Raw genomic sequence first — 56250 nt, 5'->3', positions numbered from 1 at the left:
TAAAACCGTTGACCACGCGGATGAAGCTGCCAGCACCAGAGAAGTGATTCGGCGGCGCTACAGCCGGGTGCTCAAAGAACATACTGAATTACCTGATCTGATCTTGATGGATGGCGGTGACATTCAGTTAGACGCAGCCCGGGACGTTTTGGAAAATGAACTGGGGTTGAGTGTGCCGGTTGCTGCCATGGTCAAAAACGATAAACATAAGACGGCCGACTTACTGTCAGAGGTCAACGACACGCCGATGCACCTTGATCCAAAATCGCAGGGCTTTTATTTGCTGCAACGGATTCAAGACGAAGTTCACCGGTTTGCAATCACCTTCCACAGACAGGTGCATACGAAGCATTCCTTAAGCTCGCGGCTGGACGACATTCCAGGTGTTGGGCCAAAGACGCGGACAAAGCTGTTACGAAAATTTGGGTCGCTGCCTAAGATTGCTGAAGCTGACCCGGAAGAGTTGCTGAAACTCGGTATTTCACACACGGTGGTTGATACGATCAAACTAACCTTGGCAAAAGATGCCACTGAAAAGGCTGAAAATTAGTTTTTTCCCATTTTCAGGAAAAATATGCCAATTTATATGGTAATTTTGTTGGATTCATTAGATAATGGCACAGGCAAGGTAACTGAGTATAGAAGAGTTATGGAGAAAAATATATGTTTGTAGATCAAGTAACGATTAATTTAAAAGCAGGAAACGGCGGCAACGGCATGGTTGCGTTCCGGCGTGAAAAGTATGAGCCAAACGGCGGACCTGCCGGTGGCGATGGTGGCCGAGGCGGCAGTGTGATCTTTCGGGTCAACACCGGCTTGCGGACGCTGATGGATTTTCGGTATAACCAAAAATTCAAAGCCGATAGCGGTCAGAATGGCGGCATTAAAGGTATGACCGGCCGTGGTGCTGAGGACAAGATCGTCATCGTGCCGCAGGGTACCACGATCATTGATGATGAGACCAACACGGTAATTGCCGATCTGGTTGAACCAAATGATGAGATTGTTGCCGTTCAAGGTGGTCGCGGAGGCCGTGGAAATGTGCATTTCGCTACGCCGAAGAACCCGGCACCGGAATTAGCTGAAAATGGTGAACCTGGTCAGGAACGTCGCGTCCGGTTGGAACTGAAACTATTGGCGGATGTCGGCTTAATCGGGTTCCCATCAGCTGGGAAATCAACGCTGCTGTCGGTCATTACGGATGCCAAACCTAAAATCGGCGATTACCACTTTACAACGCTATCGCCTAATCTTGGGATGGTGCGTATCGATGTCGACCACGATTTCGCGGTAGCGGATCTGCCAGGGTTGATCGAAGGCGCGGCGGACGGCGTTGGTTTGGGAACAGAATTTCTGCGCCATATCGAACGGACGCGGGTCCTTCTGCACGTCATTGATGTGGGCGGTTATGAACAACGCGACCCATACGAAGATTTTTTGAAGATCAATGAAGAATTAAAGAAGTATGATCCGGCATTACTGGATCGGCCGCAAATCGTAGTTGCTACTAAGATGGACTTGCCGGACGCCAAGGAAAACCTTGCCGACCTTAAAGCCAAATTAGCAGATGACCACACGTTGCCAAACACGCCAATTATTATGGCCATCTCAAGTGTGACGCACGATGGTTTGAAACCATTGATCGCAAAAACAGCTGAAATTCTTGATCACACACCAGCCTTCCCAGTGAAGGGCCTGGATGATCTTGATGAAGCCCTTGATCTGCCAACGACACCAGACAGTGACTTTACCATCGAACAAGATGAAGATGGGACTTGGGTTCTGAGTGGTGAAAAATTGGAACGGCTCTTTAAGATGACCAACATGGATCACGAAGAAAGCACGTTGCGGTTCGCCCGTCAATTGCGCGGTATGGGTGTTGATGATGCCTTGCGCGAAAAGGGTGCTAAGAATGGGGATCTCGTTCAAATTGACGACTTTACCTTTGAATTCGTTGAATAGACAGTACTTTCAATGAATATTGATTAGGTTGTGGTTAAAGGAGAACGGGGGAGAATCATGCAACAACAAAGTGGGAGCAAGCGGTTGAAACACAGCCGCTACATCTCAGGGTTTGATGGTATTAGAACAATTGCCGTGATCGGCGTGATCGTTTATCACTTACTGCCTTACAGCCTAACGGGCGGTTATCTGGGTGTGCCGATCTTTTTCGTTGTTTCAGGATATTTAATTACGGACTTGCTATTACAGGAGTACGAGCAAAATGGGCGAATCGATATCTGGGCCTTTTATGGGCGCCGGATGAAACGGTTATACCCAGCATTAGTTACAATGGTTTTGACCACGGCGGCGTATATTACGCTGTTTCAGCGGTCATTATTCGTTAGTTTAAAATCAATTATTTGGACGAACCTGCTTTACGTCTATAACTGGTGGGAAATTGGTCACGGGCAATCATACTTTGACCGATTTAACGGTGAATCGCCGTTTACCCACCTTTGGTCGCTATCGATCGAAGGTCAATTTTATCTGTTTTGGCCACTGATCTTGGTCGTCCTGCTGTACGTCTTTCATCAACGAAAAACGATTTTCTATCTGGTGATGGGCTTGGCGGTCATTTCTGCCTTTGCGATGGCGGTCTTATACGATCCTGCAAACACCAATCGAGTGTATTATGGGACCGATACGCGGATGTTTGCAATTCTGCTCGGAGTTGGGTTGGCTTTTATGTGGCCCGCTACCAAGCTGAAGACGGATCTGCCGGATAAGGCGCGTCACGCACTAAATGCGGCGGGTATTGCGAGTCTGTTGCTGATTATTTTGCTATTCTTTAAACTATCAGGTGAGAGCGGTTTTACTTACCGCGGCGGGATGTTTTTATTCACCCTCCTATCGACAGTTCTGGTTGCAACAGTGGCGCACCCAGCAGGGGTAATGAATCAAGTACTGACGAACCGGCTGTTTGACTGGGTCGGTAAACGCAGTTACGGCATTTACCTCTATCAATTTCCAATCATGATCTTTTATGAGGCCAAGGTCACAAACATTGCGGCACATCCGCTGATGAACGCCTTGATCGAAACGGTATTGATCCTGGTTGTCAGCGATTTGTCCTACCGGTACTTGGAATCACCGACAAGGCACTACCATTACCGTCAGCTGCCGCAGTTGATCAAGGCTTGTGCCCAGCGTAATTCTCGGTACGGGTGGCGGCGTTGGCTGGCAGTACCGGCGGGCTTGATCACAGTGATTGCCCTCTATGGTGCAGCCTCTTCGCCAACGCATTTAGCCGCCAGCCAAACGACGCTGCAAGACCATATTCAACGCAACCAAAAAACGGCGACGAAGGATAATCAGACCGTGCTGTCCAAGCAGAAAAAGGCTCAAAAAAAGGTGGCAGCAAGCAAGTATCAAAACGTTAAGCTGACGAACAAACAGCAAACCGTTGCGAAGACCTATGATCTGACGAAGCAGCAGTTGCTGACCGCTAAGGACATGCCGGTGACGGCGATTGGCGACTCAGTAATGGTCGATGTGTCGACCGACCTGCGACAAGTCTTTCCAAACACGTACGTGATGGCTAAAGTCGGGCGTCAAGTCTGGCAGGCGCCCTCTGAGATCCATGGGTTGGAAGCTAAGGGCGCGTTATCACATAACGTGCTGATCAACTTGGGGACAAACGGTCCGATGACAACGCAGCAAATTAACAATGTCATTCAGGCCATTGGTCCGAAACGGCATATATACTGGGTCACAACACACGTGCCGACCCGTAACTGGGAGACTCAGACAAACACAACGATCAATCAAGCCAGCAAGCGGTTCTCAAACGTGACCGTTATCGATTGGCACGGGCTAAGTGCCGACCACAAGTCGTGGTTCTATAACGACAACGTTCACCCGAACCCGACTGGGAACAAGTATTTTACGGCGCTAGTTGCGAAGCATTTAACGCAGGAAAGTTCTTAGGTGAGTATAGGTCATCAACAGGGTGCTTACGCATTCTGTCATAAAAAGGTTCAGCTTACCATCCGAATAAGACGGTAAGCTGAACCTTTTTGGTTGTGATCGAAATATTTGATCGCTATCTTAACGTGACGGTGAGCGTTTTTGGTGCTGAAGCCCGTTTTGCACCAGATGCTGAAAAACTGCCGGAGAAGTGAATGGCCAGTTTTGAAACGGTTGTATCAGCTGTTCCAGTTAAAATCATGGCGTGGAAGGTTCTGGTCTGGTGGGCTTGGATGGTTTGCCCGGCGCTGCTGTCACTGAGGCCACTGGCGCCTGATGCCGTATTTGTGCCGTTAAAGACTACCTTATTGATGCCATCTGTCCGAACAGCCTGATCCAACTGATTGCTGATCTTAAAATTCAGTTGAATGGTCTGGTACGGATTTGGAATCGTGGCAATGTTAAATGCCTGTTCCGCCATTTGTTTGGCTTGCTTGGTTTTCGCGTTGTTTGTAATCACCTTGGTGCTGACCATTTGGTAGGTTAAGCCAGTACTGGTCGTTTTTCGATTGGTAGCCTGTTTTTTCTTTAAAGTTAGTTTAGTGCCTGCTTTGTCGTAAGAAAACTCACCCGGAATCGTTAGCAGTCCAGATTTCACGTAGGTGCTCTTTTGTTTTTCGCTAGCCGGGACCTGATAGTTTTTCATCGTAGCGGCGGTCGTGTTAGACGAAGAAGACGCACTTGCTGCTGACTCAGCTTTTTTAACTGACGATTGACTTGATTCAGTTGTCTGTGAGCTTGACGATGTTGCGTGAGACTTTGTGCTGGTTTGTTGACACCCCACCAGGACTAAGGCTAAGACCGCTAGTCCGGCGACCCAAAATTGATTGCGATGTTTCATTGCCCAATTCCCCCTTATTTAAATAACAGCCACTGCTGACTATGACGGAACCCATACAGTCGCTGCCCCTCATAAAACAGGGTCGGCTGTCCCTTGAGTTCCCGTGTTTGACGGTTCAGTCCGTGAATGTTCAACACTGGCTGGTCAGGCTCTGCCCGGAGATGCAGACCTAAATGATCCAGTTTGATGCCCGTTATCGGAATGAGCGGATCCTGGTCGATTGCAATGCGCAATGTCGGGTCAAAATGGCCAGTCAGGATCTTTAATTCAATTAAGTTCATGCCAGTCTCCTCAGTTGTGCAGTAAGTGGTGTATCATCTAAGTCCATTATACCGTACTTTGACCGAACCACCAGACCGTGCACTCTTCGAACCTTGGTAAAGATTGCTGAGTTTATCGACGTTATTTCACAAAAAACGGGTCCGCATATGCTACAATTGTAAGGTTGAGGTGAACGATGAGACTTGACCGTAGCAAGCCCATTGCGTAACTGATCACCTTTTAGCTGCGGACTTATCTTTAGAAGAGGACGACTTAAATGCAAATAGAATTTTTAGGAACGGGTGCTGGCTCCCCGGGAAAATTTAGAAACGTTAGCAGCCTGGCACTCCGTCTGCTTGAAGAACGGAATTCAATCTGGTTATTTGACGCAGGTGAAGGGACACAACATCAAATTTTGCGAACCACGATTCGCCCGCGAAAAATTGATAAAATATTTATTACCCACTTGCACGGCGACCATATTTTCGGGCTGCCGGGCCTGTTAAGCAGCCGTTCGTTTCAAGGTGGCAATGAAAAACTGACCATCTATGGACCAAAGGGAATTCGCAACTTTGTGCTGACGAGCTTAAAGGTCTCCGAAACTAAATTGTCCTACTATATCGAATTCGTTGAGATTGAAGAAGAGGGCGAAATCTATCGCGATGACAAGTTCACCGTTTATGCGCGTAAACTTGACCATAAAATTGAGTGTTTCGGCTATCGTGTTGAAGAACATGACCATCAAGGTGAATTGATGGTCGATAAGCTGCGTGAAGACCAGATTCCATCAGGTCCCGTTTATGGCCAGTTAAAGGCGGGCAAGACAGTCACGCTGCCGGATGGACGCGTCATTAACGGTCAGGATTACATTGGCCACGCGCAAAAGGGCCGGATCATCACGATTCTGGGAGATACGCGGCGAACCCCTAACAGCAGCGTCTTGGCTGAAAATGCCGATGTGCTGGTTCACGAAAGCACATTTGCGAAGGATGAAGCGAATCTTGCTCATAATTACTACCATTCAACAAATATGCAGGCGGCCAAAATCGCCCGCGACAGCCACGTTGGCCGTTTGTTGTTGAATCATATTTCGGCCCGGTACACCGGTAAGATGGCGCTTGAGCTTGAAAAACAAGCGAAGTCGATTTTTCCACGGACAAAAGTGGTCAAGGATTTTGATTTAATTGATATTCCGTTTGATAAGGACCGACAAACAGACTAGGGGGATGATGCGGTTGAAACGTCAAGGACAGCTTATTTTGGGCATTATCTTGATTATTATCATTGCAGTATTTTCCATTTTGAACGTGACACCGGTACCAATCAATTTTGGGGTTGTGACCGTTCGCTGGCCACTGGTGATTGTCTTGCTGGGCGCGGTATTTATTGGTGCGTTACTGATGTTTCTATTAACGACTGTGAATCACTTTCAAAAGCGCCGACAAGATAAACAACAGGGGGAAGCGCCGGCTTCAAAATTGGAACCGGAAACCGTTAAACAACATAACCGCCGGATTACCGGAGCGGTGGCTGAACAAACAAAAACGACTCAACCTACGCATGAACAAAAGGAAAAGGATGACGACCAGTGATCGATTCGCACTATGATTGGCAGGTTAAACACGTTGACCAGCCGGCAGCAGCTGCGCAGGAAGCAGCTGAACAATTGAAGATTGACCCGATGATCGCGCAAATTTTGATCAACCGGGGGTACGACACGACCGAAAAGATGCAGACGTTTTTAACGCCCGATTTGAGTCAGTTGCATGACCCGCTCACTATGCATGACATGCAGAAGGGTGTTGAACGGATTCAAGCCGCCATTATGAACGCTGAAAAGGTGACCATCTACGGTGATTACGATGCGGACGGCGTGACCAGCACGGCCATTATGTACGAGACGCTCGACCAGTTAGGGGCCAACGTGGACTACTTTATTCCGAATCGGTTTGTCGACGGTTATGGGCCAAATACGGTCGCTTTTGAACGCTTGATTGAGGGCGGGACAAAACTCATTGTGACGGTCGATAACGGGGTCTCTGGTCATGATGCCATTGCTCGAGCAAACGAACTCGGCTGTGATGTGGTGGTCACGGATCATCATGAACTGCCTGAAGAATTGCCAGATGCCGCGGCCGTTATCCACCCGCGTCACCCGGACGGCAACTATCCGTTTGGCGGCTTATCCGGTGCTGGGGTTGCTTTTAAAGTCGCCACAGTCTTGCTAGAAGAGGTTCCTCAGGAGTTATTGGATCTGGCAGCCATCGGGACAGTAGCCGATTTGGTACCGCTGGTTGATGAAAACCGAGTTCTTGTTTCACTTGGGTTGCAAATCTTGGCGCAAACGGATCGACTAGGTCTTGTGAACCTGATGCAGGGTGTGGGAATCGATCCCAGCCGGTTGACGGAACAATCCATTGGGTTTGGAATCGCCCCTAGGTTGAACGCCCTGGGACGGTTAGATGACGCGGCACCAGCAGTGGAATTATTGACTACTTTGGACGATCAGCGTGCCAGTGAACTTGCACAGTTGACCGAAAAACAAAATAAATATCGTCAACAACTCGTTGCTGACATTAGTGAGACGGCCTTAACTCAGGCACAAGATGCTGCGCACAGCGCCCATCCGGCACTCGTCATCACTGGTGAACACTGGCACGAAGGGGTGCTTGGTATTGTTGCTAGCAAGGTTGTTGAAGCCACAGGCAAACCGACCGTTGTTCTGAACGTAAATGCGGAGAATAATACTGCAAAGGGCTCCGGTAGAAGCGTTGCCGGTTTTAATTTGTTCGAGGCTTTTGATGGCCACCGTGATTTGATGGTTGCCTTTGGCGGGCATGCAGGAGCTGTCGGGATGACCGCTAAAGCGGACCATTTGTCTGACCTGCAGGCTGCTTTCGATGACGGTGCAGTTACCCAGCATCTCACGGATCAGCCAAAGATTCAGCTGAACGTTGCCGCAAATTTGACTGCAGATAAGGTTACATTACCGCTGTACGAACAGTTGCAGCGGTTAGCACCGTTTGGGACGGATAATCCAGTGCCTTTGTTTGCGTTTGATCCCGATGAATTGCAGAATGTGAAAGCAATCGGAGCGGATGGCAAGCACCTGAAATTTCGAGTGGCGGACAATGGTCAAAGCGTTGATGCGATTGATTTTGGCCAGGGCGCACTGGCACCGGTTCTGGCAAGTGCACCGGATCAGGTCAAACTCCTGGCACAAATCGATATTAATGTTTGGCAGGGCCGGACGAACATGCAGCTGATGGTTAAAGATATTGCTGTGAGCGGTATGGTTGTTGAGGATAAGCGGACGCAGCAGCTCCACAAAACAATGTTCAGCGAGGCCGGGACTTACGTCTTTTTCAATCAGCGCTTGTACGCGCAACTCCGAACGCAATTACCGCCAACAGCTGTAAGTATCGTAGTTACAGCTGGCCAAGAAATTTCTGATCAAAAAATCGACACGCTTTTTCTGGTGGACTGTCCGGCCTCAATCGCTGATTTACAGCGGGTTTTAAGCCATTTGACGGCTGACAGAATCGTCGCATACTTTTATTTGAAGCAAAGTCATTACCTTTTAGGGATGCCAGAACGCGCACAATATGCTAAACTATTTAGGTTCGTTCAAACGCATCAAAACGTGGATGTTGGCCACCGGCTAGCTGAATTAGCCGCCTATCTCAAAATCGACGCCAGCCAACTCGTTTTGATGCTCAAGATTTTTACTGAACTGCACTTTGCAACCATCGCAAAAGGGGTCCTGAACCCAGTTGCACAGCCGACAAGTCAAAAAATCGAGACGGCACCGAGTTATCAATCCCGTCAAACACAGATTGAAACCGAAAAACAGCTACTGTACAGTGAGACAGCGGCGTTAAAACAACTGTTGTCCAGCTTTATGGCCGATTAATAAAGGAGTTTTTCAAATGGCAATTGATTTAACTGATTACATCGCAACCGTTCCCGACTATCCAGAACCCGGCGTCATGTTCCGGGATATTTCACCACTCATGGCTGACGGTGAAGCTTACCGTTACGCCACGGACCAACTGGTGGATTACGCCCGCGGCAAGAACGTTGAAATGATCGTGGGTCCAGAAGCCCGCGGATTCATTGTGGGCTGCCCAGTCGCATACGAACTTGGCGTTGGCTTTGCGCCAGCTCGTAAGGAGGGGAAACTACCCCGAGAGACGGTTAAAGCAACTTACAGTCTCGAATATGGGACAAGTGCGCTTTATCTGCACAAAGATGCAATCAAGCCGGGCCAACGGGTCTTAGTGACTGATGACCTGTTAGCAACTGGCGGCACCATCGCGGCAACCATCCAATTGGTCGAAGATTTGGGTGGAATCGTGGTCGGGACAGCCTTCATCATTGAATTAAAGGATCTCCATGGTCGCGATAAGATCAAGGGTCATGATATTTTTAGTTTGATGGAGTACTAAATATTAAAAAAGACTGATAGAAATTGGTGACTGCCAATTCTTATCAGTCCTTTTTTGTATGGTGTTGTAATTGATAAAAAGTATAATCTTAGTGCCATCGGCATATTGTGTGTGGGTAATGTTGTGACGTTAAAAACCGAAAAAAAGGTCCTGAGGTCGCCACAGGCAACTTCAGAACCTTTAATTTTGAAGGAGAGTACAGGTCTCCTAAGATACTCTAGTCATAATCCCATGATGGCGGTCTTTATAAGCATTTTTCACTACATATTATTTCTGAAAGTTTAGATAATCAGGTCGATAAGCCATTTTAGAAGTCAATTTGTTTCAAAAACTCGGCAATCTGGTTTTGCCCGTCTTCGGTTGAATGCGTGTATGTGTTCATTGTTACCTGAATATCATCGTGCCCCATGATCGTTTGCATATCCTTTAGCGTGACAGATGAGTTCTCCTCATACAACCAAGTGGAATAACTGTGTCGAAAACCATGTATCGTGATACGCGGTAGGCCAGTACCCGCGATTAATTTTTCCAGCAGATTAGTAGGGCGCGTTAGCTGCATGATTTTGGTGGGGTCGGCCGGACTGGGGAAGACAAGCTGGTCGATTTTGAAATTAGTTCCACGCCCAATCAACATTTTCTGTGTGAAGCGCCAATCCCTTAATATTTGAACTGTCTTCGGGTCAAGTGGTATCTTACGATAACCAGCGTCCGATTTTGGCGGTCCTAGTTTCAATGTCTTGTCCTCATCATCTCGGTAGGCTGAATGCTTAACTTCGATGTAGCCCTGTTTTAGGCTCACATACCGCCACGTTAAGCCGAGCAACTCACCGCGACGCATGCCCGTCATAGCTAAGGTACGAAAAATGGCGAGTATATCGATAGATTGTGTATCAATGATTTTTAAGAACTTCCTGAATTGCGCTGGTTGCCAGAAATTCTTGTCCGCGTGGCGCATAGACTGCTTGCCTTTCTTAGGGATAATGATTCTATCCACAGGGTTATCCACGCGATATCCCATGACGACAGCGTACTTCATGACCCGGCTAAAATAGTCGAGAAAGGTCTTATAACGCACGACTTGAGCCGACCATTTAATAACGGCTGTTTGGACTTGACCGGGTGTTATTTTGCTGATAAGGTAGTCGCCAAATTCAGGCAATATTCTGATTTTAAACCATGACTTCGTTTTCTGTGCGGTTGTCACGCGAACTGTCGGCTCATAAGTCTTCCACCAAATATCGTATACTTCGCGAAAGGTTGCATTACGCGGGCTTTCTTTCCTAAAAAATGTGCCGTTGGAAATTTTCAGTGATATTTCATTGTACGTGTTGTCTGCTTCCTCATAAGTCTTAAATCCCTGTCGGTGGATATTGCGCTGTCGGCCAGTCATTGGATTAATGCCGGCGTAGAGCGAAAAGCGGTAGTAGGTGGACTGCTTACCAGTTTTACGCTCGGTTTTTTTATACTTCTTGATTGCGGTATTTTTTCGCTTTGGCATTGTTTCATCTCCTTTTAGGCAACTTATTTGGTTGAAGTTTCCTTTGCTAATCGAATGTATGTTCTTTTTACGCGCTAAATAAAAGCCCAATCAGGGGCAATTAATAGATCACGGTTTTACAAGTTGAATTTTTCCGCCGAGTTCATTTATTACAGATGATGAATGGCATACCTAGCTTGGGATTTAGTAAACATATCACCCTTTTTTGATATTAGTCGGTGGTAAATTTCTTTGTTACACATGTGTTTTTTGTGGCGATAGAAGTTGGCAATCTTCAAAGCATTATGATTCCAATTGATGCCATGTATATGATTTACAGCATACATGGCAGCATGCTTAGAAAAAGCCGTTCCGTTTTTAAAATACAAATGCTTATAGATCATATGCTTTGACAAGTGATTGTGTTTCGCATAGAAATATCCGTTGGAAAGTGCAGCATCATACGACGATGAGGCTGCAAATACAGAAGTCTCATGAATAGGAAAGACAACAACATTACATAGTAAAAATCCTTCAAACACTAATAAGAATAATACAACTACATTTGAAGTTGCAGTGAAAACCATCTTATTGAATTTAAGCACTTGAAACGCCCCCCCAATAAAAATTAATTAGCGAAAACATTAGTAAAACCTGAGTTTTATCGTGTCTTTCAGATACCCCACAATTGATTATCTATCTTCATGTTTAAAAAGCTTTCAAAAGCAGACGGTTATGAGCCGTCTGCTCTAACCAACTGAGATAAAGGTCCGAAACATTTGTTCAGTTACTAATGAAAAATCCAGTTTGGTGGGATGGCCTCTGTAAAAATCAACCAGCAAATCCCACCGATTATTAAGCAGATGAAATAGAATATGGATAACGCTTTTTGGTAAAGTGCCAAACTGTGCCAACCATGAGTACGCATACGAATAATTGTTAGGCCGGTCATTGCCAATCCGAGTAGTCCCAGTATTAGTAGACCAATAAGAATAAAAACATCTGGATGATAAGGGTCATTGTCGGCTAATCCAACATTGCCATCGATGATTAAAAATATTGGAGTTATTAGTAACAATCCGTTAATACTCAGTTCTAGACACATCTTACGTTTAGATGTAAGCATAGATACATGTCTCCTTCCATATTATGGTCATCAGTATTTGGACTGTAATCCCCATGCCTGAGTCGAACAGGTACTGGTTCCGAGTGGGGAAGGTGAAATGTGTTATAATATGTATGATTTACATCAGAAGGAGGATCGCTTATGAATCAAATATCATACACTTTTCTGATTATTTTTCAAGTATCAATTATCTTAATTGATTTTTTCATAATTAAAATTTCCTTTGATTGGGGTAAAGATGAAACAGCAATTGGAAAAACATTTATTTTGTTAATTTCAAGTTCGTTGTCACTGGTTTGCATATTAACTTTTTTGGCTGTTTTACAAATGCTTTTGAATAATTCCTAACTTGACTGCCTTCTTCAAATAGGCAGTCTTTTTTAATTCTCCATTCTTGCTGCGACGCCATTGGTTGTTCTGAGTATCTGTAAAATACAATTCTGGAATTAAATGTCCATTTCCCAGTGTATGGTCATTAACAAAATCTGTTATTATCTTTCCCGGAGTCAATATTTCATAGTAAAAGCATTGGTATTGGCTAGATAGGGAATTATTCCCCTTGAATTTTAAATGATTGGGAACAAAAACAATTATCAAATTATATACAGGGAAAGGATTTTTATTAACCGTAATATTGGTACAATTTGGTGCATTATGCCATTCATCGGTGAAGGTTTCACCATCAAATCCAGGGTTGGCTTCCTTTGACAGAGATTCTTGCTTATCTTTAGCCATTGTGACATTCCAACTAGATATGTTTTTTGCCGTATCTAACTGTTTATCTATTTTTTGGCTTCTAAAGGCGTATACTGTAAAAAAAATAGAAACAATTGCTGCAAAACCCGTTATGATCTGTGCTATTTCTACAAAATCCTTCATAAAAATTCTCCCCTAAATTTCAGCTTTTAAAGTCATCAGTGTTTGGACTGGTAGCCTAACTTGCGTTCAATCTCCCTCGACGTGCTTGTCGAAGTGGTGCTAGTCCACCTTGGCGTAGTCAACGATGATATCAGATTTTAATGTTTTACCATTTAGCGTAACAGTGTCAGTTAGACCAGACCCCTTTACGGTGATTGTGTCGCCCTCATGAATAGGGTGGGTTTATTCAAACTCGATATCTACAACTGATTCTTCTAATTGGTGCAACCAACGATGACCCACTTAGTAATCATCACCAACGTTATATTTTATTTCCCCATTTTGGACTTCCAGAAGCTCCTTGCTTTTATCTGATGGGTTGGGAACGATTATATGACTGTATTTGTGATTCAATTTTGCGGACTCTGTTTTAGCATTTCTTACAAGAGAATTCCAAACAGATATTGAACCGCCATTTAGATCTTTAATAACTCTCGCATTTTTGGGAAGGTCAATTTCAATTATTTTATAATCTTTATTCCATTTCACGGTTGCATTTCCAAAATCGGTGTTATCACTAACAACGTTTTCCTTAACGCTACTTACTGCCCCCTGAGAGGTTTGTGTGTGAAACGCGAATCCGGCACCACCGATAATAATCAAGATTATAACTGCAATAATCCAAAAACCGGCTTTTTTAAACCACGGTTTGTGCTTTGTGACATCACTATTAGGCAAAATTTGCGACGGCACTTTTTCTTTAATAGCTGCACCTGAATTATCTTGTTTTGAACCACAAAATGGGCAGAACTCAGCTTCCTTAGGTATCTTTTCCCCACAATTGATGCAATATTTCAATTCTTCATTCATAATTAGTCTCCCTCCAATAATCAATTGCCTAATTTATTTCTTCTAATAATTTATTACGCCATTGTACAGGTCAAAACAAACTTAGTTGTTTAGTATGTAGGCATATGCGGATGAAATTAGCATTAATAATAAAGTATCGAGAGCAGCCAATAACAAGATAATGACCCATGGCCACCATTTTTTATACCAATTTTGTAAATAATCTTTTTTTCTAAAACGAACGCCTTGACTGTCAGATTTAAGAATAAGCATCACTAAGATAGCGATACTACCTACAAAAGGAATTAAAAGCAGCCAAAGAAATTGTCCGGAATGATTTGTATCATGAAGGCGACGAATCATACTTGTAAAACTTGCAACGGAAAAGAATGCGAAGATTACTGACAAGAAGAAAGCCAAAATAAGCATTCCTGGATGATCAATGTAAGTTTCTCCTTCAATGCTATCTACGGTTAGTAGTGGATAGTTAAAAACTATTTGAAAAGTAATAATACTAAAAACAAATTGAATAATTGCAATGGTTAAATATGACCACCAATAATCAGCACAATTCATCTGTTTTGAAATAGTAAAAGCATCTGCAAGATATAATTTAAAACTGTTGATCATTCCTGGATGATTGCTGTTATTGTCTCTATAATCTTCATCATTCACAGAATTAATAGAAGTCTCTTGTGGCTTAATTTGGGATTCTTCCGATTTTTGACTGACAGGTTCTTGACTAGCTCCGCAAAATGGGCAAAATTTAGCAGCTTTAGGAATTTTCTTTCCACACTTGATACAATATTTTGTTTTTTCGTCCATATGTAACCCCTCCAATAATTTTAATTTATCTCGTTGTATGGCGACCCATAGCTATGAACTAAGTCATAATAGCTTTCGGGTCCATATCCATTTTCCTCAACATATAATAGTCCCATCAACGCAGTTGCGAACTGATTGGCTTCGTATTCGCAGGTTCCATGGCTTAATTTCCCAGTCTGATACCCAGATATTCCTGGTTGGCAAATAATATGACCCAATTCGTGACCACAGGTAAAATTGCGTTGTACGGAATCACGAATGCTTTCATTTAACAAGATAATTGGGCATTTATCAAAATAAGCAGTTTGGCCGAGTGGGTGGGGACCAAATGCTTCCCAACAAATCTCAATATCCAATTTCTCTGTTATAAGAAAAGGATTAGCCGTTCCATTATTGAATACAACACTTTTGACCATTTCTCTGACAAAATTATTTGCGACTATCTTTTTGTTTCTGCTTGTCCCAAAAAAGTCCTTCCAAAACTCTTCTAACTTGCTTCTGTTCTTCATCGGTTAATCCCTCACCCCCATAAGTCATGCCATTGGCATTTTCCTCAAGAAATCTCTTGAGGTCTTTTTTATCATCATTGGTTGCCCAAGATGGAGTATGACCATTTCGATCAGTAGTGTTTCCTAATAAATAATCAGTAGAAACTTCAAAAATTTCTGATATTCTTTTTAATTCGTCTGTCGAGACCTTTCTTGATCCACTTTCAATCTTACTCATCGAAGACTTATCTAGGCCAAGGCGACGTGCGAGTTCAGATTGAGTAATATTTCCTTCTTCTCTTAGATTAACTATTTTATTGGCTAAAGATTTATCGGCCATGCTATCCCTCATTTCTAAATTCACAACTATATAATATCAAAGTTTCTAAAAAAGATACGAAAAGTTGAAAAAATCGCAACTAATAGGTTGACGTTTCTAAAATCTCAACGTATACTATAAATTGTAAGTTGAGATAATCGAAACGGAGGTGATTTAATGAAATATGAAATCAATCTTGACTTGATTAAGAAAAAGCGAAAATATGAAGGCTTTACAATGCAACAAATGGCTGATTTTATTGGATTGCATGACAAATCTAGCTATTATAAGCGTGAAAATGGAGATTTGAATTTTCAAGTTGGTGAGATTCCAATAATAGAAAAAGTATTAAAAATCCCTAGCAAAAAAATTTTTGTTGAATCGTTGACGAAATCTCAACATTCCGCGCAGGAACCAAGCACGTAAGGAGGTGAAGTAATGAATGAGCAACAGGCAGACGCACTAATTGATGAGTTACACGAATTAAACAAAACGCTCAAGGCTATCGCTAGTAACCAAGAGCGTCATGATATTTCAATTACGGCGAAAAAATGAACCATTTAACCTTTAGATGCGGTTCCAATCGTCATGCCAATTATTTTACTAGAATCTAACACTAAAAATGGAATAGAAGCTTCTCTTCCAGTCGAAATTGCTTGAATTGTAACATCTTTTAAATAAATCAATTCATTTTGAGAGCTTAAAGTTTCTGTTCTTAATTTATCCTCAGTGGTCTTATCAAAGTCGACCTTTTTAGATAACTCAGAAATGAGTTTGACACTCTCTTTTTCTTCCTTCAAAAAGGCTTTATAAAGTTCCTCGTAAACGGGAGAATCACCAAGCTCTGATGGATCTTCTAGTTGAATACCGCTGATTAGGTTATCCGATGTCACAAATAAAGCTTTGTTATTGTTACCAATCACCTTAGGGGTATTGGCAAGAGCTGAAAAAATTAACGATTTATAGTTCATGTTTATTTCACCACCTTTAATGGAATAACTTAATTATCCCACTAAAAGGTGACGAAGAAATTCAATTTTCAAAGTAGGCAAATGAAATCATTTTTCCACCTCGTTGTAGGGCGGAAAATCGAAGAAGTCGTGAAATGATACTCCCAAACCATTGCAAACTTTATAAACTGTATCAATTCTTGGAGCTGATCCACGATTTACGATGTTGCTTAATGTAGTTGTTGCCATTCCAGAAAGAGTAGCAACCCGATTTAATGTTATGTTTTCTTCTCTCATATAAGAATATAACCGTTCTTTAAAAAGTTCGCTGTGTTGTTTATCCATAGATATCACATCCTAACTCAATTGAGTATGAATCAAACATAACATTATTTATTTCAAGAAAGTTACTCAAAAGAGTAGACAATTAAACCAATTGAGTATATACTCTAAAGAGTAATAAAGGTGAGGTGATCAAATGACAACAGGTGAAAAGCTTATCTTGTTGAGAAGCCAAAAAGGATTTACTCAAGCTAAGCTATCTGATTTAAGTAAGGTTCCACAAACAACCATTAGTGGAATTGAAAACACTACGAAAACACCTGGTCTTATAACTGCAATTAAGCTTGCCAAGGCCTTGGGAGTTGATGCAGAGGACTTATTACCTGAAAAGGAGGTGACCAAGTAGTGGAAGCAATAAAAAACATTTAGTTTTCAAAGAACGAAAGGATGATACAAATGGAAGAACTAATTAAGACGTTCAAACGAAGTAACGGTTCCGTTGCTGTCGACGGTCGGGACTTGCATGACTTCCTCGAAGTTGAAACACCATATCGAATTTGGATTCAACGAATAATCGAATATGGATTTACTGAAGATGTTGATTTTGCAGGTTTTGAACAAAAAAGTACGAAACCTCAAGGCGGTCGCCCACAGGTAAATCATGCTTTAACTTTGGACATGGCAAAAGAGTTATCCATGATCCAACGAACTAAGAAAGGTAAGCAAGCTCGACGATATTTCATTCACATGGAAAAGCAAGCTCAACTGCCACAAAGCCCCGCTGAACGATTGCAGCTAGTTATGCAAGTTACTAACGACCAAACCCAGCGGATAGAAAAAATCGACAGTCGCGTAACTGATCTAGAAGATAACCAGTTTCTTGCTCCAGGCGAATACAACTATTTATCTAAGGCTATTAGCAAGACCATCAATAACTTCATTAATGCTCAGCAAACAGGTTTGAATATGAAACAACGTCGCGAATTGTACAAGGACATCAATGGCGGTGTTAAGAAGATTACTGGTATCCAAACACGTTCACAGCTTCGCGAGGGTGACTTCCAAAATGTTCAGGATTACGTGAGCAATTGGGTACCGTCAACTGCGACGCTGGCACTCATTAAGCAACTAGCTTAACCTGTCTCCAATATATCCAATAAAGGAGACAATATCAGTAAATTAAGTTGCTGAAAGGAGGTGAATCCATGCAGAAACGTAAGGAAGCAGTCCAACTCGACTTAGCCTTGAACGACAAGCAACACGAAATTACCGCTACTAAGCTAGCCAAATCCATTCCGGTTGTTAAATCGTCCGTCACAAGATGGAGAAACGGCAAGAACAAGATGGACTCCAGCATTATGAAGACCGTCGCTAAAGAGATTCACAGCGTCGCACTTCATTACTCACTGGCCCGAGCCGATTACAACATTCTCTCATTTAAGGAAAGCAAACGCGTTAGCAAAGATTTATTTGCTACGACAGCAGACCAAAAGAAGGAAGAGCACGATCGGCAAGAGGTTCAAGATAAGGCGTTCGAGAGTGCGGCGGTTCCCAAGGAACATCGCACGGGTAAGGACTATGAATGTATCAATAACTATGTAGAACAATTGATGGAAGAGATTGGTTCAGAAATCACTGAACTACTGACATTTTGCAAATATGTAGGACTTGACGCAAATGAGCTTATCAAGAAATTCAATGAAAAATGCGGGGGATGACCACATGGAAGAGGTTCAGGAATTACCAGATGTATCGAAGCTCCTAAGCCTAATCGCTGACCGAATGGCCGATGAATTACAGCCTCGATACTTGAAGTTACATGACGCGCCAACTTATGTGGGTGTCACAGGCGGTACGTTCGATAAATGGCGCAAGCAAGGCTTAGTTGACGTTATCAAGATTGGTGGTATTAATCGCGTAGATCGTTACGATTTAGACCGCTTGATGTTGGAGCACAAATACGGGCCACACGCTGGGAGATGAGCACATGGAAACATTAGGCTTTGGCATCATCGTTTTAATCGTAGTCGTCACTATGCTGGCCGGCGGTATCTACGTCCGGTATCAGAAAGGGGATGTGAAACGTGAATTTAAAAACTTCACCGATGATTTTTTCGGGATTGAGGGCAAATAAAAAAGCTCTGAGCGGCCACTCAGAGCAAGCTAACATCTACGCATTGGTAAACATTTTACATTTCAATTGTACACGCAATGGCGTATTACTTCAATCAACATTTCGCGGCCAGATCAAAGAAAAGAGGTTGATCTAATGATTTCAATAGCCTGGCATAAATGGGAAGACCTGGATAAGCAGGCGGTTAGAAAAGACACCGAAGGCTATGAACTAGCCGATTTTAGCTACTACTGGCAGGTAGACGATGCTACTTTTATCTTAGATGACGTGGACAATATTAATGCTTACTTGGAACCATATGGTGAGAGCGGCTATGACACTTATGCCGAATTAGTTCAAGCACTGGTGACCACCTTTCCTGAAGTAAGCTACGTCATTTACGTACAGGACAATATTTTCTGCCAGGACTGGCACGAAGAAATGAAAAAAACAGGAGGTCAACCACATGAGTGAAGGAATTTTAAACACGCCGATCATCTACAAAGCGAATGGCGAAGAGGTTAAGCTAAGCGGTCAAATGGTCAAACAATACCTAGTGAGAGGAAACGGTAACGTCACCGAACAAGAAATTGTCATGTTCATGAATCTAGCGAAATACCAGCATTTAAACCCGTTTCTTAACGAAGCATATCTAGTTAAATTTGGTAACTCGCCGGCTTCCATCATCACCAGCAAAGAAGCATTTATGAAACGGGCCAACAGCGACCCACATTACAAGGGGATCAAGGCTGGCATCATGGTCGCTCGTGGTGATGAAATCGTGCAATTAAACGGTGCTGTGAAGTTACCGAAAGACGTGTTGATTGGTGGCTGGGCGACCGTTAAACGTGATGATCGTGACGATACACACGTCGAAATCGACTTCAAGGAATTTAGTAAGTCACAGGCAACGTGGAAGTCAATGCCAAATAACATGATTCGTAAGTCAGCCATGGTTAACGCATTACGAGAAGCCTTTCCAGAAACACTAGGTGATATGTATACCGAGGATGACAAGAATCCCAATGACCACGCGAACGCGCGACAGACTTTACAAGCGACAGAATCAACGCCTAGCAACGTTAAAGATATCATTAGTAAAGCAGTCAGCGAAACGGTTAAAAAGACACAGGAAGCTAAATCAGTAGACGACAAGCCTACCGCAGAAACGCAAGCTAAGCCCGATTCAGCTAAAGAACCTGAACCCGACATCGTAAATAAAGGTGGTGATCCGCATGACGACCAGTATCTCTCCGACGAAGAACAACAAAGCATCTTCGAAGCCGTTAACGAAAAGTAATTACTATGATCGTTGGACAGACGATATCTATCTATCGCCCACCGTTTACAAACGGTACCAAGCCTGTGAGGCTGAAGCATTAGCCGAGCAAGCTGGCCAATGGGCGCAGATGGACGCCACAGCGCTCCTCGTTGGCAACTACCTCCACAGCTACTTTGAATCACCGGCAGCTCACGAAGCCTTTATCGAGGAACACAAGGATGAGATCAAGAGTTCACGTAAGCCGTACAAGCTACTGAAACCTTATCAGCAGGCCGAGATGATGATTAAAACCCTTGATGAAGACGAGACGTTCCAGCAGTTCTATCAAGGCGACAAAGAAGTGATCGTCACCGGCAAGATTGAAGGGGTACCGTGGAAAGGCAAAATCGATTGCCTGAATCTCGACAATAATTACTTCATTGATTTAAAAACGACTCGTGACCTCCATATGAAATATTGGGATACCGACGAACACAAATATGTACCGTTTGTCACCAAGTACAACTACCAGCTTCAAATGGCGGTATACAGAGAGTTGATCAAGCAGACGTTCGGCATTGAGTGCACTCCGTACATCGTGGGTGTCACGAAACAAGACCCGCCCGATAAGGCGGTGTTATCGATTCCCGATGAACAGCTTGACTGGGCTTTAGACGACGTCAAAGCAGGTCAACAGCATATTTTAGACGTTAGGCATGGCAAGGCGGAACCCACTCGCTGTGAGCAATGCGACTATTGCCGGAGCACTAAGACGCTGGGCGACATTATTTCCATTGAGGATCTGGTTGATTAGGAAGGTGGGGGAAAGATGAACGGTTACTTTTCCCACGATAGCAACGCCAGAAATTCTAACAAGCTTTTACGAGTACGAATGGAATTGGGTGCTGCTGGTTATGGAATTTATTTCATGCTTTTAGAGCGACTACGCGATGAAGACGACTACATGAGTATCAAAGATTATAACGCTATAGCCTTTGACCTTCGTGTTGATGCTTCGCAGATAAAAGCCGTTGTTGAAAATTTTGGGTTATTTGCCTTTACCGAAAACGGTAAGTACTTCTACTCCGAAGGCTTCAACAAACGAATGTCGATCAAGGATGAAAAAACCAAACGACGAGCAGCAGCCGGTAAAAAAGGCGCAAGTAAGAGATGGAACAAAGATAAAAATGGCAATGCTATAGCAAAGCCATCAACTGAAAATGGCAATGCTATAGCAAAGCCACCATCAAGTGATGGCAAGGAAAGTAAAGTAAAGGAAAGAAAAGAAAAGGGAAGTAAAAAAGAGATAACCGAAAACGACACTCTCATGGACTTCATCGATTTTTGGGATGAATACCCCAAAAAAGAGAAAAAGCAGGATGCCAGCAAAGCCTATTATGAAGCTCGCTTAGGGGGTGCAAGCGTTGATGAACTGTTACAGGGCGCTAAACGCTATGCCAAGTTTATTAAGGCTACACACACGTTCTCAGCTATGGCAAGTAACTGGCTAGACGATAGCAGATGGTCTGACGAGTACGACATGACACCGCATCAGCAAGCGAATAGTCGGGGTGGCTTTGTAGCTAGCCAGTCCAATAGCAGTTTCGATGATTCCGATATTCCGTTTTAGGAGGCTTATAAATGCCAGAAAAAACGTTAGATCTAACGGGTATCATGGCGGCGATTCCAGCATTACGAAATCGTTTCCGGAACGCCGGAGCGTGTCCCGAATGCGGGTATGACATGCTTGAAGCCTTTAATCCTGATACCCAAAAGGCTATGTGCAAACCGGCTTGTCCAAACTGCGGGTACCGTGTCAATGGCCACGTACCTAGTCAACGCGAACAGGACGCCGAATTTACCCACGAAGCGAACCGAAGCGACGCCATCATGTATCTTGCTCATACGTCGGTCTTGACTGATAAGGACGTGCTGGATAAGAACTTTGAAAACTTCCACGCCGGCACTGTTGACCAGCAGAAAGCGCTTGGCGTTGCGAAGCGCGTTGCTAAGGACATCGGTTCAGGTCAACCGGTGCACGCGGTATTTACCGGCTCCACGGGGGTTGGTAAATCGCACTTGGCAATGGGAATCCTGTACGAGGTACTCAAACAGTCCAATTACCGCAAGAAGGTGGCCTTCATCGACTTGCAGGAGCTGATAAAGCACATGAAGATAGGTTTCGGCGATGATAACGAGTTTGCTCGTTACAACCAAGGCACTATGGCTGAAATCAGCAAAGCCGATGTAGTGGTCATTGACGACCTAGGCTCCGAAGCTGGGGACGGGTCGAATAACTATTCAGCCTCACAGTTCAACTTAGACACGGTATCTGGTATTTTCCGAGCACGTGAGAATAAACCCACGATCATTACGACAAACCGCGTAGGCGTCGATTTAAAGCGTATCTACGGTGATCGTGTTGTTAGTCGAATTACAGCTCACGTCATGGGTCACACGATGGACTTTACCGGTATCAAGGATTACCGCATGAATCACTAGGAGGAATCGCAATGCTAGAAAAAAATAACTGAAACAGACCCCATAAAAATGGGTGACAGCGTTCCAGGTACAATCCAGATGGACGAGAGATACAAGGGGTGATGCATTGCAGAGATCTAGGACGACATTAGTTGAACAGGACGGCAAGCAATATCTCGTCACAGAGCTGGACGAAGCACCGAACCTTGACCATATCGAGACTGTGGCGGGTTCGACCAGCGAGTTCTACATGGATTGGGAGCTGGCTGATACCCGTAAGGTGAGACCGGCACAGAGACGCTTATTCTTCGCCCTGCTGAACGACATCATGGAATGGTCAATAACGCCAAAGGATTTTCTCAAAGAGTTGTTCTACATGCAATATTCGATATACTCGGACGGCAAGGAAATCAGTCTGGCAGACGATTCCACAAACTCGGTGAGTGATGGGAATATATTATTAGACCTCGTCATCGATTTCATGTTTACGTGGCGGGTGCCGTTCAAAAAAGGCTATGAACTATTGCCCAGAAACGAGGCATATTACATGTTTGAATGTTGTCGACACCGAGTTTGCTGTGTCTGTGGTGCTGAGCATGCGGATATCCATCATGTGGACGTGATTGGCAGTGGAGTCAACCGTAACCACGTGGACCACACAAAGCGGCATGTAATGTGTTTATGTCGAGAACACCATACTGAAATTGAAACAATCGGGCCAACAGCCTTTGCATATAAGCACCATGTAACGACAGCGGGTATCAAGCTAGACGCCGACACACTAAAAAGAATCGGCGTGCAGGGTAACTATAGCGCTAATCAAAGGGGATCATAATAATGGCAGAACACAAGTTCGCAATTTATCGAATGGAAAACGGTCACAAAATTTATGCTAATATCGGTGGTCATTCGGCGCAACCAACGTGGTTGGAATCAAGCAGAATAGTTCGAGAACGTACTCGTTTGCTAAAAGCTGGGATTCATACGCTAGTTGAACTCGATGAGCAATGGACCCAAAATCAGCAGGCTAAGCAGGTGAAGGCATGAAAGATGAAACAATGACGATCCGTGAATATAGACAGGTGAGAGGCCTAACTAGGCAGTGGCATTTGCACCCCTTTAATATTCGGCATGCACCTACCGGCGGTTATTTGTTTGAAGATAAGAAACGCCAGGTGATCAGTCAGTATTGGACTGATCCCGCAGCCGGTAAATTAGACCTTATAGCACAACAGCGGAAGGGTGATAATAATGCTTGATTACGAGGCTTTAAATAAGCTAGAAAAACAATATGGCAATATTAATTTAGTGCCAGAAGATAATCCGGTATTAAGTAAGCTTAGAAAGTCCGCGATTGGTAACGAAGACGATCCACAAGTTAGGTATCCAACAATTAGTGCCACGATTAGTCATGATGATGTGATTGAGATTCAATACTATTGGGATCATGGCGTTCACAATGCACGTAAAATTGGCCGTCTAATGGGTCATGATCACATCTGGGTAACCAGGCGGTTAGCAGTGATGGGCCTTAACACCATCAAGCATAAGCGGATTAGTAATGCGGAACAACGGCGCCACTATCGAAATGGGAGCGAAAACCATAAATGAAAACAATTAGTATTACGGATTTACGAGATAGCAACGTGTATTACCTTAGTAACTTTAGTTCAGAGTGTTTTAGCTTTAGTAAAAATGCCAATGAGGCAGCGTGCTTTGGTCAACAGGATGGCAAATTTATTGGTCACAAAGTAGCCAAAATTCTGAACGGTGTGGTCAAGGTTAAAGATATGGAGGGTGAATGATGGATAAATCGATCTTAGAAAAACGTATTCATACCAAGGCAGAAGAACGTGCAGATGGATATTTTCGTGGATTTAATAATTTTTTCCGTGAACACAGTGAATTGGTAAATGAACTTGTTTTAACAAATAGCAAGGAAAAAATATATTTCAAAACGGACTATTACGGCGGTAATGGTATGTTTGACAGCCAAGAGATCCTAAACAAATACACTAATTGGTAAGACATTCGTAATGAACTTGTCAAAAAATACGAGAAAGAGGAAACCGACAATATTTTATCAAAGCTAGATAGCATTAATTATCTATTGGAGGGCGAATGATGGATATAAAATTTAGAGCATGGGACATTAATGAGAAACGAATGCTCAAAGTATATAGACTTAGTTTTGATGGACCAATTGAGGGGACTCAAGTGCATTGTTACTTAGACGATAGAGGATCTAAGGGATCAAAGGAATATTCTTATGATGGTGATGGGTTAATTTTAGAACAGTATACCGGACTGAAAGATGCCAATGGCAAGGAAATCTACGAGGGTGACATTTTAGCCACATCGTCTGTGATATGTGGAAGTAGTGTGACTGACTATATAACCCCTGAGTGGCGAGAGGAGTATGCAGGATTTTTCTGGGGAGAAAAGCAATTTTATGCTTGTTTAGGCGAATGGGATAACGAAATTAAGTATCCACAAACATTCCCTGAAATAATCGGTAACGTACACGAGAACCCAGAATTATTGGAGGAACAGCATGAGCGATGAACTAAAAGAATTAGAACGTCGATTGATTAAAGACCAAAAGAGGGAACAAGAAAACGGTGATGATAAACTGGCAGAAGGGATAATGGTTGCACTGTTTGAAATTGAGCATCTTAGCGAGGACTATACGGGATAGGAGGCTATCGAATGACACCAATTTTGGACGCTTGTTGTGGATCAAGAATGTGCTGGTTTGATAAGGATAACCCAACTGTAACCTTTATGGACAACCGGGAAGAAACATACTCCATTGGAACCTATCTTACAAAAGATGGTGACAAGGAGAGACTTCTTACTGTCAAACCAGATGTTATTGCGGACTTTCGCAACATGCCTTTTGAGGATTCCCAGTTCTATATGGTTGTTTTCGACCCGCCACATTTAATAAGGGCAGGGAAAACAAGTTGGCTTGCCAAGAAATACGGAACACTGAATCGAGATTCTTGGCAAGATGACTTGCGCAGAGGGTTTTCTGAATGTATACGTGTTCTAAAACCGCACGGAACGCTTATATTCAAGTGGAATACCGAACAGATTCCAATGAAAAAGGTTTTGTCGTTATGTGAATGCAAGCCGTTGTTCGGAGATAAGCGAAGTAAAACACGCTGGATCGTTTTCACGAAGGATGTTGCCTAATGAAATGGGACTCGCTACTTTCGGGCGTGGGTATTGGCATGGAAATTATGTTCCTATTAATATTTATGTTCGGTGAATTTAATATTGGGCCATATGTATTGAGCAAGGGCTGGACAAAGTGGGCGGCCATTATAATTCTAGTTTATAGCATTGTTCATAACATTTTAAAATTTAAGTAGGGGTGATTAAATGCATGAAGTAATTGAAGCAGCCATATCAGTAGGACGTGCCGAGGCTAATCGAGATGTAGCCATCAAGTTTGATTCACAAAACAGCGTCCATCTGATAGAACAAGCAACTAATGACTTACGAGTGGCTAACAAGAAGTTAGTAGAAGAAATCAAAAAGTATAAAGTTGGCCAATAAAAAAAGCCACCCCAAAAGGAATGGCAATACTACACAACGATTAATATTATATTCTAAAAGCATTGACATGACAAGGGGTGGGCGGTTTGAACGACTGTTTTAAGAGCTGGGACGAATGGGCGACATTAGCAAATGTTAAACGATTATTGAGACAGTATCATACTTTCAAACTTGAATTAGCGACTATTAGGCTGAATACATCTTTATCAGGTGTCACGTACGATGGCATGCCACACAGCATTACAAACGTTAATGGGACTGAGGAAAGTTTAGTAAATGAATTGGCCAAAGAACAAAGACAGCGCGATCTGTTGACTCATCAGATTGCCATGGTTGATGGCACACTCACGACCATGCATGACATTGATGACTGGACTAGTTATCTGGCCACAGTGATTGAGTATCGTTATATTAAGCGATGGCGGGTAGTTAAATGTTGCATGAAGTTGGGGGAACAGTCTTATATAAAGGAACAGTATGATGGGACCCCATTGCCCAAAACAACGTTTAATGACCATCAAAATAGCGCGTTGTTGGCATTTGCAAGAATTTATCCAGATCGTAAGCAATTGATTGCCGAAAAAGTTCGTTCATAATCCGTTCATGATTCGTTCATGATTCGTTCATAATCCGTCGTTTACGTCTGATTTTGGGTGTAAATTAATAGTATGCCAATGTGAGTGATACGCATGAAGTAAGTCATGAAACTGCGTAGTCTTCTTAAATGTTGTTGGCCGTTGTGAAACGGTCATGATCGCGAGTTCAAGCAACGGTTGCTTAACTGCTTCATAAGCAGAATTTTGTCGGTTCAACTCCGGCACTCGCAATTGCCCGTATTCCTGGAGGTGAAGCTCCTCTCTGACGGGCAGCTAAATTTTCCCTTGCTATAAAGTCGGCCGAGCAGTGCCGGCTTTTTTATATACAAAAACACCCACCATTTCTGGCAGGTGTTGGGAAAAATTGGTTAGTATTCGTTGGAAGTAATGCACTTACTCCCGACACAATAATAGCACTTTTTAGCGCAAAAACACCCACCATTTCTGGTGGGCGGCAATGTAAACAAACCGATTTATTAATAGACAACTCAAGAGTACGCTTAAGCTGTCCAAAGTTATAATAACACGTATTATGTAAAAGAGCATAACTAGACCCACTATTTTCTAGTGGGTAACGTATGACATTTGGCACAAGATATATATTTGAGACACAAGGTCTCAGCTGAATTCTAACATACAACTATTGGAGGTGTCAGTATGAAAATAGATAAATATGATGTGCTGGCTATCGTAGCTTGTGTGCTGGCACTAATCATGGCGTGGTGGTTATCATGAAGATGATTAACTGCAAGTATGGATATGTGAGCCCGACAGAACTCAAGGTATTTAGTGAATTAGATCGTGAATTAAAGCAAAAGCAGCGTCGTGCTAAACAGCATGGCGCTTTTAATTTGCACAAAAAGGAGAAATCTTGCAATGACAAATACAGCAGGTTTTAGGCGGATGAAGGCTCGTAAGCAGAAGCTAGAAGATCATTACGACATTTCTATTGATGCATGTGGAAATGCGGTGAAGGTCAAAAAAGCAATTAAACAGGCTAAACAAAAAACGGTAGAGAGAATTGCGGAGGAGTTTTGAGCATTCAATGAGTAAGCATAATAAACATACGAAGAGTCACAAGAAGTCCAAAATTAAGGATCGCAAGCGTAAAGCTTTACAGGCACGTAAATTGAATGAGTTTAGACTAAAAGGAAAAGCCTGTATAGAGGCGAAAATAAAATGAGATACGATGAGTTAAGAGATTATTTTAAACAAAAGTCTCCAAGCAATGACATTAAGATGAAATATATTTATGCGCAGGGAAAGCTTATAAACGGGGTTGCTAAATATTATATTGATGGAATTGAATTTTTGATTATATTTAGTTCTGAGGCTCAATTTGCTAGTGGTGTTATGTATAGTTCAGAAGATGTTAATAATATTAATTCCACATTACAGACACCATTTAAAGAACGGTTAACAGACGACATGCGACATAAGCAGGAAAGGATGAGGGAACGTGCCTAAGGTAATCCTTAAATATAAAAAAATGACCCCGTCTGCCATGGCACCACATCAGGCACATCCAGATGATACCGGCTTTGATTTATATGCTGATCAAACTGTTTATTTTGCACCATTCGAAACGAAAAGAATTTCTTTGGGGATTTCAATTCAGTTAACCAAAGGATATTCAGCTGAAGTTAGACCAAGGTCAGGGATGAGTCTTAGGACACCATTAAAGTGCATTCTCGGAACGGTTGACCCTGGCTATCGTGGTGAAATCATGGCGATTTTCGTTAACTTATCTAATCGGCCTAATCAAATTAACAAATGCGATAAGGTTTGCCAGTTGGTTATTCGGCGTGATGCCTCAGTACAGTCTATTGAATGCGACAAACTAAATGACAGTGACCGTGGTAGTAACGGTTTCGGTTCAACTGGGAGGAATTAAAATGACAAAAATGTTCAATTCAGGTGATCAAAGGTTTAATAAATCGGCAATCGTTAGCATGATTCAAGACGAATTTAGTACGGAGATAAATAAGACATTGAGAGATGCCGTACTGGACACAAGTGCTGTTCAAAAGAAGCTAGATAACGGCACGATTGACAAAGGAATTCAGCAGGCTGCTGAGATTATGGCCAAGTCACTAGATACAATTAGTCAATATGACAATGTCAATGAAGATTATCGATACTTCTTCGCGCTAACAGAGACATTTGGTAGCAATATCACACCGCCATACCGTGGTGAATAATTGTGTTGACTTTTAATACATAGAATGTAGGAGGTGTGGTGATATGTAATGAATAACCAGAAACAAGCTGAGAAGGATTATCTATCAGGAATGAAGTATAAGGACATTGCTGAAAAGTACCAAGTATCGATAAACACGGTTAAATCATGGAAAAAACGATACGGTTGGCAACGCACACAAAATAAAAAGGGTGCACACAAAACGGCAAAAAGGGTGCACACAAAACCGAAAAAGGGTGCACACAAAAAAGAAGATAATTCTGATGAATTAACTCCCCAACAAGAATTGTTTGCACAATTGGTTGGCGGTCAGAGAATTCCTTTATACCGAGCATATCAAGAAGCTTATTCAGCAACTAAGCCTTCACTGGCAACAGCTATGACGAATGGGCCGAAGCTTGCCAAAAACGATAAAGTTAAACTCAGAATAACTCAGATTTCCCAAGAGATAGCTCGCAAGTATAATTGGTCAATTGACAGTGTGGTTGACTCATATACTTTCCTGCATGATGAATCTAAGGCTGACATTCTAACCAATGGTGTCAGGAAAGCAACGGCGGATGCCATGATCCAGTCCCTCGAAGATATTACTGATGTCCTTGGATTGAAAAAATCATCCAAGGTACAGGCACGTAAAACGAGTGCTGAGGCTGAAATTGCTGAAGCGAAGGCAAAAGAAATTAAAAAAGTTGAACATCATGAAGATGGGACGCTGGTAGTTGACGATTTGGGAGGTGTTAATGATGATAACGAAAACCAAGCGAGTGATTAAAATATCACAGCTTGTTAATCCGCACTTTAAGAAGTTATGGTCTACCCAACGTCCTTACATTATTGCTAAGGGCGGTCGTGGTTCGTTCAAATCATCAACCATTAGCTTAAAGCTGTTGACTATGCTCAAGAAGCAGGCCCAGTTAGGCCATAAAGCGAACGTCGTCTGCATTCGGGAAAACACGGTTAACTTGCGTGATTCTGTATATGGACAAATTTGTTGGGCAATTGACAAGCTTCATATGACAGATGAATTTAAATATTCAGTTTCACCAATGCGCATCACCCATATTTCATCGGGCAGTGCGTTCTATTTTTACGGCGGTGACAAGCCTGAGAAACTGAAATCAAACACGATCCAAAATGTTATTGCTCTGTGGTTTAATCTTTAGGCCACATTAAACTCCTTTAATTCGGTGAAACTCCAAACGTGAAAGTCGCGGACAATACCGAGCGAATGTTTATTTACCAGAAATTTTGAGAGCATTACCCCAACATTGAAGAAATACTTGCTGGTAAATAAAAAACGTGTAACGACTATCGAAAGCGTTCAAGCAGACTGAAATGTCTGCTTTTTTGTGCGATGAGTAGAGTAAGCCTTAAGTGAGGCTGAAAGAGGGAGGACTGTTTAGCAGTCAATATATAGTCTGAACTGTATGGAAACATACAGAGATCGTTCGGAAACGGGACGTTCATAACACAATGTGAAGAAGCAGCCAACTTTAAGAGTGCAGAAGTATTTGACCAGACCAATCCAACGTTTATTCGGCAAAAATCTCCCTGGGTTAATGATGTAAAGGTATTTTATAGCTATAATCCACCACGTAATCCCTATGACTGGATTAATGAATGGATTGCTATCCAGGAACAGAACCCACAATGCTATGTGGACACTTCAACGTATCTAGATGATCAGCTCGGGATCACCCAGGAACAGCAACTGGCCTTGATTGAAACGTACAAAAAGAATGACCCCGAGTATTACAAGTGGCTATATCTTGGGAAGATAATTGGCCTGGGAACCAATGTTTACAATATGAACTTGTTCCATCCCCTAACTAAATTGTTTGATGACGACCCATTGGTCAATCTTTACTTTTCAATCGATGCTGGGCACATTAATTCAGCAACTACTTGCCTGGCAATTGGCGTTACCGCCGAAGGTAAGGTTATTTTGCTGCACACGTACTATTACAGCCCTGAACATCAATCTCGTAAAAAAGCTCCTAGTGACCTGGTTCCTGAAATTAAGTCGTTCGAAGGCTCAATGCATTACCAAGTACCAATTGGCAAACGAACAATTGATTCGGCCGAAGGAGCTCTACGAAACAAATTTGTTAAAGAATATAACGAAGTTTGGCATGGGGTTGCTAAGAGTGATGAGGCAACCATGATCGATTATGTATCATCCCTGTTGGCACAAGGGCGTGTGTACTATCTTGATACACCAGAAAACCAAATATTTATCAAACAGCATGAGCAATACCAATGGGATGAGAAGACGGTTCATAGTGACAATCCTAAAGTGGTCAAGGAAAACGACCATACTGTTGATGCGTTTAAGTATTTTGCCATTGATAATGCAAAAATGTTGGGGCTAAAGGTTGCTCCACAACGTAATGCCAAAGTTAAATTGTTTAAGCGAGGTATTTAATTAATGAAAATTAGTGAAATTTTACAAAAAGAATATCCTAATATTCAAGATACGTTTATTTCCGGGCGGGATGCCTCGAACTTGGGGTGGAAGAACGACGAGACCATTAATCTGTCAGGCAGTGCTTATCTTGATGATAACGACGTCTTTCATTATTCCGCTAGTCAAAATATCAAGGACAATCCCATCGATTTGTTTAACATGATTAATCTGCATCGAACAAAGCTGATGCCAACCTACGTTATGAAGCGCCAATATTACAAAGGCCGACATATCAACATTCTTAATCGCAAACCAACGCCTCATGGAGATCCAGATAATCGGCGCATCGTGAACATGCCCAAGAAACTGGTTGATTCTTTCAACGGTTATTTTATCGGCACGCCAATTGACATTGCTTATCAGGATCCATCTGATGAAGGAACCGCGGAGAGCAACAAAGTTAATGACTTGATCACGGCAATGACTAAACATCAAGTCTTGGACGATGTGTTTACGGAAGCTTCTAAATGGTCAAGCGTGTATGGGCGCGCTTATCTGTATCTATACACTGACGAAAAGGCCTATCCCTATATCACTTTCCTGGATCCTCTCAATACGTTTATGGTTTATGACAACACAATTCGAGATAAGCCGCTATTTGGCGTGACCTATAGTTACTATCCAGACAATAAAGGCAATGAGTCTTTACATGGGCAATTAATTGAGGTCAATGATACCGTGCCGTTCAGCAATTCAGCTACCGCTAACGATTCATTAACCTTTGACGAAAAGCCTGATCCAGACACCGGAGTGGATGATCAGTTAGCACACCCATTTGATCAACTACCAATGGCAGAAATTATGGATAACGAGGAACGGATCGGCGTGTTTGATGATCTGATTAGCCTGGTCGATGATTTAGATAGCGCCATGAGTGCCAAGGCCAACGATTCGGATTCGTTTGCGGCTAGTGTTTTGAAAGTGATTAATTCTGAATTATCTGATGAACAAATTGATGATATTAAGCAATCCAGGGTACTCAACCTATTTTTGGATAAAGCATGGGCAAATTCAGATGAGTCGAGAGCTTTACCAACTCCTGATGCTGAATTTATGGAAAAACCAACTGGGGATCAATTACAAGAGAACCAGATTCAGCATGATACTGACTTTATTTATCAGGTCGCACAGATTCCGAATTTAGACAATATCGATTTCAGTACATCGGCCGCACAAGCACTTGATTTTAAAATTCACTCCATGAAAATCAAAGCGCTGAACAAAGAAATCAAGATGAAAAAAGCCCTTACGCAAATTTGGGCATGTGCATTACAAGCTCAAGGAATTGACGTTAATGATGTCGATAATTTGGAGTATACGTTTAACTTCACCATTCCGCATAATTTGTTGGCGGAGGCTCAAACAGCAAATGAGTTACAATCAACTACCTCACGTGAGACAGCCATTGCGTCACTTTCAAACGTTCCAGATGCGAAGAAAGAAATGCAGAAGATTTCGGCTGAGCAAGATGAAGAGGCTGAGCAGAACAAGAAACGAATGCCGGATCCATATAGTGATAGTAATAACAGCCAGAATGATACTTCACAGACTAAAGGTGATGATTAATGAAGCCGATTAGTGAAGCTCAAGAGAAGAAGTATATTGCTAAGTTGTTGAAGGATGATCTAAAAGTTTGTGGACAATCGCATGACTATTATCAGTTAGCATTGCAAGAGATTGAAGATCATCTTAATTTTTTTATTGCTGAATATGGGGTGGACGGATTGCTAAAATATGTTGAGCTTTTGAAGCGCGATTCCGATGCTGACAGGCGTCGTCTGCTTCATTTTAAAGCCAACGCGCGGATAACTGATGATTCACAGCCTCAAAATCGATCTAAAGAATATACCAGAAATGCCCCGATTGATCGATATCACACATTAAATTCCTTAATTGGTTTTAGCATCGCTGGAGCAACAATCGCTACAATCAAATTGCTTAATCAAACATTGAATAGTGATTTTAAGCGCGATGTTAGTCGCCAATTTAATAACAATCGGTTAGCCAGGAAAGTCGGTGCCGATACTGTCAAAAGAATGGCTATTCCTAAACGAGAGATTCTGCGTAACTCTGAGAAGATTATCAATAAGACAATTGATGGCAGTCAGTGGAGTGACAATCTTTGGCTCTACAATGATGATTTGGTTAATAATGTTCAATCGTTAGTGGCTAAATCATTGCGAACTGGATTAAAACAATCTGATGTTCGTCAACTTTTTCCGAGTATTCGCACCGCCAAACCGCATACAGTTACTGGGATGGTTGAAACTAATAATGCGTATGTTAAACGACTGATTGTTACTGAATGGGCTCGAGTGCTTGATCGTGCCACTATGACAGTGTTTCGTTCGCAGGGAATCGCGTATTTCGATTGGGTAACTCAACCAGGAGCGTGTGATAAATGCGAGGAGATCGCTGATGATGGCCCGTATGCTGTTAATGATGCAAACTCTCCAAGCATCCCTGATGACTCCCATCCTAACTGTCGTTGCACCAAAATAGCACACGTTTCGTTATGAGAATCTAATCGCAACCCCAGATGGTTTTCAAGAGAAATAAAACAAGGATGAGCAGTGAGCGAATCTCATTGCTTTTCACTTTGTCCCAAACATGCTTAAGACATTAAACTGCGCAAGGAATTAACAGCCGACAGGCTATAAACGGAGGTAACACATGGAATCAGATAAATTAAACATGAATTTGCAGTATTTTGCTGACGCCGGCCAAGAAGGTAGCCAATCCCAACCTGGTGCACAAGGTGGAGAAAGTGGCGAAGGTGGCCAGAATGCCAACAACAACACCGCAACAAATTCTGGTAATCAAAACGGCCAACCATCTCAAGACTTTATTAAGAAGCTTGTCGACACTGTCACCAATAATGCCAATCAGAATCAAAACAATCAAAATACTAATGGTAATAGTGATCAAGCAGATAATGATGACACATCGTCAAATGACAACACTGATGATAATAATGGCGATAACAGTAGCAATGACAAGACTTTTACCCAAGCGGAAGTTAACAAAATGTTGAAAGATCGTGAGTTCCGTGCTCATAAAAAAGGCATTGAAGAAGGAAAAAAGGTCGGCAAGAGTAGTGCCGAAAAGTACGCCCAAATGACTGACGATGAAAAACAGCAAGAGAAAATCAATGAAATCCTTGAAGAAAACAAGCAGCTTAAAGCTGAAAAGAATCGATCAGATATGCGCAGTGAAGTGCTTAACCAGCTTAAAGATACTGGGTATCAATTTACCAACGAGGATGTTGACACACTGGTTAGTGACGATCCTGACACAACTAAGCACAATGTTGACAACTTCAAGTCAATGCTTGATCGAGTAGTTAAGATTACCAAGAAAAACATGTTTAAAAATAATCAAATTCCAAATAGTAATACACAGCAAAATAATGCTGCTCCTAGTTTTGGCGAATTAGTTGCTAAAAAAACGCTGGGAGATCCAGATAGATTTAAAGGAAAATTCTTTGATAAATAAAAAAATAGGAGATGTAACCTATGGCTGATACACAATACTTTGCCAACTCTGATCCAAGAGTTCGGCAAGATTTAACTGTTGGCTTACCAGGAACAATTGACAGTTCAACTGTTACTGCTGGTTCCAATGGTAAGAAAGTTATTTTACAAGGTACTCCAGTTGGTGCGGCAGTTGACTGGCTAAGTGCCGATCAATCCGCAGGCGTTACCAAATTATCAGAATTTACGGGTGCGGAAGGACAAGTGTTTGCGGGCGTTGTTGCTGCAGATACAGATGTTACTGCAGGAGACGCAGACGTAACAATTTGGTTTGAAAATGTTTATTTGCGCCAGAAATTACTTGATAGCACTGTTGTAGCCGCATTACAGGCGGTCGCTGGTAAGACATCCGGCGTTAAATTAATTAATCGATAAGGAGATGTTATATCGTGGCAACTGCATTTGATTTACTAACTTCCAATTACCTGCAGGGCTATTGGAACACTAATCCGCAATACACAGCTCCCTATTTGATGGAAGCTTTATTTACCCCCACTAAACAGCAGGCCGATAATGTTAAATTAATCAACGGCCAAGATCTATATCCGGCACCACTTGATTTAACCAAAGAAGATTCAGCAGCATTGCCTGTTGAACGTGGCTCACTTCAAACTGGCACATTGCCAACTTACAAATTTAAAAACAAGTTGAACCTTAATGAGTACGATTTTAAGGATTTGAATAATGCCATTGCATCTAATGACGAAAATTTGGTTTTGACCATCACTAAGAAACTGTATGATGATCAAGCAAATTTACTTTTACGTGCTCGGTTTACTCGCGAGTATTACGCTGTCCAAGCACTTTTGAACGGCAAGCTACTTCTGGGTAATCAACTGGCAGACTTTGGCTATGAGTCATTCCAGAATATGACAGTTGCTAAAGTATGGACTGATGATTCATCTAATCCATATGATGACATCAGTAGTGTTAAGGATACTGCCTCGCAAAAAGTTGGTACGGCTTTAACTCGAGCCTTAATGAATTCAAAGACTATGTATATTTTGATGCACAATGCCGCACTAAAAAACACCATTTTTTCTGGGACGGTATCACCACAGGGAAGCATTCTTACTCAGCCTGTTGTTGAGCAATGGTTCTCAGCGTTCCTAGGATTACAGGTAGTTGTTTATGATAAAGGATGGAATAACAACGGTACATTTGAAAAGTTCATTCCAGATGGCAAGATTATTTTCTTACCAGGGACTGCCAATGATCCGGTTGGTCAAATGAATTTTGTTGAAACACCGGAAGAAAGTGTTCCAGTTTCAGGAACGACTGTATCTATTTTTGATACTGGTGTTTCTCTTTCAACTAGTGCTTCCTCAGATCCAGTGACTGTCAAGACCATTGTCGATGAAAAATTTGTGCCAACAATTACCGTTGCTAAACAAGTGTTTATTCTTGACGTTACAACGGCGGCTTAAAAGGAGGAATTTACATGTTTCCAGATCAAATTGATACATCAAAGAACTTCTCCGAAAATGGCAATGTTTATTACATTGTTCAAGAAGGAGACGAATTGTGGGCAGTTGCTACGGCTAACAGCACCTCAACACGTATGCTTGCCAACCTTAACCGGATGTATCCACAAGAAGATTTAAAGCCAGGAAAGAAACTTATTATTTCAAAAGGTGCTAAGTAGAAGGTGATCACATGGATTATCCGTTCGACCAAAATGACGTTATTGCCAGTGTCAAATCCTTATCTGACGTTGAACTAAGTGATGATATTCTTAATAGCTTACTGCCAATTGCTTATGGATTGATTAAACCATTGAATATTCCCATTAATGACAAGTTCGTTTGGAACCAAATTATGGAAATGAAGATGTTATCGCTTATCTGGATTAATTCTGACCTTGGAAAGGGAATTCTAGTGGATAACTTCAAAGATTTACACACCCAATATAACGGGAATGCAGTTAACCAATGGGAAGAATTATTAAATGATTTCCTGATCCGGTATGGATATTCAGGTTGGAGGACTAAACTTGGATGATTTATTCTCAGATGACAATCGATTCCCTGAAATCAAGGAAGAGTTTAGGAAATTGAATCATTATATGGTTGAAGTTGGTGTAATGAAGCCCGTGGGTAATAAGTCGTTAGCATTTATGCAGATGATTGCTACGGTTAACGAGTTTGGCGCTGAAATATATCCCAAGAATGGTCCATATTTAATTGTGCCAATGAGGGATGGTACATTTTACAAGCTTAAGCACGTCAAAATACCAGAACGTTCATTTTTACGTGATGGAGTTGATCTAGGGATGCACAAAATTGTTTCATGTGTCGAGGACGGATTAGCTGGCATCATGAGTGGTGATATGACAGCACGAGAACTATATGAAGCTGTAGGATTACTGATAGAGCAGCGCATTAAAGATGAAATAGTTCTTAAAACTAGTCCCCACAATGCTGCTTTAACTATTGAAAATAAGGGAAAAGACGATCCTCTAGTGGATACAGGCGCACTCCACAAGTCAATTGGTGTGAAGGTGATAGAAATATGAAATTCAGTAAAAAGAGTTTGATCAAACGTTATGGTATTCCGATTAGAATATATCAAAATACCTCATATACTGACGGTGGAGCAACATTAACGGGAGATTTCTTAAGAACTGATTTTCGTCAGCAACCATATATTGACGATAGTGAACCGATAACCCCAGTTAGTCCTAATGCCGCTACCGATGCCAACCAAATAATCCTTACTGGTGATGGTAAAAGTGTCAATTATAGTCACGAATGGTATTCAATGCATCTAAATGTTCCTTTGGGAACCGTCGTTGCCATTAAAAATGGTGATGATGATACTCAGTGGGAATATCTTCAAGTCGTTGGTCAAGACCCATATTATGGTATTTCGGATGCATGCATCTATTATCTAAGGTCGAACAGTCAGGAGGCGCAAAGCGATAATGAAGCGAACGATCAATTGGCAGGAAATACTGTCAACAATGATTCAGGAGATCCGTTCTTTAACTAACCTCGATGAAAAACACGTTGTTGAAGATTACTCCATTGGAAATAAGCCATCACTTCCCTTCATTACTGTGCATCCTCGTGGGAGTATCGTGATGCCTGTACAGCACATGTATCCCATGCATGAACCAGTAGACACTCATCTGTCTATTGTCATTCATACGGCTAATGAATCACGTGGATTAGACCTCATGGATAACCTACAAGCTAATTTGAGAGACCCAGAGGTTCACTATCAGGTGAAACAAAAGGGAATCATCATTGTTGATGTAGAAGATCCACAAGACAACAGCTTTATTGGGATTAACAATTCCATTCAGCAATATGGATTTGATTTGGTAATTAGAGTTGAACGCAACTTTGAATCAGATCAACCAACTATTGAATCGATTGATAATAACAACCAAAATATAAATAGAAATTAGGAGGAAACACAATGCCTATTACTAATGAACCGCTTGGCCCAGTGCATACAACCGTTAAGCTTGTAACACCAGTTAAGGACTTGGGCGATCAAATTCCAAAGTATTTAATTGAAGATCCAGACGCAACCGAAGCTACTCAAACTCGCTATAACAGTCTTCAAGAAGTTGGGGACGACTTTGATCCAGATAGCTTGGTATATCTCCATGCCCAAGCAGTATTCGGTGGTCCAAATCCACCGGAAGCAATTCTAGTTGTCAAGGCAGTCGCTGAAAATTCATTTGTATCACCTACAAGTATTAACGTCGATCAATCCAGTGTAACAGGAACAGTTGGTGGAACTACTAAAGTAACTACTACTGTATTACCGGCAACTGCAACGGATAAGTCAGTAAGTGCCGTATCTGGCGATACTAAGGTTGCAAGTGTATCGCCAAACGGTGATGGCTCATTTACTATTGCATTCAAGTCAGCAGGTAATTCAACTATTACTTTCCAGACTGGCGTTAATGATGAAATTACCACTACAACTCATGTTAGTGTTGCCGCAGCCGTAACTAAAGTTACTGGTGTAAAGCTTGATAAAACGACATTATCAGGAAAAGTTGGCGGAAATGATCAATTAACAGCAAATGTTCAACCTTCTGGGGCAACTAACCAGGGGGTTTTATTTAGCTCATCAGACGATACTGTAGCTGCAGTAGACAATACTGGTAAAGTAACGTATGTCAAAGCAGGGACGGCTGTTATCACCGCAACTACTGAAGATGGTGGTTTCACCGCAACTTCTAATGTAACAGTTTCTGCTTAGTCTACTAAGTAAGGGAGGAAAATATAATGGCAAACTCAGATAATTTAATTGCCGCTGTTAAAAAGTTTTATAACTCTGGTGATGAATATTTAATTCCAGTTGGAATTGATAAAAGCAAGATTCCAGCATTATCGAATTACATTGAAGCCCAGAACACCGGACTGTTGCTTGTTGATGTCGATGATATTGCTGATACCGCACCATACGCATCCAATGTTAATACAGCTGCATTTAAGGCTAATACTGATACTGATCACGCAAATGTATTATCATCCGGCACTGTAGGGGCGGTAAGTGCATTACCAGTCGGTAGTTTCGATATTGCTAACACATCAGGTCTTGATGACAGCGTGCTACCACAAGACCAATTATCATTCCAGCAAGACCAATTAGTTCCATATTCAGAAGGTAACATTAATACGTATTATTTTGCTCAAGGGATGCCAATCGTACGTGATGGTAAAACCTTAAGCGGAGACTATATTGACATGTTATTGGGACGTGATTTTATTATCAAGCATAGCAACAAGAAGCTTACTGAAATCATGGTTAAAAATCCTAAAATTTCTTATGATAACACCGGTATTAACTTGCTCAAGTCTGGAATTGAAAGCGTGTTTGATCAGCTTTACCGTAATGGTGGAATTGGTGAGAAAGATAATGGGAAGCCAGATTATACCGTGACTGCGTTGCCACGAGAAGATATGAAGGACACTGATGTCTCACAACGTATTTATCGTGGTTTATCTTGGCAGTATCATCCAGCAGATGCGATTGACGATGCGTATATCTCTGGCGAAATCGATTTATAGGAGGACGTAGAAAATGAAACTTACTCAACATACATTTGACCCTTGGGAAGTGTCAGTTCAAATTGATGGCCTCCCATTTACTGACTTTGGCACTGGCGATAAAGTCGCTGTTGCTTGGAACAACGATAACGTTACTGATTCGGTTGATAATAATGGTAATGGTAAATCAGCCATTAACCATGATCATTCTGGTACGTTTACGTTTAGTGTTGATCCTAATGCTGCCAATTATGCTCATCTCATTGACTTGGCCAACAATTTGACTGGCGTCCCTGTATCAGTAACATCAAGCTTTGCTCACTTCCATACAGATAGTGCACGAATTACCCGTCCTACTGATACAACTCTTAACGCTGAATATCCAAGCGTCAGTGTCGTATTCAAGGCGTCGGTATTACAAGTGGATCCTGTCACTACTGCATAAAGAGAGATAAATAACGAAGGAGACTTTTTAAGATGACTGAAGAAACAAAGACTAAACAAACTGTAAAAAAAGAGGTTGAAGAACCTATTAAAGAACCAAAATTGGTTAGAACTGAACGAAATGGCATGATTGTTGGCTCTGTAACCCTTTGGGACAAAAAGACCAAGCAAAACATTAAATATCCCTTCAATTTTCCGGGCGTAGAAAATGCCGTTAAGTTTACTGACTTGGCAGATGTTAGTCGTCATGCCTACTGGGATGCCTTTATTAACGGTAATGATGATCTTGGACTTAATCCGCTTATTGGTACGCCCACTGTTGGCGGAAAACCGGAAAAAATGAGTTGGAAATTCTGGGAAAATCATTCTGGCGTTATGAAGGTTTGCTCAGAAGCTGACCGGTTTCTTGTGCAAGAACTTAACTAATCACTTTATTCGTAAAACGGATCTTGAGGCATTAATTAATAAATCAACGTCTCAATCAATTGGCTGGACTGCTTATATCTATAATGGGTTAGAAAGCGGACTGCCTCGGCCAATTAAGTATATGAATGCTGATGAACTGTCTGTCTTCAATTGGGCGATTTCTAAGCGCATGGAAGTACAGTCACAAATGCGAGGAGGATTCTAACATGGGATATGCAAGAAGTGCCAAAGTTGGATTCCGAGTTGTATCAGAAAACATGGATGCGATTGATCGTGCGAATGACAAGATGGATCGGCTTATCAGATCAAGCCGTGAGGCTAATAACCAACTTTCCCATTTTGGCGATCGCATGTCGGTTCAGGGATTAGCCAAGTTTGAAGATAAATATGACAGTCTAATCTCTAAATCCAAAAAATTATCAGATAATCTTACAAGTGATGTCGATAACATAAACAATCGTTTAAAAGGCCTTGCTGATAGCTCGCGTGAATATGCGGGGCAAATCGGCAAGGCTTTTTCTGATACTTCCAAGGAAGCCAGGAACTCATTTAAACGTTTGCCTAAAGAGGCAAACTTCAAAGTAAAGACAAATCTCAAGCAAACAAGTAGTGATATTGATCATGCAAATACACGTGTTCAAAGGTTCGGTACAAATGGTAAGACATCATTTGATAATCTGAGCAGAAGTGGTCGCAAGACAACAAAGTCGTTTAGAAATCTGTACGATGCCGGCAACGACTTTGTAAATATTAGTTCTCAGATTGCTATGGGAGCAGGAATGGTTGGCGCCGCATTCCTTAAATCAGCCAATGAAGCTACAAATTTGCAGAATAAGTATATTACTATCAAAAACTTGTTAAAGACTGGTGGAGAATCGACTTCTCAATCAAAACGTGAAACTTCAGCAATGCAAAAAGAAAACAATCGTTTTGCACTACAGTATGGTGTTTCACCAACAGCGATGGCAAGAGGCGGTGAAGAACTTGTCCGACGTGGATATAACGGTAGTCAGGAATTAGCATCACATAAATACTTCCTACAGGCTGCCAGAGCTTCAGGAGATCCGTATAATGCGGTTGTTAATTATGGTGCTCCTACGCTTGAACAGTTTGGCTATAAAACTAAAGCTGGTAATTCAAGGAGGAAGATGGCTGCCTACACCAAGAAAGTTCTGAACGAAATGGCATATGGATCAGATCTAACTGCCACAAACTTCGAAGGTATGGGAAACTCGCTGAGATATGTTGGTGCAACTGCCCATAGCTCTAACCAGGGGCTTGCCAGAACCGTCGCCGGCGTCGGTGTTCTTTCAAATAACGGACAAGATGGTTCCATTGCTGGTACTGGTTTACGTAAGGTTATGAATTCGTTTGCCGCGCCTAATATGGCTGCTAAGTCTCAACAAGGACAAGTTATGTCAGCCCTGGGGCTTAAGCCATCAGATTTTCAAAAGGCCAACGGGCAAGTCAAAAGTCTTGCTGATAATATGGATGTCTTGAAGAAAGCCACGGCAGGCATGAGCTCTGCTCAAAAATTTAACGTTTTTCACATGTTCTTTGGGACAACTGGGCAAGAATCAGGCTTAATCCTGGCCAATAATACTAAACAATTAAGATCATTAACTGGACAAGTTAGTCGTGCTCAAAAATACGGTAAGAATGGCTATATTGCCACTCTTGCTAAGAAAAATATGGCATCTTGGAAAAACCAAATTGATGTGTTTAAACAATATATCAATATCATGGGGATGGGATTCACTAAAACGGTTCTTCCGCTATTCACCAAAGCATTGGGAGTTGCTAACAAATTCCTTAAAGTTTTAATTGGCCTTCCTTCACCAATTAAGAAAGCAGCCGGTTATGCCGCAGCGTTTGCGGGAGTATGGGGAGGCTTAAAAGTTGGTAAAGGACTCCTTGGGTTATCTGGACGCATGCTTGGCATGGGAGGTAGTAAATCGCGTGCTTCTCTGACCTCCCGTGCTGTTTCGGCAGCTAGTGATATTGAACAGGCTGAAGTTGGCTCAAGATTTACTGGAAGAAAGGGGCCAATTAGTTCAACCCGTTCAGGCAGTACCCGTTTTGCGCAATCAAGATTCGGTGCAGCTACCAGTTCCTTAAGCAGTGATAGATTGCTCAAAGGGATGTCGTATGCCACTATCGGTTTACAAATAGGTGGACATGCTGTAAGTGCTTTTAAAAAAGGTGTAGATAGTAAACAAGGTGGTAGTCAAATGTGGCAAGCCGGCGGTAATGCTGTCGGTGCTGGCCTGGGTCTTGCACTAAGTGGTGGTAATCCATTGGTTGCCATGATTGGATCGTCTGTTGGTGGTTCTGTTGCTAAATATATTGCGGGAAGCAAATATATTAAAAATCTTGCCAGAGGCGGCAACATTGACGGAAGCAATAGAAAGGAATCTATTCCTGGGGAAACTGGTGCTGGCCTTCAAGGACCCGAGGCACAAGTGGCTAATGAGCTTGGTTACCGACAGGCTATGAACGCCCGTAAAAATTCTAATAACAAAGTTCATCATCGAAGAGTTACTCTTGGCTTAGATAAGTTTGGAGATAAAGAATTAAAGTCATTTACATCTTCATTTGATAAAGCTAATGATAACTGGGCTACCGTATCCAAGGGAACCGGCTCGAAGATCAATCAAAACGTATATGGATCTATGCGTAAGGGGCTTAAGTCATATACTAGCTCGGAGAAATCTTCGTCCAACAAACGAGTTCAATGGTTGCTCAAAGAAGGCGTCATCACTAAGAAACGAGCTAGTTCAATGGAAAAATCGGATAGTAAATATTGGAATAAACGCTATTCGAATGCTTCTAAAGGAATTAGCAAGATTAACCGGAGTGAAAAAAATGGTGGTAAAGGCCGTGAAGCTGCTATTTCAGCAACTAATCGGGCAGTATCTAAGTTACTTACCAATAATACCAACAAGGAAACCATTATTTACGGTCGATTAAAAGATCGTACCTCGAAACTTTCTCAGCAACAGGCTCGTTCAATTATCAGGTCTTCATATAAAACGATGAAGTCAACTGTAAGTTCTGCAAACAAAACTTACAAATCTGCTAAAAGTGCTGCTAATAAAAAGTACAATTCAGTTCGTAACGCGGCCGACAAGGAATATTATGTAACTCATTCAATTAGTAAAAAGCAACATGATAAGATTATTTCCAACGCGCGCAGTCAACGGGATAAAACCATCAGTGCCGCCCGAACTACTAAGAATAAGACTATTGATAATGCTGAAACAATGCATGAAAAGGTCGTTCAAAAGACCTCAGCCATGGTTAAAGGTAATTTGAAACAAATGAATACCTGGACCGGAAAAATTAAAGGCATTTGGGGCCACTTTGGCAACTGGTGGGGGAACCTTTGGGGTGGTTTAACCAAGCTTGGTCATCTTGGAACTAAGGCAATGGCAAGTGATTTAACTAATGGCCTTAAACAAAATAATTCACTTCTCACACAGATGAAGAATGGCAAAAAAAATCCATCTAAATCTAAAAGAACTGCTAGTAAAGATGCTAATAAGCTTCCTGGAAACGTGTTTGCTGCGCATGCACTAGGAACTAGTGGCGCAGAAATGCACTCACACGCTGCCCTCGTTGGCGAAGGTGGCACAGAGCTTGCATACACTGTAAACGGTCGTAAAGCGCGTTTGTTGGGTGCTAATGGTCCTGAAATTGCTCACGTAAAACATGGTGAACGAATCCTTAACCACCGAGATACTAAAAAGGTCCTCAGCGGTTCATATGGGAACGTATTGCCGGGATATGCTGCTGGGAATATGAAGCTTGGTTCAAGTAATTCTCTGAAATCCGTAGAAAAGTTAAGCAAGAAGACTGTAAAAGATTACAAAAATTTATCAAATGGATCAAGTAAGCAGTTAGATAAATTTAGTAAGAGTAGTAAATCTAAATGGTCTAATATCCATAAGGCAACTTCAAAGATCACGCACAGTACGCAAAAGAAAACTGTTACAGATTATGATCAATTGCAAAAGGGTTCCTACAAGCAACTTGTACAATTTGATAAGGGCAATACTTCTAAGTGGCGAAACATCAATAGCGATACGAAGCATTACACCAATCAATCAAAGAACCAAGCAATTTCGACCTATGACAGCATGCAAAAAGGCGTGCAGAAGCAAGTTAACCAAATGCAGTCGGGAGTTATCTCATCTGGTAAAGCTACTGCAACCGGATTTGGTCATGCACTTGGTAAGATGGATAACTACGCACATTCAGCAATGTCCAATACTGTTCAACAATTAAATGGTGGTATTAAAGGAATTGATAAAGTCCTTGGACAGTTTGGTGGTAATAGTTCCGTCATCAATGCCATTCACTACGCTAAGGGTTCAAACGGAGAGCTTTCTAATGACCAGTTGGCGATCGTGAATGATGCTAAGTCTGGTCCACGTCAAGAATCTATTATTCGTAATAATTCCCTGTTGATTCCTCACGGGAATGATAGGATGATCCCCCTAAAGAAACGTGACAGAGTCCTTAACGGATCACAAACCCAAGAATTGGGACGTTCAATGGGCATTCAGCACTTTGCTAAAGGTTCAGGTATCTCACACACTGAACTCAACAAAATTATTAGTAAAAATAATGCCCATCCGAACAGAGCTTTCACAAATGAATTTTCATCAAATATTTCCAAGTCTAATACAGTTCTTGGAAATGCTATTAAAGGGCTAAGCAAGCTATCTACCACCAAATATGGTAATCCTTGGTCGGCCGAAGTATGGCGACAGATGGACAATGCCCGAGGCGATGGTGGTGGCGCGTATGGCAGCGGTACTTGGTTGCACAGTCCAGGTAGTGGGTTTCATGATACGTCAGGAATGGGCTATCGAGGTGCAGTTTCCGGTGGGCTGTCTATTCACGATGGCAACGACTTTTCCGGAGCGCATATTATTCATGCAGTTCATCCCGGCAAAGTAATCCGTTCTGGTGGTGCTCCTCGTGGTTGGGGTGGGCCAATTGGTATTGGTCAAAATATGGTTACCAAATCAGCTGATGGATACTATGTCATTTATCAAGAATTTAATGGCAAGAATAACTCTGGTGCACACACTTTTGTAAGCGTTGGAGATGATGTAAAAGCTGGGCAAAGAATTGCTGCTCTTGGACCAGCTGGGACCCATGTGCATATTGGTGTCTCAAAGCGTAACCCATTTTCTAATAATCCGGATTCAACTAGTGGTTGGTTTGATGTCACCAAGATGAAGTCTACCAAAGCTAAGAAATCTTCTAAAGAAAGTCACAAAGCTTCGTCGGTATTATCAAAGCTAGTTGCGAAAGAAATTGCACCACAACTTAAATGGGTTGGTAAGCACCTTAAAAGAAGTGCCGGTTCAATCGGCTCACTGGGAGTTTCTGGTAGTATCGAATCGCGTGCGAAGACTTTGTATAACGCAATTAAGAAAGCCTATCCGTCAGCTACTAAGAAAGGAATCGAAGCGGTTCTGGGAAACTGGAAATTTGAATCGCATTTGGATCCAGGTATCAGTAACTCGGCTGGCGCCCTTGGCTTGGGGCAATGGCTCGATCGTGGACCTGCTTTAAGAAGATATGCTGCACAACATCATATGAGTTGGAAAAATGCTGGAGCTCAAATTGATTTTGCACTTCACGGTGATGGAGCGAATAGCGCCATTCTTAAGCGCGTCTTACGCGGTAATGGATCGGTTTCATCTTTGGCAGCCGAATTTTCTAATCTGTGGGAACGTGGCGGTCATACGCAAGATCATGTTAATGGCGCTCGCGAAATTCAAGCAGCACTCCATAATAACGGCGGTTGGTCAACCAAAGGTAAGCTAAATGTATACGGTGAGAAGGATCCAGAAATTGCCATCAATCCTAAGAAACCTAATGCGGATAACTTGATTGGCTCTGCCATTAGTGCTCGAAGCAAAACATCAAATTCCGTATTCAGCAATGAATCTCAAAAGAAGATGCACAAAGCACTTCTGGAAAATCTTAGAAAGTATAATCCGCTCAAAGGTTTATCAAGTCATTCCAATTCGACTACTAAAGCGCATAACAACGTTACTGTCAACCTGAACATGAATATCACAGTTAATGCTAATGATAAAAATGCTGGAACTAAAGTTGCCAATGATATTTCCAAGCAGGTCAACGAACAGGTTCAGGCAATCTTTGGCAACTTAATGGCTAAAAGAGAAGGAGGGTTTATTTAATGGCAGCCACGGCAGATATAGCTAAAAATGCCTATAATTCAACGCTTTCCGTTTTAAATAATGTCAAAGCAGCGTATGATCAGGCAAATGCCGACTATCTAGATAGCCTCGACGATCAAGCTAATGGCGCCGGACTCGATATAAATGAGTCGGCTCATCAACTCATGGCACAATATGTAGTTGGTAAGTCGCCATATGTCGGTTCCCAGTATTGCATCCCGTATGGTGGAGGCTATTTAATTTCCTATAGTTCCGGAGAAGATACAATCTATCAGCAGATGGATAGTTCGATGAAGTATGTTTCTAAAATGACGGTTAAAAACGGGGGCCACGGATCCTCGTTCGGAATTGATGGCTCAGGGAATATCTGGGCTTCTGTCAGGCATAATGGTTACCAAATAAGTAAGTTCGCTTATCAGCCTGGGGCTTCGATTGACGCAAGTTCATTAACGTCGCTCTACAATTCACCTGATCTTTTACGAGTTAATTATGATACCAGTAATAACCTCGTTGGCTACACTACGGCGGAAAGTTATTGCGTTTGTGACCCGGGAAATTTAAGCAATCCTAAAAAGACAGTTAGTCTGTCAGCAATGGGATTTAGTGTCGGCCAGCAAACGTGGCAATCACAGTCGTTAAGCTATCCATATATCTTTTGGCAAAGCGGTGCCTATAACTCAAATAGTGATCCAGCGACTGTTGGATGTTTTAATGCTGACACAAATACTAAGGAATTTGTCAAAAGCTATCTAACGAGTAGCTATGGTATGAAGTATTCCTATAATGAGCCAGAAGGAATCTATTCAACTGGATCTGCTGTTTTAGTGACGTTTAATAATAATGATAATGGATCGAACTCAATTAACTATCTATTTTCAATTCCTACACTGACGGCTGATTCAACGGTTAGTGAGCGTTTAAAAGCATTGAATAATTTAAAGAAATCCTTAGCCGATGCTAAAACGGCATTCAATTCTGCTAAGTCTGATTTTCAAAAATATCAATCGACTAGTAAAACGATTGTCAAAGATACGCGAATTTATAAAAATGCGACTAAAGATGTTAAAAACCAAAAGAAGTTGGTTGCAAGCACCAAGAAAAAGATAGTCATTGTTACTAAGCAATATGCCAAGGCAGCAAGGGCTAAAAAGCAATCTTTGAAAAAGCAACTTGATAACTTGAAGAAAGTTTATCAAGAGCAAAATAGTGCCTTAACTAAGCTCAAAAAGAAACAAGCTACGGCCAAGTCTAAGCTTTCAAAAGCCCAAAGCAAATCATTATCCGCTCAAAAAGCCACACAACGGGCAATCCTGAAGAAAGCAATTGGCGCCACAGTGATGGCTGAAACAGGTGGTAAAGATGTGACGTGGATAACGCCTGTGAACCCTGGTAGCAAAGAAAGCTATGCGATTCTCTGGCCTGATAGTGAAGACTTTTCGGAAACAGTTAACGTTAATGAAACGGCAGTCATCAAGCACACCCCGATCAATACGGTTACACAGGCTGGAACAGAAAGTATTTCAGTGGGCGGAGCTCTGATTGGTGAAGATGGTTCAGTTCCAACATTGGTTAAAAAGTTCGAACGGATCAGAAAATGGGCTGAAAATACAGCCGAAGTATCACTGATCGGGCAAACGTCTTTCCCACACGCGATCATCTCAGGAATTGACAAGCCGCACGACACCTATTTGACTAACCAAGTTCCGCTAACCATTACTTTACAGAAGGTGGATTGGGCTGATTCAAATGTCAAAAAGAAAGCCAATTCATCGAAAAACAAGGGTAAGGCTAACAAAAAATCTGGTAGTGGTCATAAGCAGAAAAATAGCAAGAGTGCCGTGAGGACGGTAACTACTAAGCCGGGTGACACGTACTATAAATTCGCCCAAAAGTACAATGTCAGTGTTGCTCAACTACGCAAATGGAATAAGTACGCTGACCGATCAATACCGGTTGGCGTCAAGATAAGGGTCAAGTAGGGGGGATCTTATGAGTTTACGAGATAAATTAATTATTGATACAAGTGATCTCCCTAATTATGTGGTTTTACCGGTTGGAACCGAGAACTTCACCATTGAGTTCGACTATCGTGAACGCTACGATAACTTTTATTTCAACCTATACGATGCTGACGATAATCCGCTGATTACCGGAGAAAAGCTTGTTTATGGGGTGCCATTGTGGAACATCAATGATGCTAATCTGCCAAGCGTGACGATTATCCCCCTTGATGAAACTGGCGTGGAGAACACCGTCAGCATTGATAACTTCCAAATCTCGGTATTCTTGTACTTCGAGGATCTTGATCCTGGCATTGAGGATCCCGATAGCGATGATATTGATGAGAATGACACTGATAATTCTGATCTGCTGGATGATGATAATGGTAGTTCACTAATTGAAGATGAACCTTCAGATGATGATAACGAGTATGCACTCCCAAGTGATTGGGGTGATGAGCAATGAAACTCGTTAGGCTTTATAGGCGGCTCGAAGTTGATGGAAAAAAAGGCAAGTTGACACTAAAGAGCTATGCCAAAGTACCTGATAACATCTCAATGGATATTGAAGCGTCCTATGCATCCGGCAGCAAGGAGACGACGCAAGTTTCGGTGATGAACTTGCCGGCTGAAGATATTAATTATTTGACGAAGGGTTCTAACGCTCGGGTTTATGGCGGCTGGTATGGTGAAGATGGCTCATCGAATAACGTCGGCATCATCATGGAAGGAAAGTTGGCGTCACCGACGCCATCGACAATCGATTCATCAGGAAAAACCACAACAATCACTATCGTTGATGGCAGTGATTATGACAAACTTCCTGAAGTTAAGAAAAAGGCGACTACTTCAAGGTCAATTTCTGCGCAAAAAACACTTGACCAAACAATCACTGCTTACAATAGCAAGATGAATGCACAGCGCCGTAAGTGGATTGATAACCATCCGGGTGCTACAAGCAAACAGCTTCGAGCTTATGGGCATACAATCATTACCAAGAAAAATGCTTTTGCCAAAAAGAAACGGCAAGAATATGTTAAGCAAAAAGCTAACCATACTGCTAAAGCTAAGGTAACTAAAAAGACTAAGTACAAACCCTTATCTTTTGCAAAAAATACCAAGGGTTCTTCAATCATCAAAAAGATTGCCAAGGAGGCGGGAATCAAAATATACAAGCTAAAACTCGTATACGATAAGAAGTTTACCAAGGGGTACACGGCTAAAGCAAAACCGATGAGTGCCATTAAAAGTATTGCTTCGCAGTGTAAGACACCGATAGCTTATCCTAATGGTCGATTGGAGATTGCGGATTATTCCAAGAACAAAAAATCGAACTTCTATTTGAACTATGATACCGGAATGCTTGGGGAGCCGGAACCTCAAGACGATTCGGATGATGGGCTACAACACTATCAAGTTGTAGCTCTTTTTAGGCCGTATTTTACCGTTGGGTATATCTTTCATATTGAAAGTACAACCTTGAGTGGCTGGGTACTAATTAATAGCGGCACAACCTCTATTACTGATGATTCAGGAACATCAACACTTGACCTGGTTGACTACTCTAAATACAAAAAGAAGAATTCAGCTTCGGTCAAAAAAGCTGAAACCAAAGATAAAAAGACCAAAGCGAAGTTGGACGCTGCTAATCGAAAAAAGCTTAAGGAAAAGCAGAAAAAGAGGCGTGCCAAATGACTAAAAGTCGTGACTATGTTAATGAATTTTTTAATGTGTTTCGGGACGATGTGATGAGTGATATTCATGGTTCCATTCGCTGCAAAATTGTTAAGGTGAATGCCGATAAAACGTACGATGTTCAGCCGCTGGCTTTGTTTTCGGATGGCACCAAGCGGCCACAGCTTCTGAGCCTGCAAGCATCATTTATCCCGATTAAGATCAAATACCACGATGACATTGGCGACTCACATAGTTTTGTGCCATTCTATGCAGAAATGACAATCAACTATCAAGTGGGGGATGTTGTGGTGGTTGTGTTTGAAGACCGAGATACCTCTAACGCCAAGGGCGATAGTGTCTACAAGATTGATAGCAAACGGATGCATGACGCTAATGATGGAGTTATCGTCGGCAAGATCGATATAAAGTAGGTGGTTTGAATGGCAAAAGATGTCTATATAAATGATCAAGGCGATTTTGAGCAAGATGATAAAGGCAATGTGGCAATGGTTGACGGTCTTGATGAAATCGCACAATCATGTATGATCGCCCTGAATACCCGCAAAGGTGGTTGGGTTCTTGATACCAATGAAGGCCTTGACTGGGGAGCCGTAATTGGAAGCAATGTTCACGATCAGTTTGTGACTGCGGCGATTAGAGAAACGCTTCTTGAAGACCCGCGAATTGATGAGATTCACGATGTAGATTTCGAACGGGAAGCAAGAGTGCTCAAAGTTCACATTACGATTGAAGTTAAGAATCAATTGAAAGAAGTTGTATGGGAGGCGGGTGTCGTCAATGATTGATGAAAATGGTTATACGCCGCTGAATTATGACGATGCTTTAGATACCGTTCAAGGCTTTATTCGAAGAGAAAACGGAGAAGATACCAATGTATCGCCCAGGTCATTTTGGGGAACGCTCGCCCGAGTTTTGGCCAAAATAGCCGTCAATGTTGATCAAAACGGTGAAAATGTTCATGATTCGGGATATATTCTGCAAGCCACGGGAGTAAATCTTGATCGCGTTGGTGGCAATTACGGGTTAATGCGAAAGCAAGCTGAAGCAGCCAGCGTGACCTTATCATTTACTGGGACACCTGGATATGTAATTCCAACGGGAACTGTATTTATGGATGACAATGGTAACGAATTTTATTCCGTTGATGACTGTCAACTTGATGTAAACGGAGTCGGATCAACAATTATTGTTTCAAGCGAGTTAGGATCACAATACAATGTTGATGCAGGTACAATTGTTAACCAACAGTCGCCTGTTGAAGAAATTGATAATGTAACCAATTCACAGGCAGCCGAGGGTGGTCAAGATATGGAAACAGATCTTGATTTTAGAAACCGATTGCTATTGGCATCAAACTCCAATGAATCTGGGACAATTAATGGCGTATACACTGCATTAATGAACACTCAAGGAGTCACTGCGGTAAAAAGTGTCTATAATGCATCAATTAGCGATAATGATTCGTATGGGAACCCACCAAAAACAGTTCATTATTATGTACAGGGGGGAACTGATCAGGATGTGGCCAATACAATTTTCCGAGTTGGAGGCGGTGGGATTACTCTTTATGGATCGTTAAGCAAGACAGTTTTAGATGATTCTGGGTCAATTCAAACGATCTTCTTTGATAGACCACAGGAAACACCGATTTACGTCAAGGCATCTATTAGGGTTAGTGATAGCTTCGATCAATCTGAGGGAACGGATGATGTCAAAGCCGCAATTGAGGGTTATATTGAAAGTCTTAAGATGGGAGACAAAGTTGTTACTAACCAATTCTTCTCTAACATTTATGCGATTGATGGAATCGATTACGCGGATATTGAGATTGGAACCGACAAGAACAAACTAAGTACTAATAACATCGCACTAACAGCCTTCGAAATTCCAGTTATTACTGACGACAATGTGGAGGTTGACTATGTATCAAACTAGTTATGATGAACTATATCCACAAATATTTAAAATGTTTGATCGAGGACTGGCTGTTGGAACTGGTAGCAATATTAATACAGTCATTCGTGTATTATCTGACTTTCAGCTTTGGCTTGATAATGGGGCAGAAATGATTCAAAGTTCATGGATAATTGACGAGGCTGTTGGAGAACAACTTGACGAAATCGGTGATGATATCCATCAACCCAGATATGGAGCCAATGATGATACTTATCGTTTTATCCTTAAGACAAAAATTTTAGCATCACATTCTGGTGGAACCATTAACGATATTATTAATATCATATGCAATGCTTTGCAAATATCGCCAGTAAATTCAGGCGTAAAAGTTCATACTGATTATCATTGGGATGGTACCAAAATGGTTGGGAACCCACAGGTTGTTGACATTGATAACCTTCCAACTAGTTTAATATCATCAAGCCAATCACTGATAATCCTCATGGATCGTCTATCATCAGCTACTCTAAACGGAGTTACGATTAATACAATTGCGTTTATGAACAATTCTAAACTAATTGAATATGTAGGTGTTGGGACTCAGCCCATCATGGTTAAAGAAGTTAATGTAAAAGGAGGCAATTAACATGGCATATGACTTGGCAAAAGTAACTGCTAACGGAAACAACCTTATTGCTCAAATATTGGCCAACAAGTCATCACTAAGCATTGATAAGATAGAAATAAGTGATACTCAGCTGTCATCGACAACAGACATCTCAACAATGACATCTGTTCCAAAGGTAGTACAAACTGTTAGTGCAAACGGATTCTCTAAAAATAGTAATACCTTGATTATTTCAACAGTCGTTGATAACTCATCCATAAGCGCTGATTACAAGGCATGGGTATTTGGAATTTGGGGATCTGATTCTCAAAATGGGCAATCACAATTAATTGCAGTTATCACATCAACAAATAGTCCAGATACAATACCAGCTTTTTCTGGTATTACTCCGGTATCATATACGTATAAATTCAACATTGGGTTTTCAAATGCAAGTCAAATTCAATTTAATATGATTGATGATTCGTTTGCTACCAACGATACGGTTGTCCATACGACCGGTGATGAAACAATTGACGGCCAAAAGAAATTTAAAACAGATCCTACAGACAGTGCAGGGAATGCTTACGCCAAGACAGTTGACGTTAATCAGCAACTGGATAAAAAAGTGGTCGATAACAAAGATGGAACTGAACAACTTAATGGGGTTCAGGTACAGCCATATAATAAGTTATCAGATACTATTGGTGGGCGAAACCTGTTGCTTAATACCCAAAACCCTTCTGCAACTAATCCAGTAAAGTTTGTAAATGCGGTTGGACCAGATATTTTGGGAACAGAAACTTTCTCAAATGGTTATATAAAATTGGCTTCAAGTGTATCATCAACTGTATCTGAAACATTTTATCGTTTTAATCATCCTGATTTTGCATTAATGCCTTTACCTTCTGGGACTTATACATTAGTTGTGGATTTAACAAGTAGTGACAATGTTCAGGTAACTCCAAGAGGAGAATTTTCAACAAATGGTAATACTTTTCAAGATCTGTCAACACCTTCATGGAAGCCCTCATCAACTGAAAAGCAATTTAGTTACACCTTTACAATTCCATCAAACGCGACTGGGTGGTATATCTCACTTGAAATGTATGCTGATGATGGAACTATCGATAATACTGGAAAGTCTTTTCAATTTAGAAATGCCAGTATTCAAAAAGGTGATATTGCAACAGATAGCTCGCCAGCGCCAGAAGATAAAGTTAACGTTTCAGATATGCGTAAACCAGCCAGCGATGTAGCGGGGATTGAAGAAGTTAATGCCAAACAAAATTTAATTGGTTACACACCTGCTAACGATTCCAAGGTAGCCCACCTATCTGGTGCTAACAATTTTGACACTGTTCCAACGGTTAACAATAATCCGTTATTGCTAGCAAGTAGCTTACCATCTGACCTAGCACGAACGGGTTCAGATCAAGAGTTTACGGGTAAGAACACTTTTGATACTGCACCAATAGATAAGACAACTGGCAATCCGTACATCACCAAATCAGATGTTACAGCCGCCGTTAATACGGCTACTGCTAACATGGTTGATTCCAGCAAGCCTACTAATTTCACGGCCGGGCTACAGTCAGGAGGTGTCGATGTCGCAACCGCGGCTGATATCAAAAGCGTTGAAGCAAGTGCTTGGCATCAGCTAGATAATAAGTATATCATTCCTGATAGTAGAAATACTTTAGCCCCAGCTACTAGCGTTTTGTATAAAATAGATGACAGTAATCATACGCTATATTTATCTGGGGTCATAACGCTGACTGAGGACGGTGTACCTTACTATCCATTTACCGTTACCATTAAACTTGGCAGCATTATTAAGTCAATGAAAACATTTTTTGTCCCATATCTTGGAAATGCTAGTAATGCCAACAGCGGCACCACTTGGAATCTTAATTATGCTAGTCAAAGTTCAACTAATTTAACGTTTGTTGCTGTTTACGGGGTCGTAAGTATTGTAGCAACTTCGGGTGCGGGAGGAAAACTTGCCTTTGTTACTTATGATGAATTAGTTTAGAAAGGACGATTAAATGTTTATTTATATCAAATTTGATACAGATGGTTTCATCACAGCGTACCAGAACACTGAAGCAGACGGGTACACGAAGGTGTTCATTCTCGATTCGTGGATTACTCAGTTTGCCCAGCATTCCGACAAATTCCGATACGATACGGATAAAAAGGTTGTACTCAATCCGGGTAACTTACCAGACGTATCTCTTGAGGAGTTGAATACCAAGTATTCTAACGTACTAGAAACTAGTCAGCAAGCTGTGCAGTCGGCAACGGCTTTAGCACAACAGCAAACGGTATCTGCAACTGGTATCAATCAGTTACAGAAGTCAATTACTGCATTAGCGCTCAGTCAATCAGCAAAGGAATCTGCACCAAGTCAATCAACAAAGGAGACGGTATAATATGGTTCAAATTTACACATGGGCATATCAAGAGTGGAAGACGATTAGCAAGGAAACATTAGCAACAGTCGTGGGATTGCCAGATGGGATTACTGCTGATGATTACAAGGCTATCACCGGCGATGATTATGTAGCACCAACAACTCAGGCAACGACCACAAGCACCACTAACTAGCAGTCACTCAGCCAGTTAGTCAGTGCTTTTTATTTGCCATAAGTTAATATATGATATACACTAACGCTTGTGTTACTTTCCCCCGTATGGATGCCTAATCCTGCTAAAAAGAAGTAGCACAATCAAGCCTCCTCCAAAGGCTTATGTGTATTTCCCCAATACACAACTGTGGCCGTTTAAGTTGTTTTTTAAGCCTACTTTTCTCTAGACTTGAACGGCCTTTTTTATGGTAAAGTACTCATTGTACTGCTGTTTGGAGTGCGTCAAATGGTGGTACAGTCTTAGCGGAACCGCTAATTTACAAATCAAACTCAACAGTTTATAGTACCGCTAAGTTAAGCATGCCTCATTACGGGGTGTGCTTATTTATTTGGCTCTTTGTCAACTGGTATTGGTGGAGAGTTTTGAAACGCATTTGACCTTAT

72 protein-coding genes, 1 tRNA gene and 1 pseudogene (1 of these 74 only partly in view) are annotated in these 56250 nt (G+C 41.9%); 62 read left to right on the top strand and 12 right to left on the bottom strand.

Features of this window, described 5'->3' with window-relative positions:
- From uvrC to FC82_RS14120, 3 genes are all read left to right on the top strand, one after another.
- Positions 1-550, top strand: partial view of an excinuclease ABC subunit UvrC gene (gene uvrC / locus FC82_RS14130; protein WP_056997324.1) — the 3' portion only. It extends 1250 nt beyond the left edge of the window; the window shows 550 of its 1800 coding nt (coding positions 1251-1800); its start codon lies beyond the left edge, outside the window; the stop codon is at positions 548-550.
- A gap of 113 nt (positions 551-663) precedes the next feature.
- Complete coding sequence (obgE, locus tag FC82_RS14125; RefSeq protein ID WP_056997323.1) at positions 664-1962, top strand: GTPase ObgE; 1299 nt, start codon at positions 664-666, stop codon at positions 1960-1962.
- 57 nt (positions 1963-2019) lie between these two features.
- Complete coding sequence (locus FC82_RS14120; RefSeq protein WP_056997322.1) at positions 2020-3930, top strand: acyltransferase family protein; 1911 nt, start codon at positions 2020-2022, stop codon at positions 3928-3930.
- 115 nt (positions 3931-4045) lie between these two features.
- Here the strand turns inward: FC82_RS14120 and FC82_RS14115 are convergent, their stop codons facing one another.
- Positions 4046-4810 carry a hypothetical protein gene (locus tag FC82_RS14115; RefSeq protein ID WP_056997321.1) on the bottom strand — a complete coding sequence of 255 codons (765 nt, stop codon included), beginning with the start codon at positions 4808-4810 and terminating at the stop codon, positions 4046-4048.
- Between the two features lie 14 nt (positions 4811-4824).
- Positions 4825-5091: a hypothetical protein gene (locus tag FC82_RS14110; protein WP_054759887.1), complete on the bottom strand. Its 267-nt coding sequence runs from the start codon at positions 5089-5091 to the stop codon at positions 4825-4827.
- Positions 5092-5348: 257 nt separating this feature from the next.
- Here FC82_RS14110 and rnz point away from each other — a divergent pair, with 257 nt between their 5' ends.
- The 4 genes from rnz to FC82_RS14090 are packed head-to-tail and all read left to right on the top strand — an operon-like array spanning position 5349 to position 9519.
- On the top strand, positions 5349-6293 hold the full coding sequence (gene rnz / locus FC82_RS14105; RefSeq protein ID WP_054759885.1) for a ribonuclease Z: 945 nt from the start codon (positions 5349-5351) through the stop codon (positions 6291-6293).
- 13 nt (positions 6294-6306) lie between these two features.
- On the top strand, positions 6307-6663 hold the full coding sequence (locus tag FC82_RS14100; RefSeq protein WP_054759883.1) for a LapA family protein: 357 nt from the start codon (positions 6307-6309) through the stop codon (positions 6661-6663).
- On the top strand, positions 6660-8984 hold the full coding sequence (recJ, locus tag FC82_RS14095; protein WP_056997320.1) for a single-stranded-DNA-specific exonuclease RecJ: 2325 nt from the start codon (positions 6660-6662) through the stop codon (positions 8982-8984). The genes FC82_RS14100 and recJ overlap by 4 nt, the downstream gene beginning before the upstream one ends.
- 16 nt (positions 8985-9000) lie before the next feature.
- Positions 9001-9519, top strand: a complete 519-nt coding sequence (locus FC82_RS14090; protein WP_054759881.1) for an adenine phosphoribosyltransferase — start codon at positions 9001-9003, stop codon at positions 9517-9519.
- A 307-nt stretch (positions 9520-9826) separates the two neighbouring features.
- Here FC82_RS14090 and FC82_RS14085 read toward each other — a convergent pair whose 3' ends face one another.
- The 8 genes from FC82_RS14085 to FC82_RS14050 all read right to left on the bottom strand — a co-directional run bounded on the left by FC82_RS14085 (position 9827) and on the right by FC82_RS14050 (position 15482).
- A complete protein-coding gene (locus tag FC82_RS14085) occupies positions 9827-11017 on the bottom strand; it encodes a tyrosine-type recombinase/integrase (RefSeq protein WP_056997319.1) in 1191 nt (396 codons plus the stop codon).
- A 149-nt stretch (positions 11018-11166) separates the two neighbouring features.
- A complete protein-coding gene (locus FC82_RS14080; protein WP_056997318.1) occupies positions 11167-11601 on the bottom strand; it encodes an Ltp family lipoprotein in 435 nt (144 codons plus the stop codon).
- A gap of 185 nt (positions 11602-11786) precedes the next feature.
- Positions 11787-12122: a hypothetical protein gene (locus FC82_RS14075; RefSeq protein ID WP_054759875.1), complete on the bottom strand. Its 336-nt coding sequence runs from the start codon at positions 12120-12122 to the stop codon at positions 11787-11789.
- 321 nt (positions 12123-12443) lie between these two features.
- Positions 12444-13001 (bottom strand): hypothetical protein, encoded by a 558-nt coding sequence (locus tag FC82_RS14065; RefSeq protein ID WP_056997317.1) that lies wholly within the window; start codon positions 12999-13001, stop codon positions 12444-12446.
- Between the two features lie 282 nt (positions 13002-13283).
- Positions 13284-13850, bottom strand: coding sequence for a zinc ribbon domain-containing protein (locus FC82_RS14060; RefSeq protein WP_056997316.1), 567 nt, complete (start codon positions 13848-13850; stop codon positions 13284-13286).
- 81 nt (positions 13851-13931) lie between these two features.
- Positions 13932-14654: a DUF805 domain-containing protein gene (locus FC82_RS14055; RefSeq protein WP_056997315.1), complete on the bottom strand. Its 723-nt coding sequence runs from the start codon at positions 14652-14654 to the stop codon at positions 13932-13934.
- Positions 14655-14674: 20 nt separating this feature from the next.
- The gene (locus FC82_RS16610; protein WP_054759867.1) at positions 14675-15070 is read right to left on the bottom strand and encodes an ImmA/IrrE family metallo-endopeptidase; all 396 of its coding nucleotides are present in this window, start codon (positions 15068-15070) and stop codon (positions 14675-14677) included.
- 13 nt (positions 15071-15083) lie between these two features.
- Positions 15084-15482 (bottom strand): helix-turn-helix domain-containing protein, encoded by a 399-nt coding sequence (locus FC82_RS14050; protein ID WP_065101495.1) that lies wholly within the window; start codon positions 15480-15482, stop codon positions 15084-15086.
- Positions 15483-15638: 156 nt separating this feature from the next.
- Here FC82_RS14050 and FC82_RS14045 point away from each other — a divergent pair, with 156 nt between their 5' ends.
- Entirely contained in the window at positions 15639-15887 is a 249-nt protein-coding gene (locus FC82_RS14045; RefSeq protein WP_054759863.1) for a helix-turn-helix domain-containing protein, read from the top strand.
- A 134-nt stretch (positions 15888-16021) separates the two neighbouring features.
- On the opposite strand, the gene FC82_RS14040 is transcribed toward FC82_RS14045, so the two are convergent.
- Both FC82_RS14040 and FC82_RS14035 read right to left on the bottom strand, forming a co-directional pair.
- On the bottom strand, positions 16022-16432 hold the full coding sequence (locus FC82_RS14040; RefSeq protein WP_056997314.1) for a hypothetical protein: 411 nt from the start codon (positions 16430-16432) through the stop codon (positions 16022-16024).
- An 87-nt stretch (positions 16433-16519) separates the two neighbouring features.
- A complete protein-coding gene (locus tag FC82_RS14035; protein ID WP_054759859.1) occupies positions 16520-16756 on the bottom strand; it encodes a helix-turn-helix domain-containing protein in 237 nt (78 codons plus the stop codon).
- 133 nt (positions 16757-16889) lie between these two features.
- On the opposite strand from FC82_RS14035, the gene FC82_RS14030 reads away from it, so the two are divergent.
- From FC82_RS14030 to FC82_RS16790, 54 genes and pseudogenes are all read left to right on the top strand, one after another.
- Positions 16890-17099, top strand: coding sequence for a helix-turn-helix transcriptional regulator (locus FC82_RS14030; RefSeq protein ID WP_054759857.1), 210 nt, complete (start codon positions 16890-16892; stop codon positions 17097-17099).
- A gap of 50 nt (positions 17100-17149) precedes the next feature.
- Positions 17150-17830, top strand: a complete 681-nt coding sequence (locus tag FC82_RS14025; protein WP_056997313.1) for an antA/AntB antirepressor family protein — start codon at positions 17150-17152, stop codon at positions 17828-17830.
- A 68-nt stretch (positions 17831-17898) separates the two neighbouring features.
- A complete protein-coding gene (locus FC82_RS14020; RefSeq protein WP_056997312.1) occupies positions 17899-18411 on the top strand; it encodes a hypothetical protein in 513 nt (170 codons plus the stop codon).
- Between the two features lie 4 nt (positions 18412-18415).
- Positions 18416-18676 (top strand): hypothetical protein, encoded by a 261-nt coding sequence (locus FC82_RS14015; protein WP_054759853.1) that lies wholly within the window; start codon positions 18416-18418, stop codon positions 18674-18676.
- 4 nt (positions 18677-18680) lie between these two features.
- Positions 18681-18827, top strand: a complete 147-nt coding sequence (locus FC82_RS16810) for a hypothetical protein (RefSeq protein WP_156405162.1) — start codon at positions 18681-18683, stop codon at positions 18825-18827.
- A 135-nt stretch (positions 18828-18962) separates the two neighbouring features.
- Entirely contained in the window at positions 18963-19280 is a 318-nt protein-coding gene (locus FC82_RS14010) for a hypothetical protein (RefSeq protein WP_054759851.1), read from the top strand.
- Entirely contained in the window at positions 19273-20106 is an 834-nt protein-coding gene (gene bet / locus FC82_RS14005) for a phage recombination protein Bet (RefSeq protein ID WP_065101494.1), read from the top strand. The genes FC82_RS14010 and bet overlap by 8 nt, the downstream gene beginning before the upstream one ends.
- The gene (locus FC82_RS14000) at positions 20042-20881 is read left to right on the top strand and encodes a PD-(D/E)XK nuclease-like domain-containing protein (protein WP_056997311.1); all 840 of its coding nucleotides are present in this window, start codon (positions 20042-20044) and stop codon (positions 20879-20881) included. The genes bet and FC82_RS14000 overlap by 65 nt, the downstream gene beginning before the upstream one ends.
- Positions 20882-20896: 15 nt before the next feature.
- The gene (locus FC82_RS13995) at positions 20897-21697 is read left to right on the top strand and encodes a Lin1244/Lin1753 domain-containing protein (RefSeq protein ID WP_056997310.1); all 801 of its coding nucleotides are present in this window, start codon (positions 20897-20899) and stop codon (positions 21695-21697) included.
- Between the two features lie 11 nt (positions 21698-21708).
- The gene (locus FC82_RS13990) at positions 21709-22569 is read left to right on the top strand and encodes an ATP-binding protein (RefSeq protein ID WP_054759846.1); all 861 of its coding nucleotides are present in this window, start codon (positions 21709-21711) and stop codon (positions 22567-22569) included.
- Between the two features lie 106 nt (positions 22570-22675).
- Complete coding sequence (locus FC82_RS13985) at positions 22676-23383, top strand: putative HNHc nuclease (protein ID WP_054759844.1); 708 nt, start codon at positions 22676-22678, stop codon at positions 23381-23383.
- A gap of 2 nt (positions 23384-23385) precedes the next feature.
- Positions 23386-23595 carry a hypothetical protein gene (locus tag FC82_RS13980; RefSeq protein WP_056997309.1) on the top strand — a complete coding sequence of 70 codons (210 nt, stop codon included), beginning with the start codon at positions 23386-23388 and terminating at the stop codon, positions 23593-23595.
- On the top strand, positions 23592-23807 hold the full coding sequence (locus FC82_RS13975) for a hypothetical protein (protein ID WP_054759841.1): 216 nt from the start codon (positions 23592-23594) through the stop codon (positions 23805-23807). Before FC82_RS13980 ends, FC82_RS13975 begins: the two co-directional genes overlap by 4 nt.
- The gene (locus FC82_RS13970; protein WP_054759839.1) at positions 23800-24159 is read left to right on the top strand and encodes a hypothetical protein; all 360 of its coding nucleotides are present in this window, start codon (positions 23800-23802) and stop codon (positions 24157-24159) included. The genes FC82_RS13975 and FC82_RS13970 overlap by 8 nt, the downstream gene beginning before the upstream one ends.
- Complete coding sequence (locus FC82_RS13965) at positions 24156-24353, top strand: hypothetical protein (protein WP_054759832.1); 198 nt, start codon at positions 24156-24158, stop codon at positions 24351-24353. The genes FC82_RS13970 and FC82_RS13965 overlap by 4 nt, the downstream gene beginning before the upstream one ends.
- Entirely contained in the window at positions 24353-24574 is a 222-nt protein-coding gene (locus tag FC82_RS13960; RefSeq protein WP_056997308.1) for a hypothetical protein, read from the top strand. Before FC82_RS13965 ends, FC82_RS13960 begins: the two co-directional genes overlap by 1 nt.
- A gap of 98 nt (positions 24575-24672) precedes the next feature.
- Positions 24673-25113 carry a YopX family protein gene (locus tag FC82_RS13955; RefSeq protein WP_054759830.1) on the top strand — a complete coding sequence of 147 codons (441 nt, stop codon included), beginning with the start codon at positions 24673-24675 and terminating at the stop codon, positions 25111-25113.
- Positions 25103-25246, top strand: a complete 144-nt coding sequence (locus FC82_RS17025; RefSeq protein WP_169790583.1) for a hypothetical protein — start codon at positions 25103-25105, stop codon at positions 25244-25246. The genes FC82_RS13955 and FC82_RS17025 overlap by 11 nt, the downstream gene beginning before the upstream one ends.
- An 11-nt stretch (positions 25247-25257) precedes the next feature.
- Positions 25258-25746, top strand: coding sequence for a class I SAM-dependent methyltransferase (locus FC82_RS13950; protein WP_056997307.1), 489 nt, complete (start codon positions 25258-25260; stop codon positions 25744-25746).
- 189 nt (positions 25747-25935) lie between these two features.
- On the top strand, positions 25936-26112 hold the full coding sequence (locus FC82_RS16805) for a hypothetical protein (RefSeq protein WP_156405161.1): 177 nt from the start codon (positions 25936-25938) through the stop codon (positions 26110-26112).
- An 86-nt stretch (positions 26113-26198) separates the two neighbouring features.
- Positions 26199-26708, top strand: a complete 510-nt coding sequence (locus FC82_RS13940; protein WP_056997306.1) for an ArpU family phage packaging/lysis transcriptional regulator — start codon at positions 26199-26201, stop codon at positions 26706-26708.
- Between the two features lie 159 nt (positions 26709-26867).
- Positions 26868-26939, top strand: a tRNA-Met gene (locus tag FC82_RS13935).
- Positions 26940-27584: 645 nt separating this feature from the next.
- Positions 27585-27746, top strand: coding sequence for a hypothetical protein (locus FC82_RS16800; RefSeq protein ID WP_156405160.1), 162 nt, complete (start codon positions 27585-27587; stop codon positions 27744-27746).
- Between the two features lie 141 nt (positions 27747-27887).
- Positions 27888-28175 (top strand): hypothetical protein, encoded by a 288-nt coding sequence (locus FC82_RS13930; RefSeq protein WP_054759822.1) that lies wholly within the window; start codon positions 27888-27890, stop codon positions 28173-28175.
- Positions 28168-28602: a dUTP diphosphatase gene (dut, locus tag FC82_RS13925; RefSeq protein ID WP_054759820.1), complete on the top strand. Its 435-nt coding sequence runs from the start codon at positions 28168-28170 to the stop codon at positions 28600-28602. The genes FC82_RS13930 and dut overlap by 8 nt, the downstream gene beginning before the upstream one ends.
- Position 28603: 1 nt before the next feature.
- Positions 28604-28909: a hypothetical protein gene (locus FC82_RS13920; RefSeq protein ID WP_003560206.1), complete on the top strand. Its 306-nt coding sequence runs from the start codon at positions 28604-28606 to the stop codon at positions 28907-28909.
- Between the two features lie 48 nt (positions 28910-28957).
- On the top strand, positions 28958-29680 hold the full coding sequence (locus FC82_RS13915; protein WP_056997305.1) for a helix-turn-helix domain-containing protein: 723 nt from the start codon (positions 28958-28960) through the stop codon (positions 29678-29680).
- Positions 29652-30071, top strand: coding sequence for a phage terminase large subunit (locus FC82_RS13910; RefSeq protein WP_056997304.1), 420 nt, complete (start codon positions 29652-29654; stop codon positions 30069-30071). Before FC82_RS13915 ends, FC82_RS13910 begins: the two co-directional genes overlap by 29 nt.
- A gap of 314 nt (positions 30072-30385) precedes the next feature.
- Positions 30386-31333 (top strand): annotated as a pseudogene (locus FC82_RS13905) (PBSX family phage terminase large subunit); the annotation flags it as partial.
- Positions 31334-31336: 3 nt separating this feature from the next.
- Positions 31337-32941 carry a phage portal protein gene (locus FC82_RS13900; RefSeq protein ID WP_054759816.1) on the top strand — a complete coding sequence of 535 codons (1605 nt, stop codon included), beginning with the start codon at positions 31337-31339 and terminating at the stop codon, positions 32939-32941.
- Positions 32941-33894 carry a hypothetical protein gene (locus tag FC82_RS13895; RefSeq protein ID WP_054759814.1) on the top strand — a complete coding sequence of 318 codons (954 nt, stop codon included), beginning with the start codon at positions 32941-32943 and terminating at the stop codon, positions 33892-33894. Before FC82_RS13900 ends, FC82_RS13895 begins: the two co-directional genes overlap by 1 nt.
- A 154-nt stretch (positions 33895-34048) precedes the next feature.
- Positions 34049-34870 (top strand): capsid assembly scaffolding protein Gp46 family protein, encoded by an 822-nt coding sequence (locus FC82_RS13890; RefSeq protein ID WP_056997302.1) that lies wholly within the window; start codon positions 34049-34051, stop codon positions 34868-34870.
- Between the two features lie 20 nt (positions 34871-34890).
- On the top strand, positions 34891-35283 hold the full coding sequence (locus tag FC82_RS13885; RefSeq protein WP_054759812.1) for a hypothetical protein: 393 nt from the start codon (positions 34891-34893) through the stop codon (positions 35281-35283).
- 14 nt (positions 35284-35297) lie between these two features.
- Positions 35298-36335 (top strand): major capsid protein, encoded by a 1038-nt coding sequence (locus tag FC82_RS13880; protein ID WP_235809247.1) that lies wholly within the window; start codon positions 35298-35300, stop codon positions 36333-36335.
- Positions 36336-36349: 14 nt separating this feature from the next.
- Positions 36350-36553, top strand: a complete 204-nt coding sequence (locus tag FC82_RS13875; protein ID WP_054759810.1) for a LysM peptidoglycan-binding domain-containing protein — start codon at positions 36350-36352, stop codon at positions 36551-36553.
- Positions 36554-36564: 11 nt separating this feature from the next.
- Complete coding sequence (locus FC82_RS13870) at positions 36565-36909, top strand: hypothetical protein (protein WP_054759808.1); 345 nt, start codon at positions 36565-36567, stop codon at positions 36907-36909.
- The gene (locus FC82_RS13865; protein WP_225363638.1) at positions 36902-37423 is read left to right on the top strand and encodes a hypothetical protein; all 522 of its coding nucleotides are present in this window, start codon (positions 36902-36904) and stop codon (positions 37421-37423) included. Before FC82_RS13870 ends, FC82_RS13865 begins: the two co-directional genes overlap by 8 nt.
- On the top strand, positions 37420-37899 hold the full coding sequence (locus tag FC82_RS13860) for a hypothetical protein (RefSeq protein WP_054759805.1): 480 nt from the start codon (positions 37420-37422) through the stop codon (positions 37897-37899). Before FC82_RS13865 ends, FC82_RS13860 begins: the two co-directional genes overlap by 4 nt.
- Complete coding sequence (locus tag FC82_RS13855) at positions 37832-38320, top strand: phage neck terminator protein (protein ID WP_065101525.1); 489 nt, start codon at positions 37832-37834, stop codon at positions 38318-38320. Before FC82_RS13860 ends, FC82_RS13855 begins: the two co-directional genes overlap by 68 nt.
- An 11-nt stretch (positions 38321-38331) precedes the next feature.
- Positions 38332-39129, top strand: coding sequence for an Ig-like domain-containing protein (locus FC82_RS13850; protein ID WP_054759801.1), 798 nt, complete (start codon positions 38332-38334; stop codon positions 39127-39129).
- A 26-nt stretch (positions 39130-39155) separates the two neighbouring features.
- Positions 39156-39941, top strand: a complete 786-nt coding sequence (locus FC82_RS13845; protein ID WP_054759800.1) for a DUF3383 family protein — start codon at positions 39156-39158, stop codon at positions 39939-39941.
- Positions 39942-39954: 13 nt separating this feature from the next.
- Positions 39955-40365 (top strand): hypothetical protein, encoded by a 411-nt coding sequence (locus FC82_RS13840; protein ID WP_056997301.1) that lies wholly within the window; start codon positions 39955-39957, stop codon positions 40363-40365.
- Positions 40366-40397: 32 nt separating this feature from the next.
- Positions 40398-40790 (top strand): hypothetical protein, encoded by a 393-nt coding sequence (locus tag FC82_RS13835; RefSeq protein ID WP_056997300.1) that lies wholly within the window; start codon positions 40398-40400, stop codon positions 40788-40790.
- A gap of 206 nt (positions 40791-40996) precedes the next feature.
- Complete coding sequence (locus FC82_RS13830) at positions 40997-47014, top strand: phage tail tape measure protein (protein WP_056997299.1); 6018 nt, start codon at positions 40997-40999, stop codon at positions 47012-47014.
- Entirely contained in the window at positions 47014-48993 is a 1980-nt protein-coding gene (locus tag FC82_RS17495; protein WP_056997298.1) for a LysM peptidoglycan-binding domain-containing protein, read from the top strand. Before FC82_RS13830 ends, FC82_RS17495 begins: the two co-directional genes overlap by 1 nt.
- 10 nt (positions 48994-49003) lie before the next feature.
- Positions 49004-49480: a phage baseplate plug family protein gene (locus FC82_RS13820; protein ID WP_054759792.1), complete on the top strand. Its 477-nt coding sequence runs from the start codon at positions 49004-49006 to the stop codon at positions 49478-49480.
- Positions 49477-50709: a hypothetical protein gene (locus tag FC82_RS13815; protein WP_056997297.1), complete on the top strand. Its 1233-nt coding sequence runs from the start codon at positions 49477-49479 to the stop codon at positions 50707-50709. Before FC82_RS13820 ends, FC82_RS13815 begins: the two co-directional genes overlap by 4 nt.
- Complete coding sequence (locus FC82_RS13810) at positions 50706-51122, top strand: hypothetical protein (RefSeq protein WP_056997296.1); 417 nt, start codon at positions 50706-50708, stop codon at positions 51120-51122. Before FC82_RS13815 ends, FC82_RS13810 begins: the two co-directional genes overlap by 4 nt.
- A gap of 9 nt (positions 51123-51131) precedes the next feature.
- Positions 51132-51497, top strand: coding sequence for a DUF2634 domain-containing protein (locus tag FC82_RS13805; RefSeq protein WP_054759790.1), 366 nt, complete (start codon positions 51132-51134; stop codon positions 51495-51497).
- The gene (locus FC82_RS13800; RefSeq protein WP_054759788.1) at positions 51490-52647 is read left to right on the top strand and encodes a baseplate J/gp47 family protein; all 1158 of its coding nucleotides are present in this window, start codon (positions 51490-51492) and stop codon (positions 52645-52647) included. The genes FC82_RS13805 and FC82_RS13800 overlap by 8 nt, the downstream gene beginning before the upstream one ends.
- On the top strand, positions 52634-53254 hold the full coding sequence (locus FC82_RS13795) for a hypothetical protein (protein ID WP_054759786.1): 621 nt from the start codon (positions 52634-52636) through the stop codon (positions 53252-53254). The genes FC82_RS13800 and FC82_RS13795 overlap by 14 nt, the downstream gene beginning before the upstream one ends.
- A gap of 1 nt (position 53255) precedes the next feature.
- Positions 53256-55250 carry a hypothetical protein gene (locus FC82_RS16940; RefSeq protein ID WP_056997295.1) on the top strand — a complete coding sequence of 665 codons (1995 nt, stop codon included), beginning with the start codon at positions 53256-53258 and terminating at the stop codon, positions 55248-55250.
- 13 nt (positions 55251-55263) lie between these two features.
- Positions 55264-55650 (top strand): hypothetical protein, encoded by a 387-nt coding sequence (locus FC82_RS13785; RefSeq protein WP_054759780.1) that lies wholly within the window; start codon positions 55264-55266, stop codon positions 55648-55650.
- 1 nt (position 55651) lies between these two features.
- Complete coding sequence (locus tag FC82_RS16790) at positions 55652-55825, top strand: XkdX family protein (protein WP_153021045.1); 174 nt, start codon at positions 55652-55654, stop codon at positions 55823-55825.
- Positions 55826-56250: the final 425 nt, after the last annotated feature.

The sequence above is a fragment of the Secundilactobacillus collinoides DSM 20515 = JCM 1123 genome (genome assembly GCF_001435975.1).
Taxonomy (GTDB): Bacteria; Bacillota; Bacilli; order Lactobacillales; family Lactobacillaceae; genus Secundilactobacillus; species Secundilactobacillus collinoides.
This window is presented reverse-complemented; position numbering and strand designations above follow the sequence as displayed.

Excerpts from the sequence above, each read along its gene's own strand:
- FC82_RS14000 (WP_056997311.1), top strand. The coding sequence starts at position 20,042 with ATGACGACCAGTATCTCTCCGACGAAGAACAACAAAGCATCTTCGAAG.
- FC82_RS13805 (WP_054759790.1), top strand. The coding sequence starts at position 51,132 with ATGGCAAAAGATGTCTATATAAATGATCAAGGCGATTTTGAGCAAGAT.
- FC82_RS13855 (WP_065101525.1), top strand. The coding sequence starts at position 37,832 with ATGAAGCGAACGATCAATTGGCAGGAAATACTGTCAACAATGATTCAG.
- FC82_RS14085 (WP_056997319.1), bottom strand. The coding sequence starts at position 11,017 with ATGCCAAAGCGAAAAAATACCGCAATCAAGAAGTATAAAAAAACCGAG.
- FC82_RS13845 (WP_054759800.1), top strand. The coding sequence starts at position 39,156 with ATGGCAAACTCAGATAATTTAATTGCCGCTGTTAAAAAGTTTTATAAC.
- FC82_RS14035 (WP_054759859.1), bottom strand. The coding sequence starts at position 16,756 with ATGGATAAACAACACAGCGAACTTTTTAAAGAACGGTTATATTCTTAT.
- FC82_RS13830 (WP_056997299.1), top strand. The coding sequence starts at position 40,997 with ATGGGATATGCAAGAAGTGCCAAAGTTGGATTCCGAGTTGTATCAGAA.
- FC82_RS16800 (WP_156405160.1), top strand. The coding sequence starts at position 27,585 with ATGACAAATACAGCAGGTTTTAGGCGGATGAAGGCTCGTAAGCAGAAG.
- FC82_RS14110 (WP_054759887.1), bottom strand. The coding sequence starts at position 5,091 with ATGAACTTAATTGAATTAAAGATCCTGACTGGCCATTTTGACCCGACA.
- FC82_RS16610 (WP_054759867.1), bottom strand. The coding sequence starts at position 15,070 with ATGGTCAAAAGTGTTGTATTCAATAATGGAACGGCTAATCCTTTTCTT.
- FC82_RS14115 (WP_056997321.1), bottom strand. The coding sequence starts at position 4,810 with ATGAAACATCGCAATCAATTTTGGGTCGCCGGACTAGCGGTCTTAGCC.
- FC82_RS13895 (WP_054759814.1), top strand. The coding sequence starts at position 32,941 with ATGAAGCCGATTAGTGAAGCTCAAGAGAAGAAGTATATTGCTAAGTTG.
- FC82_RS13815 (WP_056997297.1), top strand. The coding sequence starts at position 49,477 with ATGAAACTCGTTAGGCTTTATAGGCGGCTCGAAGTTGATGGAAAAAAA.
- FC82_RS13920 (WP_003560206.1), top strand. The coding sequence starts at position 28,604 with ATGACAAAAATGTTCAATTCAGGTGATCAAAGGTTTAATAAATCGGCA.
- FC82_RS13980 (WP_056997309.1), top strand. The coding sequence starts at position 23,386 with ATGGCAGAACACAAGTTCGCAATTTATCGAATGGAAAACGGTCACAAA.
- FC82_RS13970 (WP_054759839.1), top strand. The coding sequence starts at position 23,800 with ATGCTTGATTACGAGGCTTTAAATAAGCTAGAAAAACAATATGGCAAT.
- FC82_RS13795 (WP_054759786.1), top strand. The coding sequence starts at position 52,634 with ATGTATCAAACTAGTTATGATGAACTATATCCACAAATATTTAAAATG.
- FC82_RS14050 (WP_065101495.1), bottom strand. The coding sequence starts at position 15,482 with ATGGCCGATAAATCTTTAGCCAATAAAATAGTTAATCTAAGAGAAGAA.
- FC82_RS13950 (WP_056997307.1), top strand. The coding sequence starts at position 25,258 with ATGACACCAATTTTGGACGCTTGTTGTGGATCAAGAATGTGCTGGTTT.
- FC82_RS14020 (WP_056997312.1), top strand. The coding sequence starts at position 17,899 with ATGCAGAAACGTAAGGAAGCAGTCCAACTCGACTTAGCCTTGAACGAC.
- FC82_RS14025 (WP_056997313.1), top strand. The coding sequence starts at position 17,150 with ATGGAAGAACTAATTAAGACGTTCAAACGAAGTAACGGTTCCGTTGCT.
- FC82_RS13910 (WP_056997304.1), top strand. The coding sequence starts at position 29,652 with ATGATAACGAAAACCAAGCGAGTGATTAAAATATCACAGCTTGTTAAT.
- FC82_RS13860 (WP_054759805.1), top strand. The coding sequence starts at position 37,420 with ATGAAATTCAGTAAAAAGAGTTTGATCAAACGTTATGGTATTCCGATT.
- FC82_RS16810 (WP_156405162.1), top strand. The coding sequence starts at position 18,681 with ATGGAAACATTAGGCTTTGGCATCATCGTTTTAATCGTAGTCGTCACT.
- FC82_RS14015 (WP_054759853.1), top strand. The coding sequence starts at position 18,416 with ATGGAAGAGGTTCAGGAATTACCAGATGTATCGAAGCTCCTAAGCCTA.
- FC82_RS13785 (WP_054759780.1), top strand. The coding sequence starts at position 55,264 with ATGTTTATTTATATCAAATTTGATACAGATGGTTTCATCACAGCGTAC.
- FC82_RS13990 (WP_054759846.1), top strand. The coding sequence starts at position 21,709 with ATGCCAGAAAAAACGTTAGATCTAACGGGTATCATGGCGGCGATTCCA.
- FC82_RS16805 (WP_156405161.1), top strand. The coding sequence starts at position 25,936 with ATGCATGAAGTAATTGAAGCAGCCATATCAGTAGGACGTGCCGAGGCT.
- FC82_RS13975 (WP_054759841.1), top strand. The coding sequence starts at position 23,592 with ATGAAAGATGAAACAATGACGATCCGTGAATATAGACAGGTGAGAGGC.
- FC82_RS14075 (WP_054759875.1), bottom strand. The coding sequence starts at position 12,122 with ATGCTTACATCTAAACGTAAGATGTGTCTAGAACTGAGTATTAACGGA.
- FC82_RS17495 (WP_056997298.1), top strand. The coding sequence starts at position 47,014 with ATGGCAGCCACGGCAGATATAGCTAAAAATGCCTATAATTCAACGCTT.
- FC82_RS16940 (WP_056997295.1), top strand. The coding sequence starts at position 53,256 with ATGGCATATGACTTGGCAAAAGTAACTGCTAACGGAAACAACCTTATT.
- FC82_RS13915 (WP_056997305.1), top strand. The coding sequence starts at position 28,958 with ATGAATAACCAGAAACAAGCTGAGAAGGATTATCTATCAGGAATGAAG.
- FC82_RS14010 (WP_054759851.1), top strand. The coding sequence starts at position 18,963 with ATGATTTCAATAGCCTGGCATAAATGGGAAGACCTGGATAAGCAGGCG.
- FC82_RS14040 (WP_056997314.1), bottom strand. The coding sequence starts at position 16,432 with ATGAACTATAAATCGTTAATTTTTTCAGCTCTTGCCAATACCCCTAAG.
- bet (WP_065101494.1), top strand. The coding sequence starts at position 19,273 with ATGAGTGAAGGAATTTTAAACACGCCGATCATCTACAAAGCGAATGGC.
- FC82_RS13965 (WP_054759832.1), top strand. The coding sequence starts at position 24,156 with ATGAAAACAATTAGTATTACGGATTTACGAGATAGCAACGTGTATTAC.
- FC82_RS13875 (WP_054759810.1), top strand. The coding sequence starts at position 36,350 with ATGTTTCCAGATCAAATTGATACATCAAAGAACTTCTCCGAAAATGGC.
- FC82_RS14090 (WP_054759881.1), top strand. The coding sequence starts at position 9,001 with ATGGCAATTGATTTAACTGATTACATCGCAACCGTTCCCGACTATCCA.
- FC82_RS13820 (WP_054759792.1), top strand. The coding sequence starts at position 49,004 with ATGAGTTTACGAGATAAATTAATTATTGATACAAGTGATCTCCCTAAT.
- FC82_RS13810 (WP_056997296.1), top strand. The coding sequence starts at position 50,706 with ATGACTAAAAGTCGTGACTATGTTAATGAATTTTTTAATGTGTTTCGG.
- FC82_RS14120 (WP_056997322.1), top strand. The coding sequence starts at position 2,020 with ATGCAACAACAAAGTGGGAGCAAGCGGTTGAAACACAGCCGCTACATC.
- FC82_RS13955 (WP_054759830.1), top strand. The coding sequence starts at position 24,673 with ATGGATATAAAATTTAGAGCATGGGACATTAATGAGAAACGAATGCTC.
- FC82_RS14055 (WP_056997315.1), bottom strand. The coding sequence starts at position 14,654 with ATGGACGAAAAAACAAAATATTGTATCAAGTGTGGAAAGAAAATTCCT.
- FC82_RS14030 (WP_054759857.1), top strand. The coding sequence starts at position 16,890 with ATGACAACAGGTGAAAAGCTTATCTTGTTGAGAAGCCAAAAAGGATTT.
- FC82_RS14065 (WP_056997317.1), bottom strand. The coding sequence starts at position 13,001 with ATGAAGGATTTTGTAGAAATAGCACAGATCATAACGGGTTTTGCAGCA.
- FC82_RS16790 (WP_153021045.1), top strand. The coding sequence starts at position 55,652 with ATGGTTCAAATTTACACATGGGCATATCAAGAGTGGAAGACGATTAGC.
- FC82_RS13930 (WP_054759822.1), top strand. The coding sequence starts at position 27,888 with ATGAGATACGATGAGTTAAGAGATTATTTTAAACAAAAGTCTCCAAGC.
- FC82_RS13870 (WP_054759808.1), top strand. The coding sequence starts at position 36,565 with ATGGATTATCCGTTCGACCAAAATGACGTTATTGCCAGTGTCAAATCC.
- FC82_RS13900 (WP_054759816.1), top strand. The coding sequence starts at position 31,337 with ATGAAAATTAGTGAAATTTTACAAAAAGAATATCCTAATATTCAAGAT.
- obgE (WP_056997323.1), top strand. The coding sequence starts at position 664 with ATGTTTGTAGATCAAGTAACGATTAATTTAAAAGCAGGAAACGGCGGC.
- FC82_RS13850 (WP_054759801.1), top strand. The coding sequence starts at position 38,332 with ATGCCTATTACTAATGAACCGCTTGGCCCAGTGCATACAACCGTTAAG.
- FC82_RS13840 (WP_056997301.1), top strand. The coding sequence starts at position 39,955 with ATGAAACTTACTCAACATACATTTGACCCTTGGGAAGTGTCAGTTCAA.
- FC82_RS17025 (WP_169790583.1), top strand. The coding sequence starts at position 25,103 with ATGAGCGATGAACTAAAAGAATTAGAACGTCGATTGATTAAAGACCAA.
- FC82_RS13995 (WP_056997310.1), top strand. The coding sequence starts at position 20,897 with ATGAACGGTTACTTTTCCCACGATAGCAACGCCAGAAATTCTAACAAG.
- rnz (WP_054759885.1), top strand. The coding sequence starts at position 5,349 with ATGCAAATAGAATTTTTAGGAACGGGTGCTGGCTCCCCGGGAAAATTT.
- FC82_RS14060 (WP_056997316.1), bottom strand. The coding sequence starts at position 13,850 with ATGAATGAAGAATTGAAATATTGCATCAATTGTGGGGAAAAGATACCT.
- FC82_RS13890 (WP_056997302.1), top strand. The coding sequence starts at position 34,049 with ATGGAATCAGATAAATTAAACATGAATTTGCAGTATTTTGCTGACGCC.
- FC82_RS13835 (WP_056997300.1), top strand. The coding sequence starts at position 40,398 with ATGACTGAAGAAACAAAGACTAAACAAACTGTAAAAAAAGAGGTTGAA.
- FC82_RS13800 (WP_054759788.1), top strand. The coding sequence starts at position 51,490 with ATGATTGATGAAAATGGTTATACGCCGCTGAATTATGACGATGCTTTA.
- FC82_RS14045 (WP_054759863.1), top strand. The coding sequence starts at position 15,639 with ATGAAATATGAAATCAATCTTGACTTGATTAAGAAAAAGCGAAAATAT.
- FC82_RS13960 (WP_056997308.1), top strand. The coding sequence starts at position 24,353 with ATGGATAAATCGATCTTAGAAAAACGTATTCATACCAAGGCAGAAGAA.
- FC82_RS13885 (WP_054759812.1), top strand. The coding sequence starts at position 34,891 with ATGGCTGATACACAATACTTTGCCAACTCTGATCCAAGAGTTCGGCAA.